The organism is Ferrimicrobium acidiphilum DSM 19497 (assembly GCF_000949255.1).
GTDB lineage: Bacteria > Actinomycetota > Acidimicrobiia > Acidimicrobiales > Acidimicrobiaceae > Ferrimicrobium > Ferrimicrobium acidiphilum.
Genome location: NZ_JXUW01000017.1, coordinates 1 through 57,401 on the forward strand (window position 1 = coordinate 1; position 57,401 = coordinate 57,401).

Here is a 57,401-nt window from a genome sequence, read left to right on the forward strand (position 1 = left end):
CTATAGAGCGGTATTTAAAGAGGCGTTACCCAATGCTGTCCTGGTGGCCGATCCATTCCACCTCATAAAGATCGCCAACACTCGCCTTGATGAGACGAGGAGACGAGTACAACAGAACATCCTTGGTCACAGAGGCAGAGGTGGGGATCCGCTCTATCGCATCCGGCGACTCCTTAATATGGCCAAGGAGAAGCTCACCGAGGGTGCCAACGATAAACTTACTCGCTTCCTTGAGGCTGGAGATCCAGATAACGAGGTAGCTACCAGCTGGCGAGCCAAGGAGTCCTTACGAGAGCTCTATACCTATCGTGACCCAGATCTCGCCAGAGACCACCTCGATGCTCTCATCAGTGACTTCACCGATAACCAACGACCTCCCGAGGTCCAGCTACTTGGGAGAACCTTGAAAAGCTGGCATGATGAGATCCCGGCCCAATAGAGATAACAGCGCACAGGTCCTTTGCGACCAATGGACCGACAGAGTCGATGAACAACCTCATTAAGCGGATCAAGCGCACCGCCTTTGGGATGACGAACTTTGCGAACTTTCGCATTCGAGTACTCCTTAGCGCTGGTAAGCCTGACTGGTCACTGCTAGCTACGGTTACCCCGGTGACAACGCATATCTCTAGCGCACTTGGTTCGTAACCGGAACCAACTAACCCAATAAGTAAGACACCAGGGAGAACCCCTTGTCCCCTCTTGCCCGTTCACGGGTTGTGTAGTTTAGAACTCTCCACATGACGGTCCCAATCTGGCCAATCACCTCAGATGCGCTCAACGACTTATCGATTCCTGGTCGATCTTGGTGCCGGATTACCGCTGATTTCCGAAGATCCGCCAAAGCCATAGTGGGAACGAAAGGCGGTGAAGCGCTCGTTCTCCATACGGTCTCTCCCGATGAGCACCTTGGTAACCGCAGAGGTGAGATTGTCATAGCGGATCTCCTCTGGTATCCCGCCAAAGGCCTCAAATGCCTTCTCGTGGCCGTCAAGGAAGCACTCCTGGGACTCTCCCATGTAGATCTGGTGGAAGGCCTTGGCTGAGGACGAGAGACGCATAGCGAACATCTTGGCTCTGATCTTCTCGCCACTGACTATGACCCAGACGTCACCGAAGTCCACCTCGGCGGTTCTGCCGGGTACGTGTACCTGGGGTATCATCGCGGTGGCTGCTGGCTCGATTATCTCAGCTTCTAAGTTCGCGCACCATCACCCGCACCGCAGACACCGAGACATCGGCACCGCACTCATCGACGAGCCGCTGCCAGATCCTCGTTGCGGTGTGTCGCTGCTTCTTTGGGACCTTTAGGTCCTCTGTTAACCACGCACGTATCGTCGACTCGTAGGGTCCAAGCTTTGGACGCATCTTGATAGTCGTCTTGCGCTCTGGTGGGATAGCGCTGGCAAGTGCCCGGCGCACCTCTCGTCGATGGACTTTGAACTCCTTGGCCGTCGCCCGAATCGACAGACCCTCTTTACTAACGGCATTCTGCGATACTCTGATAGAGCTCCACTCTCAACATCCTTTTCTGACTTCTTGAAACAATTCTCATGCTTCAAGCCTACGAACCGTGGTGTTGAGGGTGGGGCCAGATTAGTCAAGCGTGGTGGGGCCAGATTAGTCAAGCGTTTCCAGCCGGGGCGGTTGAGAGGATAAGCCAGGCCAGGTAGACCCCTCGATCAGCGAACTCGCTGCCTACGTTTCTCAAGTCTAAGGAGTCCAGCCACGATCAGGACTCCTGCCAAACTCGAGACAACGATCCACGCGAACTGGACAATTACATGTACCCACGCGTTGTGGGGTATCGAGACCCCACCAATTATTCCGACTATCACCATATAGACACTGGGCGCATACCAGTTGTGGTAATCAAACACCCTTTTGACGGTGTGACGGATCATTGACTCCTCCACAAATCGGAACTAGCCGTTGGATGAATTCGCGCTAGCGGGTCTAGCCGCTGGAAGCGGCAAGGACTGCAAGAAAGCCTGAAGGCCCGTGACTCCCACGTAGGCACCTGCAGCACCAGCGCACCCCACCGCGAACAGGCGACCGTTGCTAGCCTTGACTTCGCTGAGAGCCCGATTTTGTGCGCTAAAGATTCCACCGCCGATCCCACAAGCTCCCACCGTAGTACCTCCGTAGGTAACTATTGCACTCCAATCAACTTGCCCACCACAGAAAGTAACAGGTCCAAATCTACTAAGCGTGTAGCCACTCTCGAAACATACATGGAGACCGTCCGGGCCTGAGACGGATTCATTCTGGCCAGTGGAATCCAGAAAGGAGTCAACTGAGCCGCATGTTACTCCTGGTTCACAGATGATGTTAGGGTTTGCCACCTCTCCTTGGGCGACCGGGAGAATATCTGCTAAGTTCTCCGAAGTGCCAGTCACTAGTGGCGCTGTCAGTGTAGGGGTGAGGGAATCCTGAGATACCGTCGATACAGGGATTTGCCCTGTGATAGATGCCGGAGTAACTGTGTTGTGGTCAGCCGTCAGCCCCATCCCAGTTCCTACGCTAGCAAGTCCAAGACTCAGAGCTACGACCGCCCCCCTTCGAACCATATTCCTTACCTTCATCATTACCCCTTTATGGTAATTATCACTACCAGAGTTATCGTCTGGTGCACTTGAGAACCTAACACATCGTGGCGACGATTGCACGGCATTTTGGGATATTCCCGAAAGCTTATCATCTAGTAGGGGGTTTGGCAGAGTGGTTATGGGAGTGCTTGTTCAAGACAGGAAGTATTATTCGGGTGAGCAGATGATTGGGTGCGTATTCTCGCTGGATCGCGGTAGGGACCGCTCCTTCGAGCGGCCCCCCGCACAGATCCTAGCGTGCGGCACTACCGCACTGGGCTCCTGCCTTGAGTAGTGGCGCTGAAGCGCACATTTGGGAATGGATGCATCACGCGAACAGGCGGTAACCATCGAGTCGCCAGGCGGTCCATCCTGACCCAGTTGAGACGATGGCGCTGGCTGCGACGCCGTAGCGCCTTAAACCATTGCCTCGTCACCTGGGTGCGAAAGGCCGCCGCTGCATCGGAATTACCCGGCACGGCGTAGTAGGCGAGGTAGCCTCGTACCACACTCGCCAACCACTGTCCCTGTTCCGGTATAGGTAGATGTCGGCGTCGGTGCAGTTGCACGGAGTTGGTCAAAGTCGTAGCACCTTGATGTTCCTCGGACAGTCAGGGCGCAAGTCTTCACAGCGAGGTACTCAGACCGGAAGCTTTTGAGCGCGTAAAGGGTACTGCGACAGCTATCAGGGCGCATTAGAACAAGCCCCGCCCGATTTTGTCGGGCAGCCAGCTGCGGTCGCGGGGCTGGTGCTAGAGTGCGAGGAGCGCGAGTGCCCGTGCTGGGTTGCGAGACCCAGAGCGGAGACCCTTTGCGATATTCGTCACTCCGGCCAGGCGAAGGATGCTAGTTACGAGGTTCCGTAGTGCCGCAAGTGCTCTGGGTGCTGAGCCAGAACGTACTTTAGAACGATCCTCTCCAATCGTCGCATCGCGAACCCAGTGCAGAGCGGTCTCGATCTCCCAGTGTTGACGTATGAAGCCAAGAAGTTTGGCCTTGCTTGCCCGAGTCTCCTCAAGGCTCGTCACGTAGTAGGCGGTCTCGGTAGAAAGCGCATCTTCAGTCTTTAGATCGTCGACCGTTCTTTCGATGCGAATCACTTGGGCGACGTGAGGGAAGGAGAGCAAGCCATCCAATGCACTCGAGACCCGGATCGAACGGGTCTCGTAGCGTCCATGGCCTTTGTTGGTCTCGCTGTAGTGTTGAGCCGACTAGCGAGACGCTGTGCACCATCTCTGCTCTGACCGATGACAACGATCAGTTCGTCGTTGTCGCGACGTAGCTTGACCATCCACGACCGCTCCTCGCTTCGATTTCTTGTACTAGCGGAACCAAAGTGCACCTCTGCTATGACCGGTCCTCTCTTTCGTCGTCGATGTGTGGTTACACGACAGACGGCCGAGCAGTACCGTGCCGGTCTTCCTCTGGGTTGTTGGTCCAGTATCTGAGTGCATCCCTGTCGAGCACAGATCTTTGGTGTCTCAACCGCGGCGAACAACAACTGCTCCAGGGCTTGTACGTCCATTCCCGCTGGAAGTGGCCAGCCAATCTCGTGCTCTGCTGCCTTCTCCAGATACGTAGCCACGCTTGGTCGAGAGACTCCCGTCTCCCGGCTGATTACCCTGACACTCTTGCCCTGCGCACTGAGGCGCAGTACCTCTTCGATCTTTCTCATTGGTATCCTCCTATTGGGCATGTGGCACCTTTGGGTGGTTGGTTTTCAGTCACCACATAAGGATGCCACAGCCTCTTTGCATCCATTGTTCCTGAGTCCTTCTCGCACCCTCTAGGGGGTGGCACATTTCAGCGAGAACGGGTGGCAGATTTCAGCGAGAATGGGTGGCACATTTCAGCGAGAATGGGTGGCACATTTCAGCGAGAATACGCAGCTGGCATGAGAGCAGCGTTGTGCAATAAACCGCAACCTACTAGTATTCTAGTGGACTCACCATGACCAACTATCGTTCATCGAGTACTCATTGGGGCATATCTACTCGTGCCCTAAAGATCCTGGAGTTGGCTGTAGTGTTGTCAGAGGAGCAGGGGTATCCAAAAACTACCTCGCTCCATGTACTGCAAGCGATGTTGCTCATCGCAAGAGCGCCAATCCGTGATTGCCTACACCGCAATGGAGTGACCAGCGAGGCGCTTGATCTCTATCTCGCCCACCATCGAAGCCGCATCGAAGCGATCCTGGCAAACGACCATGACTTGTATCCACAATGGGACTCTCTGGTGACCTACTCTTTTGGGGCCAATGCGTCTGATCGCTATTCGATGGCGACGATCATCGATGATGTCGATCTGCTCTACGGGTTTGCCCTAGTGTCACGGTGGGCGGGACTCTCTGAGTTCATCCGGGAGGCTCACGGACGACCACATAGGTTTACCACTCGAGTGATCCGTGATTGCAAGAGGATCAGTAAGGATGATTGCATCGAGGCTGAGGTAGATCCAAGTTCCAGAATCAACGTCCTCTTGTCGGATTCCCGTGATCGTTCCGCTCTTCTAGCTCTTCGTAACACTCCCAGCCCATATCTGTTCATACCACCGATATGGGCGACATGTCTCGTACTGCTGCACTATCGAAAGCACATGAAATGGTCGTGGGCCACCTTGCTTGGGTTGCTCATTGCAGTAGTCGTTGGAAACTATGGCCCTCCTACTGTCTTCTTAATGCGTATGAAGATTCACAAATCGGACCCAGCTTCACCCCCCAAGTCAAGCTGATGGGATGGTCGTGATCCTGCGGAGGCTGAACAATAGTGCAGTCCAAACAACGACCCCGGTGATTCGTTGGGCCGTCCACATGCAATCGAGGACGCTCGTCCCTACCCTTACAGACGGGGTTTGCGTTCCCGTTTGGTCAACTCAACCGCTAACAGGGGTCGCCACAACTGCGGTTCCGTAGGCACAGATCTCAGTCCAGTCACCGCCCATTTCGGAGGTGTCGAAGCGGAAGGCAATCACCGCATTCGCCCCCAGCTCCTCAGCCCTCGCTTCCATACGTTCGATGACCTGCTGGCGAGATTCCTCCAGATTTTTGGTCATCCCTTTTAGCTCGCCACCAAACATCGATTTTAAACCCGCCCCAGCCTGAGAAAACGCATTCCTCGACCGGACCGTTAGACCGAAAACTGGCCCTAGGACACTGTCGATGCGATATCCGGCTAGCTCATGCGAGGTTGAGACTATCACGACAACTCCTTATCACGAAGGTATAGCGAACTATAGCACCTGAGAACAGAGCATGTATCCAGAATCTAACAACCTATGCCAGCCTGCTATGCACCTGTCTTCTGGCGAATCGCCTCAATCAACCTGGGAAGCAGCTTCTGGGCATCTGCAACGACACCTAGATCAGCTATCTGCAAAATAGGCGCGTCCTTATCCTTGTTAATTGCGATAATGTTTTTTGCACCCTTCATGCCAACCATATGCTGGGTAGCCCCGGAGATACCAACGGCCAGATAGAGATTGGGCTTGACCGTCTTTCCAGTCTGCCCGACCTGATATGCATAGGGCACCCAGCCAGCATCGACAATCGCTCGCGAGGCACCTGTCGCGCCGTGCAACAGGTTCGCGAGCTCCTCAATGTAGTGGTAGTTATCAGCATTGCCCAGCCCTCGACCACCGGAGACCACGACCTCGGCCTCGTCAAGCTTTGGACCCTGACGCTCTTCGACATGACTAGACACGATAACTGCACGATTTGCCTGAGCGTCCGCGCTTATATTCTGCTCCGTCACCGAAGGTTGGGTCGCCGAAGCGGCCGCCTCGGCAGCAACACTCTTGGGACGGATAGCAATTAGCTGAATAGGTGCCGAAATCTTTGACGACACGACCTTCTCGCCACCAAATACCAGATTCTCGACGACTAGACCGCCATCATCCTCACGTACGTTTACCGCATTCGTTAGCACAGGTGCATCAAGCAGCACCGAGAGTCGTGCAAGCACATCGCGCCCGGTGTAAGACTGAGCGACAAAGACGGCGTTGGCGCCTACACTATCCACGACCTCGCGCATCGCATCGGCGACAGGAACGCCGGGGAGATGAGATGAGGTGGCACCGAGCGATACTACCGAGGTCACCCCATAGACAGCGAGTGCCTCAGCAGCCGCCTGTGCGTCGACATCGAACACCACAGCAGTAACCTGTTCAGAGACGCCACGAGCCAAGGTTGCGAGTTCAAAGGCAACGGGTGCTATGCCTGACCCTTGTGGCTCAGCTAAAATTACGCAGTTGGTTATCATTTGACCTCTCCTTAGAGCACTTTGATCTGGGCAAGATAGTTAATAATCTCGGCTTCGGCCGACCCGTCGTCTTCAATGATTTGGCCAGCAGTACGAGCCTCTGCATCGTTGACAGCCAGCACCTTCTCATCAATAGCCACCGACAGTCCTAGGTCACCTAGCGAGAGTTGTTCTACCGGCTTTGACTTCGCGCTCATAATCCCCTTGAACGACGGATATCGTGGCTCTACCACCCCAGCAGTAACGCTAACTACGCCAGGAAGATCGGCCTCAACGACATCGTAGCCATCCTCAGTCTGTCGTTGGATCGAGAGCGTCGAGCCACGCAGCTCGATCTGCTTGGCGAAGGTAAGCGCCGGCCAACCAAGGAGCGCTGCTACCTGCGCTGGCACGGTTCCGGTATAACCATCGGTCGATTCGGTTGCAGCGATGACCAGATCAGCACCGATCCGTTTCACAACTGAAGCGAGTACCTTAGCGGTAGTCAAGGCGTCAGCTCCCGCCAACTGTGGGTCACTCACCACGACGGCGCTCGTCGCCCCCATCGCGAGCCCAGTTCGAACCCCTTGGACCTCCTGATTTGGAGCCATAGAGATCAGCACGACCTCGGCTCCTCCCGCCACCTCAGCCAGTCGTAGAGCAATCTCGACACCATAGGCATCGGAATCGTCCAGAATCGCCTTCGCACCGCGCTTCAGACACATCGACGTCGGGTCGATCGCCTGCGCCTCCGATGGATCTGAAATTTGCTTGACGCACACCGCAACTTTCATGCGTGTACCTACCCTTCTTGACTACATCTACCCAATAGCCTATCGCTCGTTTGGCGATTGGTGGAATCAGGAGCGAGAGTTTGCTAGAACGGGTATGCGCAGTCGAACAAGCGCACCGCCGCGTCGTGAACGACCGAAGGTGATTGCACCATCGAGTTGGGTCGTTACAAGGTCACGCACGATAGCAAGTCCGAGCGACTTCGCGCTAGCGGCTACTAGATCATCTGGGAAGCCAACACCGTCATCACTGATCTCTACCCATAGGTCGGTCGGTCGTCGCTCCAATACGACGCGAACGTTGAGTGATGTCCGTTCAACCCCGTAACCATGTTCGAGTGCATTCTGCATTAGCTCTGCGAGCACGATAGCAAGCGGCGTGACGCGTTGCGCGTCAACTCGTTCTGCCGAACCCTCCAAGACGACGTCGAGATCTCTTCCCGGCAACTTTGACTCTTTGGCCAGACGTATAAGTGCCGCGATCACCTCGTCAATCTCCACCTCCTCGGAGATGTCCCTTGATAGGAACTCATGAACAACTGCGATCGACCGAATCCGACGCTCTGCCTCCCCGAGAGCGAGTTTGGCCTCGGCGTTGGATAGACGTCGCGCCTGCAGGCTCAACAGGCTAGATATCGTCTGAAGATTGTTCTTCACTCGATGATGGACCTCACGGATAGTCGCATCCTTGGAGGCCAGCAGGCGATCGCGTTGCCGAAGGTCAGTAACATCACGCAACAAAAGCACATAACCGCTGCCAACGTCACCACGATAGAGAGGGAGACAATAGAAGGTCACGGTTACACCTCGCGACTTCTCTACCTCTTCAAAGACTGGTGCTCCGAGTATATCTGCACGCTGGAGGGCCTGTATCCGCAGGCCAAGCTCCTCTAGGTTCATACCCACCCTAACGCTAGGGCAACCCAGGCGATGCAATGCGCTCAACGCGTTAGGTGATAGAAAACGAACACGCTCATGGGCGTCAAGAACGCAAACGCCATCACCCACTCGAGGCGCCTCCTCTACTTCGCTAGGTGGATAAGGAAAACGTCCATTGATAAGCATCCCCATAAATTGATCGAACAGGCTCAGATACGTTGATTCAAGTTCTCCTGGGTTACGATGTCGCTCGCTTAGTTGATCTCTAATCATCACACCGAAGACCTCACCCTCCTGGAGCAGCGGTATGAACCAGGAGTTAATATGGCGACCAGTTCGAGGGTCTGATCGGACCTCATGGACCACTTCCGCTCGGTGAAAGCAGCGATAGATCGGTGAATCCTCTGTGAGGTCAAACTGCATCCCGATCAGATCCCCTGGATGCGCTGTCTGTGACGTAGCAGGACGCACCTGCGAGACGATGGTGTAGCGAGCGCGGCGACCCTCCTGGTTCTCGATCGGAAGGGCGATACTCAGATCACTGAAACCAAGATCGGCTAGGAATCCCCAAAACCTCAGGAGCTCACCCAAGTAAGTGCGTCGTGAATCAACGAGCGAGGTCGCATCCCGTTCCAACATGGTTACAACGCCACCTGCGATCCAACTCGTCGCTCAAACCGACGCAGTGTTGTTACTCCTTCGGAGGCTAAGAGACTCCTGATCGCAGGGGCCCGATCCGCAACATCACCGAGGCCATGCGCATCCGAGGCTGTCGTCAGCGCTACACCACGATCAAGGAAGCGCTTCAAAAGCTCCGGAGCGGGATAGAACTCTTCAACCGGCTTGCGCATTCCAGCGGAGGAGACTTCAGCGGCAATCCCGGCAGCGGCGGCTGCTTCAGCCATCCGATCATAGTACTCCGTGGGTACCGACGGCCGATGGCCGGCTACCTTGACGAGGTCTGGATGAGCAAGCACGTCGACCGCATGAGTGGCGGCCAACTCCTCTAGAGCACGCGTGTAGGCCGACCACGCCGGCTCCACGCCAATCCGTTCCCACTCCGCCATCACCACCGGGTCATCAACGTGGTCGAACGGCCATGCATCGATCCAGTGCACCGACCCCAACAGCACATCGAAGGGATACCCTTGCAACAGCGACTGCACCCGATCCATAGCCTCGGGGTAGTAATCAACCTCCAGACCCATCACGATTGGAAGACCTGCTGCCTTCGCCTCCTGAACCACCGCGACATACTGATCAAGATCCGCCGTAGCATTGCTCTCCCAGTAGTCTTCCATCAGATCTCGCATAGCGCTCTCTGGGTATCTCCGAAAGTATCCAGAGAGAATAGATCGCGCCTGCGAAAAGCGGTAAAAGTGTTCGGTTACCGCAATCTCAGACACTCCCTGAGTTGCTGCATGTTCACAATAGGCAGCTAGCTCTTCGAGCAATACTGGGTGGTCTTTTGCGCCATGCGACCAGAGATGGAGATGGTAGTCGATCATAACCACCAGCCTAGTTCCTGCTCGGCAGCGGCAGAGAAGTAGAGCCAGCACCAATACACCTAGCTACAGAGGGAATTGCAAGATCAAACCCGGTCTAGCCAACCCGAGATGCCACCATCGTAGTCGAGGCGACAAGTGCCGACAGTGCAGTAGGCGAGTCAAGCTCGAACTCGGCGATTGGGACCTCAAAGAGATCGATGCCCACATCGCGCAGTGCATCTAGCAGCTCCCGGGCATGGGCATTCACAAATTGCAGATAGGTAAAGGCCAGCTCCGAGGTTGCCCGATGAATTGCAGCTGCCATCTTTGGATCATGAGCGAGACGAGCATCCAAGACAGCGGGAGCCTCCTCTTCGAGCCAAACCCTAGCCTTAGTCGCCTCGGGAGTGAATAACCATCCAGGAAGCGCTCGATTGATGATGAAGGCTAATGCGTTAAGATTACGCGTCTTTAGCGCCTCGAGCAGATGATGCGCCTCATCAACAGATGGCCCATAAGGTGCAGCAATAGCGATGAATCCAGTTGCAGATGCCGTGAGCAGCTCCGAAAAAGATCTGCTCTGCTCGACTAGTCCAGGCGCTAGCTTGGCGAAGTCTGCGAAAAAATCGGTCACATCAGTCAAAAAGGCGGATCCAAGCACCATATCGGCTACGAGATAGAATGGGCGAGTAGCAGCCGAGAATAGTCGAGTCCGTCGTGGCAGCGTGAGAAGTGCCAGAAGCGGGGAGGAGAAAAACTCTCTAAGCCGAGCTGGAGCATCCAGGAAGTCGAGTGCGTTACGCGATGGCGGCGTATCTACGATCACGAGATCGTAGCGTTCGTCTGCGGTAAGGGCCGCCAGCACCTGGACCGCAGCGTAATCGTATGAACCGATAAACTTCGCCGAGAGATTGTGGTAGATCGGACTCGCCAGGATCCTCTCAGAGGTGGCCAAATCAGGGGAGAACTGCTGGACAAGATCATCCCAGGCGCTCTTCATGTCAACCGAGGCTGCCCAGAGTTCCCCTTTAGGATTAAGCTCAGGAAGCTCGACACGTCGAGGAGAATTTGCAAGTGCATCCACACCGAGCGTTCCGGCTAGTCGCTTCGCCGGATCAACGGTGACAACAAGGACATTGATGGGCCTCTCGACAGCCGCTGCGACCGCCAGGGCAGCGGAGAGCGTAGTTTTGCCGACACCACCGCTGCCAACGACAAAAATCCTCTCCTTGCTCAGTAGGGTGTCGAGCAGGTTGGTCACCATAGCTCGACCTCGAGGACTTCAGCGACCTCGTCAACTAGCTTTGGGGTCTCGAGGGCACCAAAGTACTCCCCGACTGTAGCGACCTTGAAGGAAGACCCCAACTGATCGACGAAGAAGGCGAGATTGCGATCATGTCTATCGCAGATCCGTGCATACAAATCTGAGGCAGCCAACACCTCGGCCAGGCCGGAGACTGAGCCAGCTAAGTTGCGAATCTCGTCGACTACGTCTGTCTCCGCACCAGTCATCGGGCCAACAAAGCGACGGTTAACAACCGCACCTTCAAGATGGACTGGGGTCTCGGTTCGTATACGACCCGCGAGATCCAGTGCCTCCTCGATTGGGGTCTCCTCGGGGGTGGCGACCAACAGCGCCACCGATCGCTCTGGATCGGCAAGGATCTCAAGCATCCATTCAGTCTGGTTCTTAACCAGTCCTAGCTGAATCAACTCACCGACATCCCCTGCGACTCCAAGCTGAGAGATCACATGCCCACTCGCAGGTGGATCCACTACGATCAGGTCATAGGTGTTCTGGCGCACCTCGTAGCAGAGCTTGCCTACCACCAGAATTTCGCGCACGCCTGGGGCCGCCGTTGATACGAAGTCAAAGATCTTGCCCAATCCCGGAAACTTCGAGATAAACGGTACCTTAACATAGATACGCAGATACTCAGCCAAGGCGGCCTCGGTGTCCATCTCCATCACCCACAAGTTCTCGGCCACAAGCTGTGGTGCAAACGAGGGCTTGGCAACGCCGAGCATCGACCCAACGTCGCCCTTGCCATCCACCTCGACGATGAGTACCCTCAACCCCCGTCGTGCACCTAGAGTTCCAAGCGCGGCCGAGATCGTGCTTTTGCCTACACCACCCTTGCCGGTGACAAAGATTAATCTCCTAGCAAGCAACTCCTCAATCATGCGCTAGGCGCTAAAGCCAACCTTGCGTTGTTCCTTATTTGGACCAACCTCGATGAAGAGGATCTTGTCGACAGGGACACCCACTTTTTTACCCTTCCGATCGGTCAACCACCACAACGACTCCTTGGCTGCCTGGGCCTTGCTGAACTCATCGATCACCTTCGCCTGATCGGTCCCCTCATCCATCTCCACTTCAATCTCGCGCATGGCATCACCGAGCCCGATACGAATCTCCACATCTACCTCCTACCTCGATTGGACCTTGAGATCACCTCGATATCGTCTCACTGGACCTAGACTCTCCAGCTTATCAACGAGTGCACGCAAACTCTCGCTTGCCAGGTCGGAAGGCGAGTGGACCACCACTGGCGTACCGTGATCACCGCCCTCGCGTAAGGCCATCGTAAGCGGCAACTCCGCGAGGAGTTCGACTCCCAGTTCAGTGGCTAGCTGCGCTCCTCCTCCGGAACCAAAGATCGGATAGCGTTCACCCCCGGGGGTTACGAAAGCCGACATGTTCTCGACGACGCCTCGGACCGGCAGCTTGAGTTTCTTCGCTGCCAAGGCGGAGCGCTGTGCAACACGAACAGCCGCTGACTGTGGCGTGGTGACCACAAAGATCTCCGAACGCGGAAGAAATTGCTGCAGGCTCAGGGCGACGTCACCGGTGCCGGGAGGCATATCCACTAGCAGATAATCGAGTTCACCCCAGAGCACATCGACAAGGAACTGTTCTATCGTCTTGTGGAGCATGGGACCACGCCAAATTACCGGCGTGTCTTCATCAACAAAGAAACCAAGCGACATCACCTTTACCCCAAACGCCTTTGGTGGCAGGATTAGATCATCAATGACCCGGGGCATGCTGGCAAGACCGAGAAGCTTGGGAATCGAAAAACCATAGACGTCTGCATCCAGGATGCCTACTCGCCTCCCACGCCGCGCAAGCTCGACTGCAACGTTCGCCGTGACCGAGGATTTACCGACGCCGCCCTTACCTGAGGACACTCCTATAACTCTCGTCGTCGCGCCAGGTAACGAAAATACCGGGGTCCGAGAGCTTCGTGCCTCAAGCATCGCCGGCGTCATAAGCCGCTCGCGCAACTCAGCCTGTCCAGCAGGGTCCAACGGCACCAGCTCCACCGAGACCGATCCAAGGTCGCCAACGGCGGCCTCAGCCTGTGCCTGGAGCCTTTGCGCAACCTCAGGTGCCCCACCAACGTAGTGCAGCTGTGCATTCACCCGTCGAAGTCGTGAGCTTACCGTTCCAACGAGCCCAAGCTGTTGAAAACTCTCTCCTATCTCGTCATCGACCAACGCGCCCAAGCGCTCGGCTACCTGCTCCTCGATATTCCTTGCCATGATAATCTCCTACCTTGTGCCCCATCACTATGCGCTAAACCTTTCTTGACTAAACTAGTGGAACAATACCGCTACCGTCTTGGTGGAGGGAAAGGCGCCCATGGAAAAGACAGCTGAGTCAATGAATCTCCCATCACGATCGTCTGCTTCGACAGTAGTCACTGCCAACGAACTCGCGCCACGAGAGCTCGCATCCTCTCGTAATCGTCGATCCGGTTACGATGACCCCAAGTCGATGACCTCAGCAGGTTCGTTTACAGGTGCAGTTCAGGCACTTTCTAAAGCCCTTGGCGACCCTACTCGCCGCGAAATCTACCTCTACGTGCGAGAACACGGCTCAGTAACGGCTCAGGAGATCGGTCGACAGTTCCAGCTTCACCCTAATGTCGCCAGGCACCACCTTGACAGGCTCGCTGCCAGCGGCTATGTCGAGGCGAGTCTCGATCGCAGCAATCCCTCGCAGGTTGGTCGGCCATCGAAACACTACCGAAGCAGTGGAGTCCCACTACTAGTTGACGGTATTGGAGAACAGGCCACATTGCTTGGGAGGCTTTTGGCGCGAGCGCTCGAGATGCTAGATCATGAAACCGCGGCTCAACTTGCCTATGAGGTAGGACTGGACTACGGCCATGAGATCGGTCGACAGATGAACGGTCAGGAGGCGACCAAGAGTATTGCAGCTAGTCTGAAGCTAGTCGCCGATGCGCTCACACGCAGCGGCTTCTCCTCAAGCGAGGACTCTCGCAACAAGGCACTCAGCCTCAAGAACATGAGCTGCCCCTTTGGCGCACTCGTCGCCGACCATCCTGTTCTTTGCGTTACCGAAAGTGGCATAATCGAGGGGCTGCTTGAGAGCCTTGCGGTGAACGGTGACCTAGCCCGCGCAGAGCCGGTTCGCGGTGGAATAAAAGGTTGCGAGGTACGCATTCACTCAGCCACCGAGACCGTCGTCAAGCTAAGACCGCGGTCACCTCTACCCCTCGAGTAGGCTTAGCTCCCCCAATATCGCTGCTCCTGCCAAGGATCGCCGTAGTTGTGGTAGCCATTACGCTCCCAAAATCCGGGAGCATCCGAATCTCGGAACTCAAGCCCACGGAGCCACTTCGCCGACTTCCAAAAATAGAGATGCGGAAGCAGAAATCGCACAGGATAGCCATGTTCGGGATCGAGCGGTTCACCGTCGAACTCAACCGCCAGCATACAGATAGGATCGTCGAGCGCATCCTGATAGGGGATATTCGTAGTGAAACCATGCTCTGCGTGTGCAATGATGTGGGTAACCGACGACTGAGGTCGCGCTAGCTCAATGATCTTGCCAATCGGGATCCCCCTCCACACTGTATCGAACTTGGACCACTTGGTCACGCAGTGGATGTCAGTGGTACGCTCTTCAAGCCCAAGTTCGATCAACTCATCGTAGCTAAGTTCGGTTGGCCGATCCACTAGACCATCTATGCGCAATGACCATGCACTCAAGTCTGGGTAGATCGGAACCTCGCCTGCATGCAACACGGGGAAACGGTCGGTCATGTACTGCCCAGGCGGCAGTCGATCAGGTGAGATACCTCTGCGTTCCAACTCCTTGCGGTTACGATCGAAAAAACTCACAGCATCACTCCTCATAAGGATCTAGAGAATTCAACCTAGAAGGTGTTCGGAATCTTCCGGTGCGCTGCGAGATAAGCAGGTTTGGCCAACCTATACGCCTGCTGAACCAGTGATTTGCTCGGATGAGTCGCCAGAAACCGGTTGAGGTGGGTAACCGCAGCTACTGGCTTATCCTCGCCATAAAAAAGCACAAGACCATAGTAGAGCTGAGCACTAGCGTCATAGGCGCCAAGTTGCGCGGCATGAGCAAGCATGCTGATCGAATCAGCCTTGGCACTCTTGGTTTTGGCCAGGTTGAAGTCTATCCAACCCAGATAGGCGAGCGCGGTAGGGTCAGATGGATAGGTGGCCAGGACACGGTCAAATTCGGCACGGGCCTGTGTCACAGCCCCCAACCCTGCGAGTGCCTCGCCAGACGCGAGCTCTTTGGTAAGGCTCGGCGACGAGGAGGAGCTAGGCCGAGTCAGTAGTAACGCACCCAAAGCGCCAACTCCCACCAAGATCAGCGCAGCTCCAATTTGAGCAAACCGACGAGAGAAGAGTGGTTTGCGGATTGGCTTGCCACTCGAGCTGGCCGACACGGTGCCCTCACCGTTCTCCCTCGCCGAGGCATCTACCGCGCGCCTAGCATCACCACCGTCGCTGGAATCGAGTTTCATCTCAGCTAGCTCGCTGGCGGCGAACGGCGAACGGCGAACGTCCTCGACCGAGAGCGAAACCATGGGAGCAGGCGAGGCGCCAATCAGCGCTCTTGTCTGACTACTGGGCTTTGGCGATCGTGAGGAGAGACTCTTGTAGACCTCATAAGCAAGGACCAACCCCACGACGATCGGCAGGAGCCAAAGGAACAGGCCCACGCCGTTTGCAGGGGGAGCCATCAAGATGGTGTCACCGTAGCTCGCCACCAGTGAGTCGATGATCTCCTGGTTGGATGCGCCTGCGTGGACCTCATGATCGATGTAGGATGCGATTGAGTACGACGAAGCGCTTTTGGAGTTGTAGACCGCAAGATTACCGCAGGAAGGGCAACGAACCTCCTTCTCGAGAGCGACGATGCGGGCGGATGCACTAGCAGAAGGCGTACGGACTACCGCATAACCAACTGAAGCCAGTGCAATCGCAAACAGGATGATCCATGCAAGAAGGGCGCGACTTGGGCGCTTGGTCGGTGTTGTCATCAGTACCCCTTCTCCTGCGCGAGCGTCACCAATGCGTCGATGATTCGAACCGTCGTCGGACCCACGACCTTAGCCAGGACTATCCCATTCGGCGCAACTAAATAGCTCTCAGGGGGGGCTGATACTCCCCAGCGAAGCGAGTTTGTCCCCGATGGATCTTGTATAACTGGGAACCGGGCATGATAGAGAGACAAGAAATGTCTGGCCGGTCCCGGGCTATCGTCATAGTCCACCCCGAGCACTGACACGGTAGTACCCCGCGCAAGCTTCGCAATCTGCGCCTCTTCGGTAGCACAACTCGAACACCAACTAGCGAAGTAGTTGACGAGGACAAAATGGCCACGGAACTGGCGCAATGACAACGTCTTAGCTGAGTAAAGCGACTGTCCACTCAATGCAGGAGCCTGTCTATAAAGCAGCGGCGAGGGAGAGACCTGATCGACTGCAGGTCGTGTTTGAGCTGCTATGACGGCAAAATAAACACTGGCAGCTAGGATCAGGGCACCAACCGTGGTCAACACCGGACGGCGGCGAACAGCTAGCAAAATAGCACTCACACCTTAACCTCGACGGCCAAATCTGGGGAGGATGTCCGCTCTCTTCGTCTTCTATTTTGTTCACGGATGCCAAAGACACTCAACAGGCCGCCGAGCACCATAACGCCTGCACCAGCCCACAACCAGAAGATCAGCGGTTGCACGACAATCCCCAACGTGATCGTACCCTTGACGGTTGTAGGGGCAGAATCGATCGTCAAATAGACGTCGCGAGTCAGCCCCACATTCACCGCTGGAGTACCGACTGCAGCGGCATAGGTCCCGAACTGGGTGATCGCTGGATGGTAAGTCTTGCCTCCATTGACGACCACGTTCGCCTCGAAGGAGGTCTTTGCAGGGGTGACCACGGTCTCCACCCCTTTATAGGTTAAGGTCTGACCATAGACATGGACGGTCTGACCGGGGACCATCTTGACTGAACCTTGGTGTCCAAAAGTCGTCGCTGAGGCCATTCCAACGGCTATGATCGCCAGCCCAATGTGAGTTAGCATGCCCGCCGAGGAGCGAGATACGATCGCGGATATGCGACGCCCCGAGGCGCGCGAGAGGTTCCCATAGATGATGATCACCGATGATACAATCACAAAGGTTGCTAACGCGTACGCACCCAACGTAGCCATCGCCGTCACTCCGGCAAAGGCTGAGATCGCTAGAACAGCCACCGCCGCAGCGCCAGGCAACAGTAGTCGTTGCCCGAGTAGCTCGGCACTAGTTTTACGCCAGTTCAACCAAGGACCAATGGCCATCACTGCCAGGAGAACGAGGCAAAGCGGTATCACAAAAGAATTGAAGAATGGAGCGCCGACATCAACGGTCTGGTGCTCGAAGTAATGCGCAAACAGCGGGTATACCGTTCCCGCGAGTACGATCAGCGTGAGTAGTCCAAAGATTGCGTTGTTGATCAGCAACGACCCAGGTCTGGACAACAACGCGAATCGGGGCTGCCCCATCAATCGATCTGCAGCAAAGATCGAAAGCCCAATCTCAAAGACCACAATCGCAACGAAGAATAGAATGAGCACCGTGCCAAGGCTCGAGTCCGAGAATGCATGGACCGACTGAAGTACACCCGACCTAGTGAAATAGGTGCCGAGAATAGTCAGGGCAAAGGCGGCAGCTACTAAAGAGTAGCTGGCAACTCCCATCCGTTTACGACGGCGGTCTATGAGCACAGAATGAATGAAGGCGATACCACACAGCCAAGGGAGCAGCGCTGAGTTCTCCACCGGGTCCCAAGCCCAATACCCTCCCCAGCCAAGCACCTGATACGACCACCATGCCCCCAGGACTATGCCTATGGTCAAGAATACCCAGGTGATAAGGGACCAGTTGCGCACTCTCAGTATCCAGTCACCATTGAGACGTCCAGTGATCAACGCTGCCGACATCAGTGCAAATGGAACACTCATACCGACAAAACCCATGTACAAGATCGGAGGATGAACGGCAACCAATGGGTAGTCCTGCAGCAACGGATTAGGACCCCTCCCGTCCGCCGGAATCACTCCAACCGTCGTGATGAATGGACTGGCGGCGAAGAGTAAGACGCCCGAGAAGTAGCTGAAAACAACTCCAAGAATCCCAAGTGCCACCGACCCGGTTCGTCGATCAGCCTCGTGTCGCATCGCGAAGATGAGCAACGCTATGTAGAGCCCCTGGACGATTGCCCATAAGAGCAACGATCCTTGAAGCGCCGACCACATTCCAGTAATCGAGAATAGAAGCGGAGTTTCTTTGGAGTTGTTGGCGACAACGTAGGCTAGCGAGAAGTCATGAGTGACCAACGCCTGTTCCATCGCAATCGTAGCAACTATCGTTCCACAAAAACCAACCAGCAACAGTGTTCGCGAACCTGACATCAGGCGATCACTGTGCCGAGCAGCACCGTAAAAGGAGGTAAAGGTTCCTGCGAGACCGAAAACAAAGGCGAGGACAAGCCCTGCCGACCCAAGTGCCGCGTCGAACATCAGCCTTGGGTTCCTCCTGGTTTGGCGATTCGCGTAGGATGCTCGGCCACATAGTTGGAACTGTGTTTGACCTCGATCAGACTTGAGACGAAAACATTGCCCTGGAAGTGTCCCTGAATCACTACCGGGATACTGGGTTGGAATAGCTGCGGCGGATTCCCAATCTCAGTAACACGATCCTCAGAGTGGTTGAAGCGGATAGTGAAGTCCACCCCAGCAGGGGTAGGATCCACCGAACCGGGGACCACGACACCCTCCATACGAAAGCTTTGAGTGCCGAGCTTTGCACGTGCGGCGTTGGCCTGCTGTACGGTCAGAAAATACTCCAGCGAGTTGGTGGCTCCCTTGAATAGCACGAACCCTAGAGCCACAAATATAACAGCCAAGACCACGAGCGATCTGATTAACTTGGCTCGTGACCGTCCTGGACCCTCGACCGTCTTCCACTCTGAAAACTCCTCGTCGGCTAACGTCATCTAGGCGTCCTCTGTCAGTCCATCGTGGGACATCTCGTTGGCTAGCATCTGCGCGAGTCGAAGCTTAACCTGACGCGAGCGCACCCCAAGAAAAATGGCATAGCCGCCCAAGGAACAGGTAACCGCCGTATAGCCAGCCTCTACATAGGGATTCATATCCTCACCTCTTCAGCTGCCAATCGCTCGTGAATAGCTCTTTCAACCTCAAGGTCGACGAGTTGGGCCTGTCGCTTCGAGGTCTCGAACCGGGTCCAGACCATCCATACATAAGCAAGAGTAAATGCAACAAAACCAAGCAAAAGTGTCCACGCCATCGAGCCATGCACCTCTACGTTCATGCTTGGGTTTAATACCGATGGCGTCTGATGCAACGTCTTCCACCAATAGACCGACTCATGCACGATCGGCACATCGATGAAGGCGACGACGGCAGCGATCGCCGAACGTACGCCACGTTTGGTCTCCGACATCGGTACCTGCCGGAGTGCTAGGTAGCCAAGATAGAGCAAAAACAGTACCGCGGTCGCCGTCAAGAGCGCATCCCAAGTCCACCAGACACCCCACGCCGGACGACCCCAGATCGACCCAGTAAGGATCGTCAACCCGGTGAAGAAAACACCTGCCTCTGCGGATGCTGCTGCAAGCAGATCCCACTCTCGTCGCCGCGTCCGCTTCCACAAGTAGAGCAGGCTCGCAGCCGTCGTGATCCCGTAGGCCAGGTAAGCAATCCACGCCATAGGCGGGTGGATGTAGAGCATCCTGACTAAATTACCCATAACCTCAGCCGGAGGGGTCACGACCAGCCCCAACCAGAATGTCAGTGCGATCGTTACCAGCGCCGCAATACCCACACCACGCTTTAACTTTGCATTTGTACTCATCAACCCTCCAAGACGACACCATATACCAGAATGCCAACAACTAGATAGATAAGTGAAAACCCGATTAACAGCTCACTCCAAGGAATGGCCTTGACGGCCGTCTGGTCTAACCCATATTGCCACACCTTGGTGGCACAGAGCAACACTGGCGAGACCACTGGGAACAGCAGCAGTGGGAGAAGACTTCCGCCTAGCCCTTCAGTCACCCCGGCAAGCACTATTCCCACCGTCGCCACACCAACATCTGCGAGCAGGGCGCTCCCTGCCAACAGCGCCACGTCATGCAACGGGGAGTTAAATAGCACTGCTATTCCTGCACTCAGCACCACCTCAAGTACCAAGATCTCAAGAACGATAGCCACTACCTTGCCTAGAAAGATTCCACGAGGGTTAACGCCCATCATGACAAGCCCAACTTGAGCTTGATTCTCCCCCTCGATCGCCATGGCGCGTGTTATCGCCAACTCGAGTCCAAAGAAGGTGGTGACCCAGAATAGCCCCGGAGTCACCTGGGTAAGAATCTCGACCTTTGCATCAAATCCGAAGGCGAACAGAACGATAACCACAAAGACGAACGGGAGCACTTGGTTCAGCAAGACCCGCGCTCTCCACTCGAGACGGAGATCCTTCTTCGCCATGACTACTGCGGTCCGCAACATCACGTACCCCCGACGAGGGTGGCAGAACCGTTCGACATCCGATACCTACGAGTTGCAAGCGCAGAGATACGATCGAGTTCATGTGAGGCTACGATGACCGTCTTGCCCGCCTGCGCGGCCTCAGTAAACCCCCGATCCAATGTAGCCTTACTTACCTGGTCAAGCAGGGCATGTGGTTCGTCAATAAGCAGAAGCTCAGTGCGTCTGGAGAGTGCAATCGCGGCAGAGATCTTCTTTCGCTGGCCGGCAGAGAGTACGCGGAAACGTGCGTGAAGATCCCTGGTCGCTAGACCCAACCGCCGTGACCACTCGATTGCATCATCAAGATCGCATCCAGCAGCCACCGCAAAGAACTCGAGATTCTCTCGACCCGAGAGATCTTCGTACATCTGATAGGAATGAGCCAGGTAGCTCACCTCGCGTCGAATCGCTCTCGCTTCGGCTTTGGGATCACGACCAAAAACCAAGACGGACCCACTCATCGCCTCGACGAGTCCACCGAGGAGACGCAGGAGGGTGGTTTTGCCCGACCCATTGGGACCTTGAACGAAGACTACCTCTGACTCGTAGGCATCGAAATCGCAACGGGCCAGCGCTGGGAAACGGTCCAACATGACCGTGGCGCCGCGAAGACGCACGACAAGTCGACCATTCGGTGACTCCGTCACACCATCACCTCAAAGGTGCGTTGAGCAAGGCCAAATCAGCTTTAACCATCGTCTCAATAAGGTCCTCGAAACTTACCATCGGCGCCCAGCCGAGTAAATTGCGCGCCTTGCTGGCATCTCCGATGAGAAGATCAACCTCGGCAGGGCGCATGAAGCGGTGATCGATCTCAACGTATCGCTCCCAATCAAGGTCTACCGACGCAAACGCTCGCTCACAGAGCTCGCGAACCGAGTGCGTCTCGCCGGTCGCAATCACATAATCAGACGGCTCATCCTGTTGTAGCATGAGCCACATTGCTCGCACATAATCACCCGCGAAACCCCAGTCACGCTGTGCATCTAGGTTGCCGAGAGTTACCTTCTTCGCTAAGCCCAACGCGATTTGCGCCACAGCATGGGTTACTTTCCGAGTGACAAACTCCAACCCACGACGCGGTGACTCGTGATTAAAGAGGATTCCAGAAGACGCGTGCATTCCATAACTCTCTCGGTAGTTGATAGTGATCCAGTGTCCATACACCTTTGCCACACCGTAGGGCGAACGCGGATGAAATGGCGTCAGCTCCGACTGCGGTACCTCCTGTGCCTTGCCAAACATCTCCGATGTGGATGCCTGATAAAAGCGAATCTGAGGGTCAACCATCCGAATAGCATCGAGCAGCCGGGTTACCCCAAGAGCAGTCGTCTCCCCAGTGAGCACCGGCTGACCGAAGGATGTCTGCACAAATGACTGTGCGGCAAGATTGTAGACCTCGGTGGGTCGATAGCTGCGGAGTACACGCATCATGGAAACCTCGTCAAGGAGATCACCGGGCTCAAGAATCAACCGATCTTGGATATGGTGGATGCGCTCGAAGTTGAGGGTGCTCGATCGCCTGTGCATGCCGATAACCGTATAGCCCTTGTCGAGCAGCAACTCTGCCAGGTACGAACCGTCCTGGCCAGTGATACCAGTGATAAGCGCGACGGGTTGACTCATGAGATGGCAGCCTAGTGGCCCAAAAACCGAGGTTGCCTGTGCTCACGGCGCGCCGCCAATCCCTCCTTGGCATCATGAAACTGATTCACCAGCGTAAGTAACGATGCCAAGTAGTCAAAGTGTTCACGATCCATAGAACCAGAGACCTGGTAGAAGGATCGCTTCCCAAAGCCTGTGGCCGCACTCGAAAGGTTCGCCAAGTTAGTTGCGAACTCTTCCACCACCTCATCTAGGTCGTCATCGGCAACCACTCGGTTGATGAGTCCCCTGTCCAACGCCTCTGTTGCACGTATTCGTCGTCCAGTCAGCATCATCTCCAGCGCGAAACGGGGTGGTGCGAAACGGAGAAGTGGAACCGTAATCTGGAATGGCCATAGACCAACCTCGGACTCTGGCGTCCCAAAGGTAGCCGACTCCGACGCAATTACAACGTCAGCAGCCATCGCCAACCCAAATCCTCCTGCTAGCGCGAAGCCACGCACTTTGGCCACAATTGGCTGGGGAGTAGCCCACATCGCCTGAATCAGGGCTGCCACCTCTGCGCGGGACTCATGAAGCATGCGCTGCTGATCTCCCTCTCCCATCTCAGCCAGATCAACACCACTAGAGAACGCCTTATCTCCCTGCCCCGCAAGAAGGATGACCTTAACTGTTGGGTCGGCGGCCATCTCGGTTAAACGAGTATGGAGCAATGTGAGCGTCGGCCAATCAAGTGCATTACGGCGATCTGGTCGGTTGATGACCAACTCGACTATAGATTCGCGTCGATTTACGATGACTGTCTCTAAATCCATATATCGTAGATGCTAGCCCCCAACCTGCCACGGAGATCTATCTATCATGCCACCGTCACCAGCTCGGACGTCCCGACTCTCGGCCGCCGACCGTCGAGAGATTATTATCACCGCTGCCATCGAGCAGTTTGCCCTCCATGGATTTGATGCAGCCTCGATGGATGAAATCGCTGCCGGAGCTTCCGTAACCAAGCCGATTATCTATCGCCACTTTCATTCAAAACGGAACCTCTATCTCGAGCTCCTCCAAGAGGTTGGAGAGCGACTCACGTCTTCGATTGAAGTAGCGACGGCCACCGTCGAACCACCTCATGATCGGCTGAGAGCAGGCGTTGTAGCTTTTTTCGACTTCGTTCAACATCATCGCTCGGCCTATCTCCTCCTCTTTGGCGGACGCGGTCAACGCGACGATGAGTTCCAGCATGTCGTAGACGATATCCAGCTCAGAATCGCCCAATTGGTCGCGAGTCGGGTAAGCGGCGTCGAGGATGAGACTTATCGTGTCTTTGTCTCCTTCGCCTTGATTGGGTTGACCCACGGCGCGGCACGTTCCTATCTTCTCGATATCGAACGACACCATAGCGATCGTTTTCGCGCACGTCTCGCCGCAAAACGGGCAGCGCAGACCGCCGAACTACTGTGGTCAGGAATGCGCAATCTGTCGACGTAGACGTCCTTCAATGGTAGCTTCACTGTTCACGCCGAGAGCCTCATACTCAGCCTCATGGCCGATGACGACAACTTCCGGAAGGAGACCAACAAGCTCGATCGACCGAATCATCTCAATAGCCAACACGCGCTGGACCACCATAAGCGGAGTAACCTTAAGTGGGTCGATCAGATTCATCGAGACTTGCACCCGATCACCCGCAACAAAAGCGAGTGTACGCACATGCGCAGAACGAAGGGCTCTGGCGACAACCTGAGCACGCTCCAACGAGCAATCGAGGTTAAAGTTCAGAGCGACCAAGAGGCCGCGCGCTCCGACACAGACGGCCCCAAAAATGGGGTTCGGTTGTGGATTACCGTAGGTCGGCGATACCGAGACAAACGCGCCCTTGCGAAGCTGCGGAAGCGTTGTCTCCCCTCCGTAGACGAAAACTGGAAGATCGAACGCAACCGCTAACCAGCTGCCAAGCCTATCTCGCATGCTCACAGCCGCCTCTAGAGGCGTCGCACCAAGAGGCACGAACGGGACGACGTCCAGGGCACCGAGCGCCGGGTGGACTCCTCCGTAGCTCCGAAAGTCAACCAGCTCGAACACCCGCCGAGCGAGTAGCTGCACGTCGTCGTAGACTCTTGGCCCAGCAAGCGTGAATACCGACCGGTCGTAGTCGAAGTCGGTGTGCACGTCAAGCAGCGATCGGCCACAACACTCAATCAGGGAATCAATCGTCGCCCTGTCACGACCCTGCGACACATTAACGACACATTCAAGCACTCAAAGGATCCTAACTGAATGTGATCGCACACTTCCCGAAATGAGGGCCAAAGCCATCATCGAACCCTGCACCAGCAGCAAGTGGTCGGTCGTTGCGCTAGATCACTCCGATTGTGTTCACCGGTGCTATTGCTGCTCAGGCGACACGCAGACCTACCAGCACTCCATCGATCGGCGAAGCAGTCGAGCTCGCTGCAGGCGTTTGCGTTCGCGTTCCGACGAACCCCCCCAAACGCCATGCTCAATCCGATTCTTCAAGGCATAATCAAGGCACTCGTCGATCACATCGCAGTTACAACAGATCTTTCTTGCACCTATGACACCTGCACCATCGGAAGGAAAAAATATTGCCGGATCCAACCCCCTGCATGCCCCAACCGCCATCCATGGCTCGCTTACCCAAACGATCTCTTCGACATCGTCAGTTGCCAAGGTTCCCTCCCCCTTTGAGTAATCCATTGACCCCTAGAATATTACCGTAGAGTAACATTTTCAAAGCAGCATGGCGTTAGGTCATCCTTTTGGATGACATCACACCATAGACATCGAAGACAGACCGGACGAAAGAACCAGGGTAGGATGCTAGGGATGAATGAGACGGAGCAACCAGTTGAGATCCGCGCAAGGATCAGGATCGCCTATCTTGGGCCCGTTGCCCCGCATTGGGAGGTTCGTTGGCTCTCCGGCGATCGTACTGTCGTAGACGAGTTCACGCAACGAGTCAACGCTCGCCTCATGATGCTCCCGCCACACGATCCACAGTTTCGTCGCAACCGAGAACGCGTTATGCGTGACGCAGAGCGCGAGGGGATTTACGCAACTTGGGACATCGACGACGAAGAGTAGTCTCGACCACGAACGGACAACCGACTAACTAACGGCTGGTTGCTCTAGCTATTTCTTCTTTTTCTTGAAGAGCTTCCGCTTGACGATCAGGTCATCATCGGTCCGGTTCCAACCGAGTTTGTCCGCGGCACGGTCCAGGTCGGTATCGATCTCACCCGTATGCTCGAATGCTCGGTTTTTGCGTGCCAAGGAGTTCATGAACTCTTCAGTGCCCGGTATCACTGTTGTGTGAGCACCAAACTCATACATCGGACCTGCTCCACCAGATGACAATTCGGGCTCAACATCTAAAACGCCCTCGCTCGGTCCCGTCGTCGATTGAGCATCGTCAGCCAAGGGTGCGGCTGGAACCGCCTCGAACAACAGTCCAGCAGTTGGCTGTACTGTCATGCCTTCGGCCCCGCCAGGAGATTGGTCTCGTGCTACATCTTGGATGTCGCCGTGAGATCCGTCTCGTGCTACACCTGATTGCGAGCTATCTATTTCCCCGTCGTCATCGCCGTCTCTGGCGGCAACCATCTCCTGCTGGGCGCCTCGCTCATCCTGTCCCGGGGAGGATCCCAACTCAGCCTCATCGCTACCCTCCACGTCACCAAGCAATTCGCGGATATGAGCGAACACCTCTCGTGGACGTTGCGAATCACTCTCAACATGGCGAGTATCGCCAGGACCCACCGCTGATACATCACCAACAAGCTCTACCAATTCCGGAGGCTGCACCCGATCCTCTGGCTCAGCAAGTGCAGCCGTTCGTTCAAGAACTGCCCAAAATGGGGCTCGGTTTACCATACTGTCACTCTGTTCCTGTTTCGGATACATAACTGTTGTATCGTCACCTCCCGCAGAAACATAACCCCGCCTTGTCAACTTTACTACTTTCATCGAAATCCGGTAGCATGATCGGCAGATCCATGGTGATGGGAGACCTCAGATGCATCAAAACGACACATCCGAAAGGGACGCCTTCCTTAAAGAAATCGAAGACGGAATCCGCTCCATGATCCGGTGGAGTCGACGCCACTCATCGCTACTCGCCCACGACCTCTATCAAGGACTCGACCTTACGGCATTGACAATTCTGTCCGCGCTCGCGGACCATCCAGGATCTCGGCTCACCAACATTGCCGAATGGCTCAAACTTGATCTCTCGAATGCGAGTCGACAAACATCCTTACTCGAATCAGCTCAACTAATCGAAAGAACCACGGACCCGAACGATCGTCGTTCCACTCTCCTTTCGCTCAGCCCTGAGGGGCGAAAGGTCCTTGACAAGGCACGGAGTGACTCGACCAATTTCATGCACCGTATCTACCAAGATTGGGAGACCGTTGAACTCGCTCAATTTGCCTCGATGATTACGCGAACGATCGACGCGATCGACGAGATCAGCAGTCCACTCGAGCATGATCACACCTAGCAGAACCGTGACACCCTGACCGCCCTGACGAAGGAGACGGACTTCCTATGTTGGGTGGCTAGCCGCCGTTCACTGGGCCTACGTGTTTGGCTTGTTTGAGTTGCCCTATAATTTCCCCCGGTCCACTTCGATCGCAAGTGTCAAGGAAACCTACGGCATGGGGAGAGCACTGGCCCTCTCTGGCTGCTTGCTTGTAGGACTGGTAGAGGGCGTGGGCCTCGAGTATGTTCATGGCTTGGGTGCTATCCTTCACTACTAGCGGCTTCTTATGGAATTGGCGTTGAAAACAATCGACCTATTTGGCCCCATAGGATGCCTTTTTTCTTGTTGTGGATGCCCACCTCCCTGAGTGCCTAGGTCTCTAGGTTCCCACTAGTACCATGCAGCTTGGGTGTCTGAAACTACTCACGATACGGGACACGGTTCTCCCTTAAAGCAAGGAGCATATAGGTATGGGAGAAGCGGAAGAACAGAAAACTAGGAAAGAGAAGACTCGTCGACAATTTGACGACGAATTCAAAACGACGCGGTCAGACTTTTCGAGAGTGGGAACCCGTCACTAAGGCAGGTAGCCGAACTCGATGGCGGAATCATTGTGGGCATCATTAAAGAAGGAGCTCATCTACCGAACCGGCTTTAACACACGAGAGAGCCCAAGTTCCGCAATCGTTAATAGGATCTGAGTGGTACAACCGAAAGCGTAGACATTCGAGTATCGACTATGTATCGCCGACTTGCGTTCGAACAAACCGCTACGCTACACGCTGCATGGGTAAGCGGGGTTCAGTGTCCTATTTTGGTGAGCAATTCCAGTCAACAGCACCATGTACCTTGAAAAGAGCTGACCTCTGAATCCATAAATACGGAGCTGCAATTTATGCACACTTATACAAATTCTGCGTATATCCCGAGCACAACCGTCTATCAACAACGATTGTCTAAAAGATTTTGGCCACCTTCATCACCGTTTGAAACAATGCCTACGTGCACAGACCAACAAAGGTGATGAGTGCTATCATGCACCCATCACCTTTGTGATTATCTAACAGGACAAACTGTTCAGCGTTTACTCCGGTTGTTTTGCCAGACGGTCCTCTGCGGCACGCACAATCTGCTCAGCGTGGGCCGCGATATCGTCTTCACCGGAGACATCCTCCATCGATCGATTCGCTGGTTCAGGTAGAACGAGTGTAACCAAGAATCCAAGAACAGCCATGCCGAACGAGAAGTCAAGGGCACCAGCAACCCCAAGATGACTCTTGATGATTGGGAAGAGGTAGACCCCGAGGAAGGCGCCAAACTTTGCTATGCCTGCTGACAGACCATGGCCAGTCGAACGCACACTCGTAGGATACATCTCGGCGCTCAGGACAAAGGTGGTCTCATTAGGACCGAACTCAGCGAAGAAGTAACTCACACCAAACAGAAGCAGGAAGGGCAACACGAAAGTGGTGACGTTTGGAATCACTCCAATGGCGAGAAAGGCCAGCCCCATAAACAGGAAGCCGATGAGCTGGAGTCGCTTATGCCCTATTCTGTCCATAAACATGGCCGCCAAGTAATAGCCGGGTACAGCCGCAACAGTAAAGACGATCAGCTGGAGGGCGATCGCCTCCGTAAGTACATGAGCTCCGGTACCACCCAGCACGCTCTTGACGATCAGTGGAGCAGAGACGGAGTTGCCGTAGTAGGCATAGTCGAATACAAACCACGAGCCAGCGGTTCCAAGGAGGTAGAGCAGGTATCGGCGATTCGAAAGAAATGCGCGGAGGCTCATGCGAGCTGGCTTATCATCCGCACGAGCAACGACGAGTTCGCCGCCAGAAAAGGCTGCCAAGTCTCGGGCTGCTCCCACGTTATCACCCCTGACTCTAGAGCTGTACCTCGGTGATTCTGGCATCTTCCGGCGCAGGTAGACCACAGCAAGGGCTGGAACCGCACCTAATCCGAGCATCAATCTCCATGCTATATTCGGGTTTACGTCTGCCGACAGCAAGGCGAGTGCAACGACATATCCAGCGACCGTTCCGAGCGCCTGCATGGCAAATACGAGGCCAACGAGTTTGCCTCGCGACTTGGTGTTAGAGTACTCGCTCATCAGCACCGCCGACATCGGGTAGTCGCCGCCGACGCCGATTCCCAGGATGAAACGGAAGACAAGCAGCCAGATAAAGCTCGGAGAAAAGGCCGAGAGAACCGCTCCCAGCACCATAAGAGCTGCCTCCATCCCGTAGACCTTCTTGCGTCCGAGCTTGTCTGAGATTCGCCCAAAGATTATCGCACCGAAGAAGGCTGAAAGCAAGGTAATCGAGTTAATGAGACCGGTCTCTGAAGCACTGAGACCCCACTGCTTAGCAATCAGGGTGGTAGCGGTGCCAATAATGAAGAGGTCATAGGCATCGGTAAAGAAGCCCATTCCCGCTACGAAGATTGATCGTGTGTGAAACCGGGATAGAGGAGCATTGTTCAATGCGTCCGATATGGATTGATCGCTCATCGCATACCTTTCTGTCAGTAGCCGACCACCGTGTTGGTGACAGTACCAGTGTGCCAGGCGGCTATTGACAGAGGCTAACTATTGAGCGACAGGAGAGCAAACATCGGGTAAACAGTTGGCAAACAATCCTATGTGTGGTACACACCTTCAAGCAGAAGCTGTTACCTGGAGGCGCGCAAAGAACTCGGTGGTAACTCGCGCATTGTTCATAGAGAATAGGTGGATGCCTCGAACACCATCGGCGATTGCCCTCTTCGCAAGCGCTACCGCAGCGTCTAGAGCAAGCGACTGGAATGCCGAAGTATCGCCATCTCCAGATAAAGCCACCCCATCAAAGCTTGTAGGAGGATCAAGACCAGCGATCTGACTCATCTTCATGAGTTGCTTGTGCGTCGCTGGCACCATCAGTCCTGGCACTATCGGGACCTTCACCCCCTGGCCAAGCATCGCTTCACGCAGTCCAGCAAAGGAGGCATACTCGAAGAAGAACTGGGTGAGTCCAAGGTCTGCATGCTCCAACTTCTGTGCCGCATACTGTATATCACTTGCAGTATCTGTTGAGTCAGGGTGGCCATCAGGATGAAGAGCTACCGCTACCGGTAGGTCACTCTCTTGGCGCACGAGCTCGACTAGTTCATTTGCGTAGTGGAGTTCACTAGCTGCAAACTCCACTACGCCGTCGAGCGGTGGGTCACCACGCAGCGCCAGTATGCCACGAACCCCAAGGGTTTGATAGCGATGGATGAGATCGACAAGTTCGCTGCGACTGTGTCCCAAGCACGCAAGGTGGGCAACTACGGCAAAACCCTCTTCGATGAGATCTTCGATGAGCGTCAGTGTCCGCTCACGCGAGGAGCCCATTGCACCATAGGTCACAGTAATAAAGTCAGGTTGAACCGTCTTCATAGCCGTCAGCAGGGCGCTCAGTCGATCAGACTGAGCCTCGTTGCGCGCTGGCCATACCTCTACCGAGCGCACGAGACCCTGGTGAGCCGGGAGAAGTTCAACCTTGCGCAAGTGAAGCCTCAGCCGCGCTCACCGCATTCGATAGCAGCATTGCTCGCGTCATTGGCCCCACCCCACCGAGACGAGGTGTAACCCAACTTGCTACCTCTGCCACCGAATCATCAACGTCAGAGAGTAGGGTTCGCCCTGCGAAAGTGGTACCAGCGCCAACAACCACTGCGTCCTTTCGTACCATGTCAGCGGTGATGATTCCTGGCGATCCCGCAGCAGCGATGATAACATCTGCCTCACGGGTATGGTCCACCAACGAGGGCACACGCGAATGGACGACCGTCACCGCGGCGTTCAGCCCAGGCCGGTTCAGCGCCAGCAAAAGGGCGAGTGGACGTCCAATTGTCACCCCTCTACCCACGATCACCACGTGCTTACCAGGTAGATCAACCCCATGAAGATTGAGGAGTTCTACTATCCCCGCAGGGGTACAGGCAACCACCTTCGGTTCGCCAAGCGTCAACAGGCCAAGGTTATATGGATGAAGACCATCAACGTCTTTTGCAGGAGTAACCGCAGATAGTACCATCTCCTGATCTATATGCGCGGGGAGAGGAAGCTGGACTAGGTACGAATGGACACGATCATCGTCATTGAGCTCGCTGATCGTAGCCAACAGCTCGGCCATAGTCACATCGGCACCGAGACGATAATCGAACGAATCTATCCCAAGCTCTGCGCAGTCAGCGTGCTTCATCGCCACGTAGCGGGCACTAGGAGGATCATCGCCTACTAGCACGGTGGCAAGCCCTACGGTCACGCCACGAGTCTTTAGAGCCTGAATCCGCTCACGCAGACCCATCTTGACCTGTGAAGACGCCCAATTCCCATCCAAAACTCTTGCAGACATCCCAGCTCCTTTGCTCAAGAGTGACCCTTCATCACCAACAGCGCAACACTACGAGCTCAGTGCCTAAAGTGGCGACGAGGTGCGAAGAGCAAGCTGACACCCGCATCTTCGGCTACCTTAGCAATCTCATCGTCCTTGACCGAGCCCGATGGTGCTACGATCGTCGTCACCCCGGCTGCAATCAAAGCCTCGAGCCCATCAGGAAAGGGGAAGAAGGCGTCGGATGCACCCGCCCCGCCTCGAGCCTTGTCGCCAGCCTTCGTCACTGCGATACGGCTAGCATCGACCCTCGATGGTTGACCCTGTCCAACCCCAACCGCAGCTTGATTCTTGACGATAGTCACAGCATTGGATGCTGCAGCCTGTCCGACTGCAACCGCCATCCACGCATCTGTCATCTCCGCCTGCGACGGTACTCTGGAGGTCACGAGACGGAACTCCTCCACAGTCTCCAACTCGTCCGGTGGCTGCAGTAAGTATCCGCCTGCCACCGAACGAATCCCCACAGTCAAAGCTGCACCCGGGAAAACAGCAATCCGGCTACGACGCCGCTTCCCGAGAATGATCTGTTCTGCCTCTGCGACGACGGAAGGAACGACTAGAACATCAAACTTTGGCCGCTCCAGCATGGCTTGCGCCAGCTCAGGAGTGAGTGGACGATTGATGGCTACTACGCCACCAAAGGCGGAGAGAGGATCACCTTCAAACGCCTCTACATAGGCATCAAGGATCTCGTCTCGACGAGCTACTCCACACGGACCACCATGTTTTACAATTACACAGGCGGGCCGGTCGCCAAGCCGTTCGAGCAGCCGTTGCGCGCCATCAGCATCAAAAAAATTGAGATACGAGGGTTCTTCGGTACCTAACCACTGCGCCTGCGCCCATCCAGTTTCGGCGCCCTCCGCTATATAGAACGCACCGGGCTGGTGAGGATTCTCGCCGTATCGCAGCTCTCGAGTCCGACGGAGATTGAGCAGTTGATGAGTGGGGAGGGGTGAGTCATCACCCTCCAACCAATTTGCGACTCGGGCATCATAGGCTGATACGTAGCCAAAAGCCTTAGCCGCTAGCCTTCGACGATCCTCGATCGTAATCCCAGTCGCCAGACTTTCACGAATCCAGCCATAGTCACTGGGGTCGACAACTACCGCCACGGAAGCAAAGTTCTTTGCCGCTGCACGCACTAGAGCTGGGCCTCCAATATCTATAAGTTCAACGCTTGGATCAGTATCGAACGGATACAGATTGACGATCACGATGTCGATTGGCGACCATCCCTGATCCTCGAGCTCGCGCACATGCTCCGGTAATGAGCGATCGGCCAGGATTGGTCCGTGTATCGCTGGGTGTAACGTCTTGACCCGCCCGCCAAACAGCGAAGGGAAGCCCGTCAAGTCTTCGACCTTGGTGTGTGCAATACCTAGGCCACGCAGCGCTTTAGCCGTACCTCCACTGGCGATTAGCGAGTATCCGGCCTCGATGAGCGCCGGCGCAAGAGAGTCGAGTCCTGTCTTGTCATAAAGTGAAATTAGGGCCTGCATTGCTGCACCTCCTGTTCAAGTTCATTGCGAAAATTTATCTGTGACCACCAGGGGGTTCCAGGAAGCGCACAACGCTGCGAAGCTACGATCACCGAGGGATAGAGCCAGCGCTCTACCGCCTTGATTCGATCGTGAAGCGATACGAGATCGTCACCAGGCAACACTCGGACCGGCTCCTGGGCAACTATCGGACCCGCATCAACCTCAGGGACGACCAGGTGGACCGTTGTACCAGTCACCTTCACTCCGCTAGAGAGCGCCTGTTCAACGGCGTGCCAGCCCGGAAAACTCGGCAACAAAGACGGGTGGGTGTTCAACATCGCACCCTCAAACGCCTCAAGCACCGATCCGCTGAGAATGGTACCGAACCCTGCCAACGCTACAAGCTCCACCTTGGCGTCTTGAAGAGTCGCCAATACGGCATCGCTATAGCGTTCTCGATACAAGGTCCGATTAGCATCCATGAAACCCTCTCTGTCGACCAGAGCGGTGGCTATGCCGAGAGACTCAGCCACCGCTAGCCCACGACATGGACGATCGGCCAAAACGAGCTCCGGCGTCACTCCTCGATCGCGGATAGCCTCCATGATCGAACCCACACCAGAGACAAGAACCGCTACACGCACGCCGATAGGTTACCAGATGTGAAGCTCAGAGTCTTTCGACTATCTCGACCATTCGGTCTCCAGCCTCAGTTGGATTGACTGCAACCACGACTCCGGCGTCCCTCAGTACATCCATCTTTCCTTGGGCAGTACCGTGACCGCCTGAGACAATAGCCCCAGCATGTCCCATTTTGCGACCAGGAGGTGCTGTTACGCCAGCCACGTAGGCGACCACTGGCTTGCTGACGTGTTCCTTGATGAACAGGGCAGCCTTTTCCTCCTCCTCACCACCTATTTCACCGATCATCAGCACAGCCTTAGTCTCGGGATCAGCCTCGAAGGCCGCAAGACAATCGATAAAATTCGTGCCTGGAACAGGATCTCCCCCTATGCCGACACAGGTCGTCTGGCCAACACCCTTTTGGCTGAGTTCGTAGAGCGCCTGATAGGTCAAAGTACCGGAGCGCGAGACGATGCCGACGGGTCCGCCGGCTAGGGCGATGTCTCCAGAGGTGATCCCAATGTTGCAGCGCCCAGGCGAGATGATGCCGGGGCAGTTCGGCCCTAGCAGTCGAGTTCCCGGGTAGTTGCGCCGGAGCACGCTCGCTACCATCGCCTCGTCTTTAGCGGGAATGAACTCGGTTATGCAGACGACAAAGGCGATACCAGCGGCGGCTGCCTCGATGATCGCATCAGCTGCAAAGCGTGGCGGAACGACAATGAAGCTAGCGGTTGCGCCTGTAACGGCGGCCGCCTCTTTGACGGAGTCAAAAATAGGTATACCCTCGACATCGGTGCCAGCCTTGCCCGGAGTCACTCCAGCGACCACCTTGGTGCCATAATCGCGGTTTCTCAGCCCATGGAAACGACCCTGGTTTCCGGTTAACCCTTGGACGATTACCTTCGTGTTCTCATCGACAAAAATGCTCATCGTTCACCCTTCTTTGCAAGCTCAACTGCGGTCTTGGCCGCGCCAACCATCGTCTCTTCCACGCGAATCTTGTCCGACAACAGCCCTCGCAAGATATCGTGGCCCTCACGAGCGTTGGTACCATCGAGCCTGATTACCATTGGGAAGGAGAGTTCGACGCGCTCTAGTGCCTCTTGAATTCCTTTGGCCACCTCATCACAACGTGTAATACCACCGAAAATGTTGACGAAAACCGCCTGGACCTTCTCATCGGTATTTATAACCTCAAGCGCATTGGCCATAGCGTCAGCACCAGCACCACCACCAAGATCCAGGAAGTTCGCGGCGCGACCACCCGCTTGGCTGACCACATCCAACGTAGCCATGGCAAGGCCAGCTCCGTTTGCAATAATACCTACAGTTCCATCAAGGCCAATGTAGTTGAGACCCTTCGATCTCGCCAGAGCCTCTCGTCCATCGAGCTCCATGTCAGCACGGTAGGCCTCCCACTCCGGATGACGATAGCCCGCACTGTCATCAAGGGTAACCTTCGCATCAAGTGCGTGAACATTACCATCTGTCTTGACGATTAACGGATTCACCTCAACGAGATCTGCATCCCCTTCAACAAAAGCCTGATAGAGCTGCAACAACACTTTAGCGACACCTACACGTGATACCTCTTCTATGCCAGCCGATGCTACCAATTGAGCTGCCTCTGTCTCCGTGAATCCCTCAAGCGGATCGATGTGGACGCGCGCGATCGCATCGGGGTTGGTCTTTGCCACCTCCTCGATCTCCACACCACCTTCAGAGGAGAGCAGACACAAATACTGCTTCACTCCCCGGTCGAGGGTGAAACTGACGTAGTACTCCCTTGCGATATCAGACGCATGTTCTACCCACACCTTATGCACGGTGTGACCTTTGATATCCATGCCCAAGATTGCAGTAGCAACCTCTAAAGCTTCGGCTTCGTCACGAACCAGCTTGACGCCACCGGCTTTGCCTCGCCCACCAACCTGAACCTGCGCTTTGACGACGGCCGGAAAGCCAACCTCGCGTGCCGCCTCTACCGCCGCCTCGGGGTCGCGGACCAACACGCCTGTCGAAGTCGGCACTCCATAGCGTGCAAAAAAATCCTTACCTTGATACTCGAATAGATCCACTAGACCTCGCTTTTCTCACTCATCTCAACCCAACCTTCATCCACTGCTCGACTGCATGTGCCTTCGCCATCTCACAGCCGCGCAGGCACCATCTCACGACCATGTCTCCATCCTTGGTTCGGAACAGGCCCTCAGCCTGACACCTCCCTGGCATCGAGCGTCGTCGCGAGCCACTCACAGATAGCCGTCAGAGACGAGCCGGGGGTAAACACCTGTGCCACACCCATCTCCTGCAAGAGTGGGATGTCACCATCTGGGATAATTCCTCCAACGACAAGCAACACATTTCCCCGTTGGCGCTCCTCAAGACCCGCAATCAACTTAGGAACCAGCGTCAGATGGGCGCCCGAGAGCAACGACACGCCGACGGCATCGGCATCCTCTTGAACGACTGTCTCAACGATCTGCTCAACCGTCTGATGCAGTCCGGTATAGATCACTTCGAAACCAGCGTCGCGCAATGCACGTGCCACCACCTTCGCACCGCGATCATGGCCGTCCAAACCTGGCTTAGCAACAACTACTCGATAGGGTCTCTCCACTAGGCGAATCTTACCGTAGTTCAGCGCGGAGCGCTAACCAGGCAGCTCAACGACACTGCGCCACAGACGCACGGGCTAGCAATGCAGCCACAGGTATCATGCACGCCAAGGTCAGACCTTCGTTCGCTGCCTGTCCGATTAAGTCCAACACGGCCTAGGCCAAAAGGCGAGAATCTCCTTCACGTACAAAACCACATCGGTCCAAATACCCAAGTCGCTCCTCAAGAGCCTGCAGCCAAGCGGATTTGTCACGTTCGAACTTAGTCCGATCGCCCTCCTCAAAATCGTGCTCCATCTCGCTGAAGGCCAGGTCCTCAGCGTCCAAAAGACGACGATAGTGAACTAGTAGGTTATCATCGATGCAGTGCTCGATCACGACTCCCCCTTTAGAGATTCGGATGAACCTACGATAGCACAGCTCGCTGAGCTGCCGAGGTGAAAACGGCACAATCCTTGATGCCTACTCCAGTGACCGAACTCTGAACTGCACGCATCGCTGTCACCACCGACTCGACATGGGTTTTGTGATCACGCAGGTACCTAGCCCATGCAATCGCGAGATCAGACCAGTTAGCAGCTAGCGCGTTGGCTTCAGGGACCGACTTTGTCTCAGAGGCGAGCACGCTAAAGGCGGAGGCGCTCTGGCTGAGCTTGGTGTTCAACAGCCCTCCCGTATTCCTCTCGAGTTCAGAGACGCTAACCCCAGCAAAGACACTCGCGCAGACACCGCCAGCCGCGCGACGATAGCCCGCAAGGCTCTGTATTTTCGGACTCGAAGAGCCAAGTACTCCAAAGATCACGAGCTGGGCAATGATGCCACCCACTAGCAGAGCGACGACCAAGAGGCTAACTAGCCTGACGAAACGTCGTCTACGATTCACTGGCTGACGAAACGACGTCTCCGAGGCTGGGACCTCTGACACGAAGTTTGCAAAACTGGGACGTTGGCGCAACGAATCTGTCCAGATATGGCCGTCAAAGTATCGAAGCCGTCCCTCGCCATCCGGATACCAGCCTGGTCTCATCGGCGGACGAGTGTCCCTTCGGCTCCCCAACGCCATAGTTGCCCCCGTTAGACTCCCGAATTCATAGCAGCCTGTCTTAGCGTTCTCGCATTCTCTCGCAAGAGCGATGCCCCCTTGAGGATACGAATATCGCCACGACGCAACAACTCTCCGACAGAGAGCGAACTTCCCGTTGGTGCGGCGATCTCAACCACTCTTGCCGGATCAAATGATGTAGCACCGTCCGTGGATAACTCGACAACTCTGCCATCTGCGCAAAGTTTCAGCCTCCTCACAACGCCACCTTCGGGAGAGCGGAGTACGAGCAGGAGCGAGTCATCACGAGAATCGTCGTCCGAATCCGAAGCCACCATCGAAAAGTTAGGACCGATCATAGAGAATCGCCCTCTTGACCTCTTCGATAGCTTCAGTCACCTTGATTCCACGAGGACAGGCTTCAGTGCAGTTGAAGGAGGTTCTGCACCGCCAAACGCCGCTCTTCTGATTCAAGATATCAAGCCGCTCATTCGCAGCCTGATCTCGGGAGTCAAAGATGAACCGATGCGCATTCACGATGGCTGCCGGTCCTATGTAACTTCCATTAGCCCAATAGACCGGGCACGACGTGGAACAGGCGCCGCAGAGGATGCACTTCGTTGTGTCGTCGAAGCGAGCACGGTCTTCAGGCGACTGATAACGCTCCTTGTATCCTGGGTCATCATCAGCGATCAGATACGGAAGCACACTACGATATTGAGCGAAAAATGGCTCCATATCGACTACAAGATCCTTGATCACCGGGAGACCGCGCACCGGCTCTATCACAAGATCGGTGCCCACCGACGAGATCAGGTTCACACACCCCAAGCGATTCTCGCCATTGATCATCATCGCATCCGAGCCGCAAACGCCATGCGCACAGCTGCGCCGAAAGCTCAACGTCCCATCGATCGTTCCCTTCACTGCGATGAGTGCGTTGAGCACGGTATCGGAGGACTTAAGTTTCAGATCGTACTCGCGCCAGTGAGGACGAACGTCAACCTCAGGATTGAAGCGCTTGATAGTGAGATGAACGTCGACCTCCTTGATAAGCGAGGTCTCGTCGGCTGGTTGTACGGTAGTAGTCATTTAGTACTTTCTCTCCATCGGCTCATAGCGACCCTGCACCACTGGCTTGTAGTCAAGCGCGATCGCACCCGACTCATCCCGGTAGGCGAGGGTGTGCTTCATCCAGTTGGCGTCGTCTCTTGTGGGATAATCGTCGCGCCAGTGTGCTCCACGACTCTCCTTGCGAGCATCCGCACCTAGAACCAGCACCTCTGCGATATCGAGAAGACTCCCCAGCTCAAGCGCCTCGGTCAAATCATAATTAAATATCGAACCCTTATCGTCAATTGTGACCTTCTCGTAGCGGTCTCTCAGCTCGTGAATGACACGAAGTGCCTCTTGAAGCGACTCGCCCGTTCGGACGACCGATGCGTCGCGCATCATTGCCACTTGGAGTTCGCTTCGAATTGTGCCAACCTTCTCAGTGCCAGAGGAGTGCATCATTGCGTCGATACGTTCGCGGGTGGGATCAACCACTGAGCGAGGAAGGTCTGGATGGTCAACCTGTTGAACGTACTCGACCATCGCTCGCCCCCCGCGGCGGCCGAACACATTGATATCGAGCAGAGAATTGGTTCCTAGTCGATTAGCTCCGTGAACAGATACACAGGCGCACTCCCCGGCCGCATAGAGCCCAGGCAACACGGTGTTGTTTGCATCGATCACAACCTCTCCGTGAACATTAGTCGGGATACCACCCATGGCGTAATGTGCAGTCGGTTGGATTGGGATCGGATCAGTCTTCGGCTCCAGGCCGAGGTATGTCCTCACAAACCCACTGATATCAGGCAATTTGGCATCGATCTGCTCGGGTGGAAGGTGAGTGAGATCGAGGTAAACGTAGTCTTTGTCTGGGCCCGCGCCACGCCCCTCCTTGATCTCCGCATGAATCGCTCTGGCCACCATGTCACGAGGAGCCAAGTCCTTAACTGTCGGTGCAACACGCTCCATGAAGCGTTCACCCAACCCGTTGCGCAGAATACCACCCTCACCTCTGGCTCCCTCTGTCAAAAGAATGCCTATGCCGTAGATGCCGGTCGGGTGGAACTGGTAGAACTCCATGTCTTCTAGCGGAATGCCGCGGTGAAAGAGGACGCCAGGCCCATCGCCAGTGAGGGTGTGAGCGTTGGAGGTGATTTGGAATATGCGACCATAACCACCAGTCGCGAACAACACGCCTTTGGATGTGAAGACGTGCAGATCGCCAGTCGCAAGTTCATAGGCGACTACGCCAGCCGCTCTCCGTGATGCGCCCTCACCGTCAAAGAGGACATCAAACACCTGGAACTCATTAAAGAAGTTAACATCAGCGGCAACACACTGCTGGTAAAGCGTCTGAAGAATCATGTGCCCGGTACGGTCCGCCGCGTAACAAGCCCTACGAACCGGCGCCTCGCCATGGTTGCGAGTGTGACCACCAAAGCGACGCTGGTCAATCTTGCCCTCTGGAGTGCGCGAGAAAGGAAGTCCAAAATGCTCTAGGTCTATGACCGCATCGATCGCCTCCCGACACATGATATCGATGGCGTCCTGGTCACCCAGGTAATCAGAGCCCTTGACGGTGTCGAAGGCATGCCACTCCCAGTAATCCTCCTCGACATTCGAGAGCGCGGCACACATCCCGCCCTGAGCCGCCCCCGTGTGGGAGCGCGTCGGGTAGAGCTTGGTAATCACCGCGGTACGTACGTTTCCTGCCGTCTCGAGCGCGGCCCGCAGGCCAGCGCCACCGGCGCCTACAATGACTGCGTCATAACTGTGGTAGTGAATGTTCACACCCAACAGTTTTGCATGAAATTTGCTAGTTCATGAAATTTCAGCCGATTTCCCTCTAGCATTTTCTTTATGGACTTCCCAACGAACCTCGGCGCCCTGGTCGATGCTGGCTATAAGCCGCGAACCATACGAGAGGAGATCCGAGCCAACGTATTCGCCAGACTGCGGGCACATCAGCCTGTAATCGATGGCCTGGTTGGCTACGAAGATTCGGTTCTGCCCGAACTTGAGCGTGCGCTCGTCATCGGGCACGACGTCATCTTTCTCGGTGAACGTGGCCAGGGAAAGACCCGAATGATCAGGGCTCTAAATGGACTGCTCGACGAATGGGTCCCAATCGTCGAGGGGTCTCCGCTCAACGAGGATCCACTGAACCCAATTCTAGCGAGCACCATAGATCGCCTCAATTCAGAGGGACCTAAGACTCCGATAACCTGGATTAACCGAGCAGCCCGTTTCAGTGAGAAGCTTGCGACACCAGATACCACCATTGCCGATCTCATCGGCGAAGTCGACCCGATCAAAGTTGCCGAGGGACGCTACCTCGGCGACGCCGACACCATCCACTATGGGCTGGTACCTCGCACAAACAGAGGCATCTTTGCGATCAATGAACTCCCGGATCTACCTGAACGCATCCAGGTCGGCTTGTTGAACGCCCTCGAGGAGCGCGACATACAGATTCGCGGCTACAAGATTGCACTTCCCCTAGACATCCTCTTCGTCGCCTCGGCAAACCCGGAGGACTACACCAGTCGTGGACGGTTGATCACACCGCTCAAGGATCGCTTTGGAACCCAAATTACCACTCATTATCCAACGACCGTCGAGGATGAGATCGAAATCATGACCGGTGAAGGTAAATTGCCTCTCGACGTGGCAGTTGTATCGCCAGAACCAATATCGCTGATTATCGCGACCATGGCACAACTGGCCAGACACCACTCCAGCATCTCTCAACACTCAGGCGTCTCAGTCCGTGCATCGATCGCCGCCTACGAATCGGTTGCTGCGGCAGCGATCGTTAGATCGGTTCGCAACGACGAAGTGCCAGCGGTGGTTCGCGTCACCGACCTTGAGGCTGCACTCCCGGCGTTCGTTGGCAAAATTGAAGTTGAGTCGCTCGATCCTCGTGAAGGTTTCAAGGTTGGCTCCGCTCTCTTGAGGCAAGCTATAAGTGCCGTGTTCAGCCAATTCTACGGTAATCAGGATGCGACGGCCCTCGTCGACGAGGTAAGTCAGACACCTCTTGAGCTCAGCGCAGATCAGCCAAATACTGATTATCAAGCGCTTCTCGCTAGCTACCCTGAGCTTCTCGCCTTTGTGGGGACCAGACATGCTGAGGAGGAGACCCCCTGTTTCGTCGATCTTGCCTTGGAAGGGCTCGTCGCAACCCGGAGACTATCGCGCCGTACCTTCGCAGATCGTGTCACCTTCGGACCGGGCCGTGACTAGGCGATTCCGCTACCACGATTACGACTCCTCGCTTGAAGAGGCCGACGAGTCAGAGTCGATTCTCGACGCTCTCGTCGACTCGCTCTCATACCACGGCAACGTCTCGGAGGCACTAAGAGAGCTCCTGTCTCGCGGCCTAGGGGACACTCCTGGGCTAGCAGAGCTGCTTGAGCGGTTGCGGCAGCGTCGTGATGAACTGCTTGCACGCTACGACCCCAACGGGCTCGTCACTCAACTCAACCAAGAGCTCGATGCAGTGATCAACCAGGAACGCGAGACTCGCTCGCGTGCGTTACAGGCGACTGGCGAAGAGGAGCATCTCCTCGCCGACCTTGAGCTTGACGCGTTGCCAGCGGGGCTTGGCGAACGGATTCGCGAACTGAGTCAATACCAGTTCCTGGACCAAACGGCGAAGGAGCGCTTCGATGATCTAGTGGAGTCACTTAGGTCATCCATGCTCCGAGACCAGGTGAATAGACTCCGATCCTCACTCGCCTCAGCCGATCCTGAGACAACGGCTCAAATGATGAATGAACTCTCGGAGCTCATCGAACGCTTTAACTCAGGCGAAGACGTCGAAGCTGACTTTAATCAGTTCAAACAGCGTTACCCCGGGATCGCTGGCGAGGACGAGAATTTTGAGGACTTCATGGCTCGAATTGTGGAGTCAGCAAGGTTGACCCAATCGTTACTTAACTCGATGGATGAGGCGACCCGTGCTGAACTGATGGACCTCATGTCTTCGATAGCCGAATCTCCCGAGCTTTCCCAGGCTATGTCTCGACTCGGGAGCGCCCTTGCATCGTCGGCCTCATTCGACCCCACAGGTTTCGGCTTCCACGGAGACACCCCTCTGGGTCTCGGGGAGCTTGAGGGGGTGATGCAGACGCTTGGGCAGCTTGACGAGCTTGAGGCTGCACTCAAGCAATCTTCAAGCCCGGAGCGACTCTCTGAGCTCGATAATGCACAGCTTAAAGAGCTCCTGGGGCAGGATGCATCCGCAGCGATTAACCGTCTCAAGCAACTAACCGACAAGCTCAGCGAGGCTGGTCTGATCAACCGCGATGGTGGCAAACTTGAACTCACTGGAGACGCCATCAACAAGCTTGGAGACATAGTTTTACACCGTCTCTTCCCTGCTGGACAGGCCCGTCTCCTTGGCAATCACGAATCACGTAATCTAGGCAACTTGGGAACCGACCTAAGTGGAGAGACAAAGGCATACGAATTTGGTGACCCATTCAGACTTGCCTTACGCGAGACACTGCACAACGCTCTCGCCAGACAAGGGGGTGGAACCCCACTACACCTTGTGCCCGACGATTTTGTCGTCGAACTCACCGAGGATCGCACGCGAGCGGCAACTATGCTCGCTCTCGATCTCTCGCTGTCGATGCCACTCAACGACACCTTCCTCCCCGCCAAGCAGGTAGCACTCGCGCTCTCTAGCCTCATTCATTCCCGCTATCCGCGTGACTATCTTGGCTACGTCGTCTTCTCGGAGGTGGCTCGCGAGGTCGATCTTGCAACGCTGCCGAGCGCTCAGTGGGACTACGTGTATGGGACCAATATCGAACACGCGTTGCTCCTCTGTCGAACCAGGTTGCGACATCAACCTGGCTATCGCCAGATCCTGCTCGTCACCGATGGTGAACCCACCGCCCATATCGATCCTGAGTCACATGAAGTCTTCTTCTCGTACCCACCCTCACAAGAGACGATCCGCAGAACGCTCGCCGAGGTCATGCGCTGCACACAGGAGAAGATCACCATCAATTTATTCGTTCTAAACCCTGATTCTGGTCTTAGAGGCTTTGTTAACGAGGTGCTAGCGATAAACCATGGGGAGGCTTTTTACTCATCAGGAAGTGCCCTTGGCTCCACATTGGTTCAAGAGTACGTCCACGATCGGATCAATCGAACCCGTCGATGAGGCTCGCAAAAGCATGCAACACTGCGACCCGCTGGTTTTAAATCCCCCACCACTTGTCTTTCCTGAACAGCATGAATAGCTATACGTCTGCCGACGTGATAGCCTCGGGGGCAAATGCACACACCCCTGACAGTGCCTCCGTCGGGCAAGCAGTACCACATCAGCTTCGCGGACTACCGTGCGGTGGTCGTCGAGATAGGGGCAGGCATACGTGCACTTGAGCGCAACGAGAGATCCGTCTTAGAGTCGTATGACGAGGCTGCAATCTGTGATGGCGCTCACGGAGCCAACCTTGTGCCATGGCCAAACCGCGTTTTCGGAGGAGGCTATCGATTTATGGGTCAAGACTATCGCCTCCCACTTACCGAGCCCGAGGCTGGGAATGCGATTCATGGGCTCATACGCTGGCTACCCTTTTGGGCTACGCATCTCACCCAAACCTCTGTGGCCCTTGAATCGGTGCTTCACCCTACCCCATGGTATCCATTTCTCCTCAGAGTACGCTTTGGCTATGAGCTCTCTAGCAACGGACTTGTCGTCACGACCGAGGTGTTAAATCAGGGTACCCAAGCCTGTCCAGTGGCCATTGGGCATCACCCCTACCTCTCTCCTGGTAACGATCAAACCATTGATAGCGCGCTGTTTTCGACCTCCGCTAACCAGGTACGTCCGAGACCGGAGAGGTCCGAGGCAGCAGACACCCATCTTGAGCAGCCAGAGGTAGTTGGAGACCGGGTGCTCGATACCACCTTCGCCTTTCCTGCAGCGGCCCGCAATAGACGAGGATGGGCACGACTCACAGGCACAGACCACCACACGGTCGAACTCTGGACGGACCAAAACTATCGCTACCTTCAAATCTTTAGCGGTGATACCCTGCCCGATCGGCGCCGCCGCAAAGCTATGGCGGTCGAGCCGATGACGGCGCCACCCAACGCTCTACAGAGCGGTCAAGATCTATTAGTACTGCAACCACAAGAGACACTCGAGACACAATGGGGAGTCGGATTACTATGACAACTAGACAAGCGAGATCAAAGCGACCAGACGCCGGCCAGGTGGACATCTTTGTGATCTTTGGTATCAGTGGCGATCTAGCGAAGAAGATGACCTTTCCCTCGCTCTACAGGCTCGAGGAAAATCATAAGCTTAACTGCCCGATCGTTGGCGTAGCCATGGATGACTGGACTACCGAAAGCTTGATCGAGCACATGAAGCTCTCGCTATCCAACACCATTGGCCAACCGGACACGAAGGTCGTTGACCGTCTAGCGCGAAGGATGCACTACGTTCGTGGCGACTTTACCGCCGACAGCACCTACCACGATCTCGCCAAGGTGATGGGGACGGCAAAGCGCAAGCTCTACTACCTTGAGATCCCACCAGTACTCTTCGCACCTGTAGTCGAAGCGGTGGCCAAGAACGGACTCGCCGATGAGTCATTTTTCCTGATCGAGAAGCCGTTTGGCCACGATCTTGCATCGGCCAAGGAACTCAATGACCGGCTCCATGCGGTGGTTGACGAGCAACAGATCTTGCGCATTGACCACTTTCTCGGCAAACAACCAGTGCTCGATCTTTTCTACCTTCGGTTCGCCAACTCTCTCCTTGAGCCTCTCTGGAATCGTGACCACGTCGCAGCTATACAGGTCAACATGACCGAAGATTTTGGAGTCGAGGATCGCGGATCGTTCTACGATCCGGTGGGCGCGTTGCGCGATGTGGTGCAAAATCACCTGCTACAGGTGCTTGCATTGGTGCTGATGGAGGCACCGAGTCAGGCAGGAGACAACGCTCTCTGGGACAAGAAAGCCGACGTCTTCCGCGCCATGGCGACGGTCGACCCATCACAAGTCATCCGTGGTCAGTACGAAGGATACCAAGGCGTACCTGGGGTGAAGCCAGGATCGATGACCGAGACTTATATAGCCCTTCGTCTCGCCGTCGACAATTGGCGGTGGGAGGGGGTTCCAATCTTTCTGCGTGCCGGCAAGGCGTTAGCAACCACGGCCACCGAGGTAAGGCTCATTTTTCGCCATCCTCCCAAGCTCAGCTCACTCGAGCTACCGCGTCACCTATCACCAAACCAGATAATCCTGCGAATCGATCCTGAACCAGGCTTGCGAATGACCTTGTTCTCCAAAGGCGCTGACAGCTCGGGGTCTGATGAGGTTCATCTTGACCTCCCGTTTGCGCAGGAGTTGGGGCGTCTGCCCGAACCCTATCAGCTTCTGATCAGCCATGCGCTTGACGGCAACCATTCACTCTTTACTCGCGAAGATGTCGTCGAGGAGACCTGGCGAATTCTGGATCCATTGGTGCACAACGTCACTCGACCACTTGGGTACAAGCGCGGAGGTTGGGGGCCAGAAGCCGCCAATACCCTCGTTCGTGGTCACCTCGGTTGGCAGGCCCCCTGGACCGATTGAGAATGAGATCATAGGTCGACCAGGACCAGGGGGTGTAGCCGCGGTTGTTGAGTGCCGATGATGCGAAACTCTCGTGAGTGGACTAACCACTAGCCGTGGTGGCTAGAACTCCCAAATAGCTCACGCTAGCTAGACAACAAGTCGCTCGATCTAGCCGTAATCTCCATGCTAGATTTCAACGATCTTGGTGTGGCTGTGGTTGCGAACGTGACCATCATCGCTCATGGAGGAGTTCGCAACCTCTTCCACAACCCGTCAATCGCGAATGTGCAATGCTACCCCTGTCCGATCTCAACCCCTATGGTCGTTGCGTCGTCAACCTCACTCAGCTCGACCTCCCGAATCACCCCCGCGGCCGAGAGATCTGACAGCGCATCTCCTATCGCCTTAAGCCGATCCACAGGTGCACTTACCACAAGCTTGTCTACCGGAGCCTTCGGTGATACCTTGTGTTCACTCTTGACCTTACGAACCTCGGCCAGAACCGACTGGGCGGCACGAAATACCTCAATCGAGGCGTAGTTGGGCTCCTCGGGTTCGTCGGCAGACACCGATAGTCCAAGCGCTCTTGGACCCTCACCAGGCTGGGGCCAGGCGTTTCGGTGGATTGAATCCTGATGGAACCAGGACCAAGCCTCCTCGGTAACAAATGGCTGATAGGGAGCCAAGGCTCGTAGCAACAGTTCACTCGCACTGCGGAGCGTCGCCAAAGCCGACGCCCTTCCGTCCTCAGAGAATGATACGAGCGGCAGGTCCGTCCCGACAGGATCGCCATAGGCACGAACCTTGACTAGCTCTAGATAATCGTCACAAAACTCCCAAAAACACTGCTCGATCGTCTCAAGCGCCCCGGTGTAATCATTGCGTTCAAGTTTCACAGTGGCATCACGGAGTGCCTCGTCGAGCACCATGAGAAAGCCAGCATCCACGGGGTGCACAACGGCTGGAGTCCCCGTAGATCCAGTACGATCTAGGGTCCCTAGCACGAACTTGGTTGCATTGGCGATCTTGATCGCTAATCGCCGCCCAATTTTCATCTGCCCCTCGTCGGCTGCAGTATCCACCCCAGGTCTACCTCCCGCAGCCCAATAACGTAAAGCATCGGCCCCGAAACGCTCTACAAGCGGCATAGGAGTGACCACGTTCCCCTTTGACTTAGACATCTTCTTGCGGTCAGGATCGAGCACAAACCCCGATATCAGAGCGCGCTTGAACGGGAGGTCGTTGAACCCAAGTTCGCTTCGGACCATCGTGTAGAACAGCCAAGTTCGAATAATCTCCTGTCCTTGGGGGCGTAGATCCATCGGGAACACCTTGGCATACCGGCTCGGATTGTCGAGCCAACCGCCGGCTAGTTGTGGGCTAAGGCTTGAGGTCGCCCAGGTGTCCATCACGTCAGGATCGGCCACAAATCCACCAGGCACACCCCTCTGACCTTCGTCAAAACCACCTGGGGCCTGGCTGAGTGGATCAACTGGAAGATCTTCCCGCCTTGGGACGATCGGTCGCTCGTAGTCAATATCACCCCCCTGGTCGACCGGGTACCATAGTGGAATCGGTATGCCAAAGAATCGCTGCCGTGAGAGGTTCCAGTCGGCGTTTAACCCACTCACCCAGTTCTCATACCTCACCTGCATGTGAGACGGAAGCCATTCAAGTTCTTTCCCTCGTGCAAGGAAGGCGTCACGATGCGGGAGAAGACGTAGGAACCACTGACGTGAGGCCACAACTTCGAGCGGTCGATCGCCCTTCTCATAGAACTTGACTGCGTGTTGCACGGCGGTGGGTGTGCCTAAAAGATCGCCTGATTCGGTTAGCAGCTCTGCAATTCGCTCCCGGGCAGCGACACTACGCCGTCGCGCTATTTCTGCATAGAACCCGTTGGCACGCTCAGGATTTACGGAGGGGAACTCCTCGGAACCAAAGACGATGTTCTCCAGGAGTCGACCGTCCCGGCCCATGATGACGCGTAGCGGTAGTTGCCCCTCTCTCCACCAAGTAACGTCGGTAAGATCGCCAAAGGTACACACCATGGCTGCACCAGTGCCTTTTTCAGGATCGGCCAACGGGTGTGCGATCACCTTCACTGGAGCTCCAAATAGCGGCGTCAGCGCCTCTTTCCCGATCAGCGATTGATAACGACGGTCGTCCGGGTGCACGACGAGACCAACGCATGCGGGAAGGAGCTCCGGTCTTGAGGTTTCAATCTCTAGCTCTCCACCATCGGGTAGCCCAAACCGTATTCGGTGATACTTCCCAGCGACCGGACGATCCTCGAGTTCAGCTTGAGCAACTGCCGTCTGGAAATCGACGTCCCAAAGAGTCGGCGATGAGCTCTGATAGATCTCACCTTTTTCGAGCAGGTCTAGAAACGCTGCCTGAGAGACCTGTCGCGAACGCGTACCCACGGTTGTATAGGTAAGGGACCAATCGACCGATAGGCCAATACGTCGCCACAGCAACTCATAAACCTGCTCATCGAGCTGTGTGAGCTGCTCGCACAGCTCGATGAAGTTGGCTCGCGAGACAGGGCGAAGCTCCTTGGATTCGGTGTCAGGAATCAGGTTTGGCTCATAGTTGAGAGAAGGATCGCAACGGACAGAGAAGTAATTCTGCACCCGTCGCTCCGTTGGAACTCCGTTATCATCCCAGCCGACAGGATAAAAGACCTCGCGACCCTGCATTCGCTGGTAGCGAGCGATGATATCAGCATGGGCGTAGGAGAATACATGTCCAATGTGGAGCGAACCGCTCACCGTTGGAGGAGGAGTATCGATAGAGTAGATGGCCTCCGCAGGGACGCTGTCGTCAAAACGATAGACGCCACGCTCCTCCCATGCCGCAGACCATTTTTCTTCAAGTCCATCAAGGCTGACCTTGTCAGGAACGTTGATCACAGCAACCATCTCCTCTCACGGCTCCGCGCCGTGACTTCACTCCCACCGCCAACAGCGGCTCGTATACTGAAAGAGCGATGACCACACTCTTTGACACCATGACCGGATCAGTCACCCAGCTTATCAACCCGGGTCAGGAGGCCTTCTCCCTCTATGTCTGTGGGCCCACCGTCCAAGATAGACCTCATCTTGGTCACGGTCGGGTCATGGCGACCTACGATCTGCTTCGTCGTCACTTACGCAATAAAGGTCTTGCCGTAACTCTTGTCATGAACGTGACGGACATCGATGATAAAATTCTTACTAAGGCTAGCCAAGAATCTACAAGCTATCAGGCGGTAGCCCAACGTTACGAGGCCATCTGGTGGGAGACCATGGATCTGCTGGGGATTGAGCGCCCTGACGCCACCCCCCATGCCACCGAATGGGTTCCCAACATGATCGCAAAAATTCAAGCAATGCTCGACTCCGATGCCGCCTACGTGATCGACGATGGTGTCTATCTCCGGGTCTCACGTGTGCCTCATTACGGGCTGCTGACCAAGCAGGACTTCGACCAACTACAGCCTGGTAATCGTGTCGAGGTGAATCCTTTGAAGGAGTCGCCGTTCGACTTTGTCCTCTGGAAGAGAGCGGAGTCTACCGAACCCGGCTTTGATGCCCCTTGGGGTTATGGACGGCCAGGGTGGCATACCGAATGTGTGACCATGTCTACTGAGATCCTCGGATCGAGCTTCGATCTCCACGGAGGAGGAATGGACCTCATCTTCCCTCATCATGAGAACGAGTTGGCCCAAGCTCAGGTTCTTGGAGTACCTTTTGCTCGACACTGGGCCCACGTGGGTTTTGTCGAGATGGGTGGGGAGAAGATGTCGAAGTCACTGGGCAATACGCTCGATCTCACCGATGCCGTCACTCGATTCGGCGGACGGGCGATCCGGCTCGCGTATTTGCGGGCCTACTACCGATCGCCGTTGGAGATGTCCGACGCCACGCTCAACGATGCCCGATCCTCACTCAACAGAATCGACAACTTTCTCGATCGCGGTGACGCGGGCGACCTTGACGATGAAGCAATCTCCGCCTTTATCAGCGCACTTGATAACGACCTTGACACCCCCACGGCCTTCTCACTCCTCTTTGATCAAGTCCGAGCAGGCAATACACTTTTCGATCGACAGCAAGTTGGGGCGGCCACGGCGAAGATAGCTACCGTTCGTGCCATGCTCGAATGGATCGGCCTTGCCCCTTCACAAGAGGCACTCATGGTACCTGCAGAGATCAGTCAAGCCGTCGAAGAGAGGGATCGGGCGAAACGAGACCGAGACTACGCCACTGCTGACGCACTAAGAGCGGTTATTGAGGCAGCTGGCTTTGTCATACTCGACACCAAGGATGGCACCCAACTCCGCAAAAGTCGGGCCTAGTCCCATCTGCGACGGTTGAAGGCGATCAAGGCGGACGCATGGATGTTACTCCTCAGTAATATAATGGAGATTGTTAGGAGGAACAATGGATCCATTTTCGCTTTCACTGACTGAAGACCAGATCGAGTTACAGCAGTGGGCACACGATTTTGCAGACAAGACCATCCGACCGGCGGCACACGAGTGGGATGAGCGCGAAGAGACGCCATGGCCAATTATCCAGGAGGCAGCAAAGATTGGCCTGTACTCATACGACTTCCTCGTCAACGCATACGCTGATAAGACCGGGCTGACGATGCCGCTAGTCATGGAGGAGCTTGCCTGGGGTGACGCAGGGATCACGCTAGCTATTTTTGGCTCGACCCTAGCTGTGGCCGGCATCCTCGCCAACGGCACGGCGGAACAGGCAAATGAGTGGATTCCCCAATGCTTTGGCAGCGCCGACGACCCCAAACTCGCCGCCTTTGGTGTCACCGAACCGGATGCGGGAAGTGATGTCTCTTCGCTCAGGACCCGTGCGGTCTACAACGAGGCGACTGACACCTGGACACTCAACGGCACGAAGACCTGGATTACCAACGGCGGGATCGCCGACATCCATGTCATCGTTGCCAGCGTCGATCCAGAACTTGGCTCGCGTGGCCAGGCGAGTTTCCTGATTCCTCCTGGAACCGCAGGGCTTAGCATGGGGCAAAAGTTTAAGAAGATGGGAATTAGGGCATCGCACACCGCAGAGGTAGTTCTTGAGAACGTCAACGTCCCAGGGACACTCCTCCTTGGAGGCAAGGATCGACTCGACGAACGGCTAGCCCGTGCGAGGGAAGGGAAACGCTCCTCGTCGCAGGCAGCGATGGCGACCTTCGAAGCCTCCCGCCCACTGGTTGGAGCACAGGCGCTCGGCATCGCCAGAGCTGCCTACGAATATGCCCTTGACTACGCCCGCGAGCGACGCCAATTCGGGCGTGCAATCATCGAGAACCAAGCAATCGCGTTCAAGCTTGCAGATATGGCTACCCAAATCGATGCCGCTCGCTTGCTCGTCCATCGTGCAGCTTGGATGGCTGCCCAGGGACACTCGTTTTCGCATGGTGAAGGTTCGATGTCGAAGCTCTATGCAGGCGAGGTAGCTGTCAAGGCAACCGAAGAGGCTATCCAAATTCTTGGCGGCTACGGATATGTCCGAGAGTACCCCGTAGAACGATGGCATCGCGACTCCAAGATCTACACCATCTTTGAGGGTACCTCGGAGATCCAGCGCTTGATAGTAGCGCGTGCGATCTCAGGGGTAAAGTTACGTTAGCGACTCATCCGAGAAAGTGTCTATGCCGGGCTACCCATCGGTAGCATCGGCTCGCAACTGCCTTGATCGGGCGACTGGCAAGAAGGCTACTTGCTCGCTTGCCGATACCACCCGCTAGGCGGAGCCACGCTATCACCGCGTCGATGCCGACGAACTCGCTACCCTCGAAGTTCAGCACGACCCCTGGGGCCTGGGTTGTCGATCCACGACCATCTAGAACGCTGATGTGCGGCGCTAGACGACAGGCGATGGCCCCGCTAGCTCTACACAGACGACAGGTGCCATCAATGGAGAGTGTAGGTCCAGTTAGAGACGTGCGCACCTGTATCCCGTTTGTTGGCTGTGATCGATCGTCACTAACAGGACTGGCGTCAGGCGGACTCTCTTCGCCATCTATATTTTGCCCAGGTATTGACGTGCGCACACATTCAGGCTACACGTCTATTAATCAACCATTCGCCGAACCGCGTCGATGAACCCACCGTTTAGGAAGAGCTCGCGATCGTGGCTGCGCCGTACCCTGCAAGACGATCACCCTACACTCGAGAAGGTGAGTCATAGACAACGGAATTCGCTTGGCAACACCGCCATCCTCTGGGGGACCTTACTCGTCGTTGGTGGACTCGTCTGGCTCGGTTTTGGATCAGTAGCTGAAGTTTCAGTCGGTCCAGGCGGCATAGTTAACCTTGCAAGAGTGGTCCAGGTCGGCAAGCAACATCCGCGAAAACTCAAGCTCTTCGACGCACAGTTGTCGGTCTCCTCACTCACCCCACTGCAGTTTCTCATTGGCCATCTGAACCCAAACCTCACGTTCGTCAGTCCGATACATAACCAAAGCAAGGGAGCAAGCAATACTGGATCGACCAACCTCCAAGCAGCACTCTCTGCCGCCGTAGCTGCCTATCGCTATCTAGGCATGCCGATCAAGCCAACTCGGGGGCTCCTTGTCCGCGATGTCCTTCCGCAATCCCCTGCAAAAGACGTAATTCATCCCGGAGACCTCATAACTGCAGTCAACGGACTACCGGTCTCAAATCTTCTTAACTTCGAGACTGCCCTTACCTCACGACCTCGCAACTCAACAGTGACCCTGACTCTCGATCGTCAAAACCCTGGACTCTCCCAAATCACACGTCGGCAGGTTCAGGTGCCCTTCAACGAGGGAAAGCTGGGTGTAATCATAACTACCGCTAGCTTGTACGAGCTGCCAACCGCTCTACATATAAGTATCCCCAAAGCGCTTGATGGCACAGAGGGCCTCGCCGAGGCTCTTGCGATCATCGATAGCACTCGTCATCTTCACCTTAAGCATTCGTTGTCTATCGGCATGATCGGACTCGTCAGTCCCGATGGCAAACTTAAGCCAGTATTTGGAATCGAACAAAGGGTCGCTGCGATGCGGGCTGGGCATCTACGCTATGTACTTGTGCCATTAGTACAGCGACAGAGCGCCGAGCAGGCTTCACACGGCACCATCGCCGTAATTGGGGTAACCTATCTCTCTCAGGCAGTGCAGGAAGTTGAGCGGCTCGCAAGGGCAGAGACTCCAAAGGAAGTAGTCCGATAGGAGGCAATCGTGTGGCGATCAGAGACTAACGGAGCACATGAGAGCTTCAGCGTCGTCAGAAAAGGTTATGACCGCGAGGCGGTCGACCGCCTCGTCGCTGACCTTAGAGCAGAACTTTTGCAATCCTCAGAACGAATCGCCAAATTAGAGGTTGAACTAGCTCAAGCTCGCCAAGCTTATGAAGCATTGCGCGAGGATACTCGGCTCGCTCTGTCCGATCCTGACAGGGCTAGCAAACTACTTGGGCAAGAGGCCTCCGAAGTCCTCAAAAGCGCTAACGATGCCGCTCTCGGGCTTCGGCGTAAAGCAGAATCAACTGCCAAGGATCTCGTCGAGCGTGCTCGTCGTGAAGCTGAAGAGATCACAAGGCAAGCAAAGTTGGCAGCAGAAAGCGAGCTGGAAGAGGGGCGACAAGTCGCGCGCGCGCATCTCGAAGAGGTTCGACAGCAGGGGCGCGAGATTCTAGCTATGGCCGACTCTACAGCCTCGAATACCGTTGAAGCCGCCAAGCGCGAGGGTCGTTCGCTCGTCTTCCGAGCTCGAGAGCATGCGGCAAACCTGACCCAACAGGCGGAGAACAGGGCGGCCCAGGTGCGTGAGGAGATCTCAGGGCTCGACCTTGAACGTCAACACCTGATAGGGATCCTTCGAAGCGCGCAGGATCTGGTTCGAACATCGCTAACATCGCTAGATACACGACCACTAATGCCTGCAGTGGCTGGTAGCTCTAACCATGACGCCAACCCAGCTGACGAAACGGGTACAACCGGCGAAACAGGTACAGCCAACGAAACAGGTAAGGAGCGTGCAACCCAAACTCACGAGACGACGCTGCAAGATCCGGTAGACACATCCGCTGACGAGATTGCATCTCCTCCCACCGCGGCTATTAGAAGCGACGAACAACCAGACAACCCTGGATCGATGCAACCCGAGATGACCTTTGCAGACGTAGCACGCCTAATCGAGCTCGCCGCCGAACAGACCGCTGCGCTAGAACTCGACGACCTTGACCAGGAATTCATGGAAGACGACACGACCGATTCGGTGGACGGAAATGCAGTTGAGCTGGATTACCAAGAAGGAAACACGCCCCAAGCACAGTCGATCACGGAGCCTGTCGATGGCAATTCTGTCGATGGCAATTCTGTCGATGGTGATGCATCGTCACCTGAGGCTACCACCAACACTCCATCCAGCGAATTAGAGGGCCCAACACTGCCGTCCGAGAATCTGCACTCTAGAGACCATGATCCAGACACTACTGAGTTTGACGACGAGATCGTGGTCGTCGAGCGCTACCGACAGTCAAGCACCGAACAAACACAAGCTGAGGACCCGAAGTCTCGCTTGCAACGCCTGGAGGCACTTTTTAGCGAGCTCCGCGATGAAAGCCCCCAACAACCTCTGACGTCCCAGACCAATACGGAGAAAGACGTCTCACAGGCACCCATATCCTCCAATACAGTTCACACCGAGATTCCGACAGTCGAGATGCCTGAGCCAAGCATGGAGACACTACAGAACCAAGAGACCGACCAGCTTGCTCAGAAAATTCGTTCCGCTCTTCGAGATCTTTTCGATCCCCGCAGCATCGATCTCTCCAGGAGAGTAAAGCGTATTACCCAAGATGATCTAAACCAGATTCTAGCAACGATACGATCCAGTGGGCGTGAGGGTGCCATCACGCTGATCGAGCAGATGGTCAACGATAGCCAGTCGCGCTCCGGTGATGTACGGTTACTCATTGCTCGTGTTGTCCACGCAGGCTCTGATTTCGCAGCCCTCCTCGGAGACCGAAGTCACGATCCAACGGGCGAACACTTCGACAAGATCGTGGAGGAGATCGCAATCGACCTCACCGATACCCTCGGCCAGGCAACCTTGGTAAGAGCACTTGACACGATCACGCAGGAGTCCGAACTCGGAGAGACGGAGCTCGTAGCTCGTACAAACGGGGTCTACCGCGAGGCTAGGCGCAAACTTGACGAGCTCATCAATGACAGCGCCTACCGTGCGTTCTGTCGAGGTTCTCGTCTCGTTCCCGGCGCAACCGGTTATCTTTGGGTCACCTCCTCATCCTCACAGCCATGTGCAGATTGTGAAGACAACTTGCTCGCAGGAATCAATCCCTTAACTGAGACGTTCCCTACAGGACATGAGAATCCGCCAGCACACCCAGGGTGCACATGCGTCATTGTTCCTGTCTTCGCCTAAGGTGTTGTAAATGCGCGTTCCACAAGATCTGACCCGCAACAGGCGCGGACCTTCTAAGGCACAGCTAATTCTCATCGGAGTCGTTGTTCTCCTCATCATACTCCTATTCTCACTCAAAGGTGTGGCGGTTTTCTATACCGACTTCTTGTGGTTCTCGAACTATCATCTCGACGCAATATGGAAGGGAGTTCTCCTAGCGAAGGTTGAACTATGGGTCGTATTTGCGGTTATCTTCGCGATTGCGTGCTATGTCTCGCTCACGATCGTCAATCACCAGCTACCTGCCATCACTCAACAGGATGATGACCTAATACAGCGCTACCGCGCCACCAACGAACGACATCCCAGGATTTCCAAGATTGCAATTACCGTCGTAGCTACTCTCGTTGTCGCCTCCCAGGCTCCGAGTGAATGGAAGAACTGGCTGCTCTTTAAGAACTATGTCGCCTTTCCATCCAAGGACCCACAGTTTCACATGAATGCCGGCTTCTTTGTGTTCCGGCTACCTTTCATACAGTTTTTAATCTCATGGAGTTTCCTTGCCGTTGCAGTCGTCTTCATTCTGACCATCGCAGTCGCCTATGTCAATGGATCCCTTCGTCTGCAAGGGCGTGGCACTCGGGCAACTTCCCATCTCAAGGCGCACATGTCCGTTCTTTTGGCAGTGATGGCTCTTATAAAGGCGGTTGGCTACTACTTCCAACGCTACCAGCTCGACATGTCGACGAGGGGGTACGTCGAAGGTGCGAGTTACACCGATGTACACGCTCAGCTCCCGGCGATCAACCTGCTTATCTTCATCTCGATCGTCGCTTGTGGGCTTTTCGTGTTCAACATCTACCGTCAAGGTTGGGTGCTCCCGGTTTTAGCACTCGGTCTATGGGCCTTCATCTCGATTGTGTTAGGTGCTATATATCCAGCCCTCATCGAGAAGTTCGTCGTAGCGCCGGCTCAGGAACAGAAAGAGGCCCCTTATATCGCTCGCAACATCACCGCTACTCGATATGCGATGGGGCTTAACTCGGTGGCGGCAGAGCCTTATAATGCCGGAGCGAACACCTCATCTTCGGTCGCTCTCACAAACACAAACGCACTGCAGTCGATTGCGCTTTGGGGTTCCACACAACCTCTACAGACGTTCGATAAGCTCCAAGATATTCGGTCGTACTACCAATTCAACTCGCTCTCTATAGAGACCTACAAGGTGCACGGAGTCACCACTCCGGTGATTGTTGGCGTGCGCCAGATAAACTCAAGCAACCTACCAGCTCAGTCTTGGGTTAATGAGCATCTCCAATTCACACACGGCTACGGGGCTGCTTTGGCAGAAGCTAACACCGTTTCCAACAGTGGAAACCCGGTGTTTGACATTGGCAACCTGCCTCCCGTCTCCAAGGGTGGGGTGCCCACCCTCAAGCAGCCGCAGGTGTACTACGGCGAAGATATGAGTGGCTACGTAATCGCGAACACCAAGCAGCCAGAGATCGACTATCAACTACGCTCGGGCGCCTCGGTCGAGACCCATTACCATTCGACCGGTGGGGTGCAGCTATCATCGATCATTAAGCGAGCCGCGTTCGCATTGCGCTTTGGCGACATCAATATCTTGGACTCATCGCTTCTAACCTCCAAATCGAGGATTATGTTCGAGCGAGGCATCGTCCAGCGCGCCCAGATGGCGATGCCATTCCTGAAATATGGATCCCACCCATACCCCGTCATAGCTAACGGGCGAGTCTACTGGGTGCTCAATGGCTACACCACAAGTGCAAACTACCCTTACGCACAATCCGCAAATACAAGCGCGGTTCCATCTGGGAGCCAATTAGCGAATGCAAACTACAACTACATCCGCAACTCCGTGAAGGTAGTAGTCGACGCCTATACCGGAGCTATGCACTTCTACGTGTCGGATCCATCGGATCCGATGATCCAGTCGTATGAAAAGGCATTCCCTCACATCTTCCAGCCGCTCTCTGCGATGAACTCACAGATCAAAGCACACCTTCGATATCCAAGTGACCTGCTGTCGGTACAAGCCCAGATGTACGGGCTCTATCACGTTACAAGCCCGTCGAACTTCTACTCGGCAGGCAACGCTTGGGAGGTATCAGCCAGCCCGGCTATCGGCCAGATCCCCTCGGGAACTAGCGGAGGTTTC

The 57,401-nt window shown here is 55.5% G+C and carries 59 protein-coding genes and 1 pseudogene (1 of these 60 running past the window's edge); 16 read left to right on the forward strand and 44 right to left on the reverse strand.

The window, feature by feature from the left end:
• On the forward strand, nucleotides 1-439 hold a 439-nt coding region (locus FEAC_RS16090; RefSeq protein WP_160290370.1), incomplete at its 5' end, for a transposase.
• A 26-nt stretch (nucleotides 440-465) separates the two neighbouring features.
• A pseudogene (locus FEAC_RS16590) lies at nucleotides 466-570 on the forward strand (transposase); the annotation flags it as partial.
• A gap of 215 nt (nucleotides 571-785) precedes the next feature.
• Here FEAC_RS16590 and FEAC_RS08705 read toward each other — a convergent pair.
• The 6 genes from FEAC_RS08705 to FEAC_RS08730 all read right to left on the reverse strand — a co-directional run bounded on the left by FEAC_RS08705 (nucleotide 786) and on the right by FEAC_RS08730 (nucleotide 4,263).
• The gene (locus tag FEAC_RS08705) at nucleotides 786-1,163 is read right to left on the reverse strand and encodes an IS21 family transposase (RefSeq protein ID WP_052566104.1); all 378 of its coding nucleotides are present in this window, start codon (nucleotides 1,161-1,163) and stop codon (nucleotides 786-788) included.
• Nucleotides 1,164-1,188: 25 nt separating this feature from the next.
• Nucleotides 1,189-1,422 (reverse strand): hypothetical protein, encoded by a 234-nt coding sequence (locus FEAC_RS08710; RefSeq protein WP_052566105.1) that lies wholly within the window; start codon nucleotides 1,420-1,422, stop codon nucleotides 1,189-1,191.
• Between the two features lie 260 nt (nucleotides 1,423-1,682).
• Entirely contained in the window at nucleotides 1,683-1,904 is a 222-nt protein-coding gene (locus FEAC_RS08715) for a hypothetical protein (protein ID WP_035389850.1), read from the reverse strand.
• A gap of 21 nt (nucleotides 1,905-1,925) precedes the next feature.
• The gene (locus tag FEAC_RS08720) at nucleotides 1,926-2,585 is read right to left on the reverse strand and encodes a hypothetical protein (RefSeq protein ID WP_052566106.1); all 660 of its coding nucleotides are present in this window, start codon (nucleotides 2,583-2,585) and stop codon (nucleotides 1,926-1,928) included.
• 755 nt (nucleotides 2,586-3,340) lie between these two features.
• A complete protein-coding gene (locus FEAC_RS08725; RefSeq protein ID WP_081901117.1) occupies nucleotides 3,341-3,742 on the reverse strand; it encodes an ISAs1 family transposase in 402 nt (133 codons plus the stop codon).
• Nucleotides 3,685-4,263, reverse strand: coding sequence for a hypothetical protein (locus tag FEAC_RS08730; RefSeq protein WP_052566107.1), 579 nt, complete (start codon nucleotides 4,261-4,263; stop codon nucleotides 3,685-3,687). The genes FEAC_RS08725 and FEAC_RS08730 overlap by 58 nt, the downstream gene beginning before the upstream one ends.
• A gap of 275 nt (nucleotides 4,264-4,538) precedes the next feature.
• On the opposite strand from FEAC_RS08730, the gene FEAC_RS08735 reads away from it, so the two are divergent.
• On the forward strand, nucleotides 4,539-5,318 hold the full coding sequence (locus tag FEAC_RS08735) for a hypothetical protein (RefSeq protein ID WP_035389844.1): 780 nt from the start codon (nucleotides 4,539-4,541) through the stop codon (nucleotides 5,316-5,318).
• Between the two features lie 141 nt (nucleotides 5,319-5,459).
• Here the strand turns inward: FEAC_RS08735 and FEAC_RS08740 are convergent, their stop codons facing one another.
• The 9 genes from FEAC_RS08740 to FEAC_RS08780 all read right to left on the reverse strand — a co-directional run bounded on the left by FEAC_RS08740 (nucleotide 5,460) and on the right by FEAC_RS08780 (nucleotide 13,526).
• The gene (locus FEAC_RS08740; protein ID WP_035389843.1) at nucleotides 5,460-5,786 is read right to left on the reverse strand and encodes a YbjQ family protein; all 327 of its coding nucleotides are present in this window, start codon (nucleotides 5,784-5,786) and stop codon (nucleotides 5,460-5,462) included.
• A gap of 86 nt (nucleotides 5,787-5,872) precedes the next feature.
• Nucleotides 5,873-6,844 carry an electron transfer flavoprotein subunit alpha/FixB family protein gene (locus FEAC_RS08745; protein WP_035389841.1) on the reverse strand — a complete coding sequence of 324 codons (972 nt, stop codon included), beginning with the start codon at nucleotides 6,842-6,844 and terminating at the stop codon, nucleotides 5,873-5,875.
• Between the two features lie 11 nt (nucleotides 6,845-6,855).
• A complete protein-coding gene (locus FEAC_RS08750; protein WP_035389839.1) occupies nucleotides 6,856-7,617 on the reverse strand; it encodes an electron transfer flavoprotein subunit beta/FixA family protein in 762 nt (253 codons plus the stop codon).
• A 66-nt stretch (nucleotides 7,618-7,683) separates the two neighbouring features.
• Complete coding sequence (locus tag FEAC_RS08755) at nucleotides 7,684-9,132, reverse strand: sensor histidine kinase (RefSeq protein WP_035389838.1); 1,449 nt, start codon at nucleotides 9,130-9,132, stop codon at nucleotides 7,684-7,686.
• Nucleotides 9,133-9,134: 2 nt separating this feature from the next.
• On the reverse strand, nucleotides 9,135-10,001 hold the full coding sequence (locus FEAC_RS08760; RefSeq protein ID WP_152623153.1) for a PHP domain-containing protein: 867 nt from the start codon (nucleotides 9,999-10,001) through the stop codon (nucleotides 9,135-9,137).
• 94 nt (nucleotides 10,002-10,095) lie between these two features.
• Nucleotides 10,096-11,244 carry an ArsA family ATPase gene (locus FEAC_RS08765; protein WP_052566108.1) on the reverse strand — a complete coding sequence of 383 codons (1,149 nt, stop codon included), beginning with the start codon at nucleotides 11,242-11,244 and terminating at the stop codon, nucleotides 10,096-10,098.
• Nucleotides 11,238-12,164: an ArsA family ATPase gene (locus FEAC_RS08770; RefSeq protein ID WP_052566109.1), complete on the reverse strand. Its 927-nt coding sequence runs from the start codon at nucleotides 12,162-12,164 to the stop codon at nucleotides 11,238-11,240. Before FEAC_RS08770 ends, FEAC_RS08765 begins: the two co-directional genes overlap by 7 nt.
• A gap of 3 nt (nucleotides 12,165-12,167) precedes the next feature.
• The gene (locus FEAC_RS08775) at nucleotides 12,168-12,401 is read right to left on the reverse strand and encodes a DUF3107 domain-containing protein (RefSeq protein WP_035389835.1); all 234 of its coding nucleotides are present in this window, start codon (nucleotides 12,399-12,401) and stop codon (nucleotides 12,168-12,170) included.
• A 9-nt stretch (nucleotides 12,402-12,410) separates the two neighbouring features.
• Nucleotides 12,411-13,526 (reverse strand): Mrp/NBP35 family ATP-binding protein, encoded by a 1,116-nt coding sequence (locus tag FEAC_RS08780; protein WP_052566110.1) that lies wholly within the window; start codon nucleotides 13,524-13,526, stop codon nucleotides 12,411-12,413.
• Nucleotides 13,527-13,626: 100 nt separating this feature from the next.
• Here FEAC_RS08780 and FEAC_RS08785 point away from each other — a divergent pair, with 100 nt between their 5' ends.
• Nucleotides 13,627-14,514, forward strand: a complete 888-nt coding sequence (locus FEAC_RS08785; RefSeq protein ID WP_035389834.1) for a helix-turn-helix transcriptional regulator — start codon at nucleotides 13,627-13,629, stop codon at nucleotides 14,512-14,514.
• Between the two features lie 2 nt (nucleotides 14,515-14,516).
• Here the strand turns inward: FEAC_RS08785 and FEAC_RS08790 are convergent, their stop codons facing one another.
• From FEAC_RS08790 to FEAC_RS08835, 11 genes are read right to left on the reverse strand one after another with little or no spacing between them, the layout of a single operon-like run.
• Complete coding sequence (locus tag FEAC_RS08790) at nucleotides 14,517-15,134, reverse strand: sulfite oxidase-like oxidoreductase (protein WP_201773883.1); 618 nt, start codon at nucleotides 15,132-15,134, stop codon at nucleotides 14,517-14,519.
• A gap of 35 nt (nucleotides 15,135-15,169) precedes the next feature.
• Nucleotides 15,170-16,312 (reverse strand): cytochrome c-type biogenesis protein CcmH, encoded by a 1,143-nt coding sequence (locus FEAC_RS08795; RefSeq protein ID WP_035389832.1) that lies wholly within the window; start codon nucleotides 16,310-16,312, stop codon nucleotides 15,170-15,172.
• Nucleotides 16,312-16,869, reverse strand: a complete 558-nt coding sequence (locus tag FEAC_RS08800) for a redoxin domain-containing protein (RefSeq protein WP_035389830.1) — start codon at nucleotides 16,867-16,869, stop codon at nucleotides 16,312-16,314. The genes FEAC_RS08795 and FEAC_RS08800 overlap by 1 nt, the downstream gene beginning before the upstream one ends.
• Nucleotides 16,866-18,836: a heme lyase CcmF/NrfE family subunit gene (locus tag FEAC_RS08805; RefSeq protein ID WP_052566112.1), complete on the reverse strand. Its 1,971-nt coding sequence runs from the start codon at nucleotides 18,834-18,836 to the stop codon at nucleotides 16,866-16,868. The genes FEAC_RS08800 and FEAC_RS08805 overlap by 4 nt, the downstream gene beginning before the upstream one ends.
• A complete protein-coding gene (locus FEAC_RS08810) occupies nucleotides 18,836-19,312 on the reverse strand; it encodes a cytochrome c maturation protein CcmE (RefSeq protein WP_035389828.1) in 477 nt (158 codons plus the stop codon). Before FEAC_RS08810 ends, FEAC_RS08805 begins: the two co-directional genes overlap by 1 nt.
• Nucleotides 19,313-19,468 (reverse strand): CcmD family protein, encoded by a 156-nt coding sequence (locus tag FEAC_RS15205; protein WP_152623154.1) that lies wholly within the window; start codon nucleotides 19,466-19,468, stop codon nucleotides 19,313-19,315.
• The gene (gene ccsA / locus FEAC_RS08815; RefSeq protein WP_052566113.1) at nucleotides 19,465-20,193 is read right to left on the reverse strand and encodes a cytochrome c biogenesis protein CcsA; all 729 of its coding nucleotides are present in this window, start codon (nucleotides 20,191-20,193) and stop codon (nucleotides 19,465-19,467) included. The genes FEAC_RS15205 and ccsA overlap by 4 nt, the downstream gene beginning before the upstream one ends.
• Nucleotides 20,193-20,852, reverse strand: a complete 660-nt coding sequence (locus FEAC_RS08820) for a heme exporter protein CcmB (RefSeq protein ID WP_035389826.1) — start codon at nucleotides 20,850-20,852, stop codon at nucleotides 20,193-20,195. The genes ccsA and FEAC_RS08820 overlap by 1 nt, the downstream gene beginning before the upstream one ends.
• The gene (locus tag FEAC_RS08825) at nucleotides 20,852-21,520 is read right to left on the reverse strand and encodes an ATP-binding cassette domain-containing protein (RefSeq protein WP_052566114.1); all 669 of its coding nucleotides are present in this window, start codon (nucleotides 21,518-21,520) and stop codon (nucleotides 20,852-20,854) included. The genes FEAC_RS08820 and FEAC_RS08825 overlap by 1 nt, the downstream gene beginning before the upstream one ends.
• 4 nt (nucleotides 21,521-21,524) lie before the next feature.
• Complete coding sequence (gene gmd / locus FEAC_RS08830) at nucleotides 21,525-22,499, reverse strand: GDP-mannose 4,6-dehydratase (protein ID WP_035389824.1); 975 nt, start codon at nucleotides 22,497-22,499, stop codon at nucleotides 21,525-21,527.
• Nucleotides 22,500-22,510: 11 nt separating this feature from the next.
• Nucleotides 22,511-23,293 (reverse strand): enoyl-CoA hydratase/isomerase family protein, encoded by a 783-nt coding sequence (locus FEAC_RS08835; RefSeq protein ID WP_052566115.1) that lies wholly within the window; start codon nucleotides 23,291-23,293, stop codon nucleotides 22,511-22,513.
• Between the two features lie 46 nt (nucleotides 23,294-23,339).
• Here FEAC_RS08835 and FEAC_RS08840 point away from each other — a divergent pair, with 46 nt between their 5' ends.
• Complete coding sequence (locus tag FEAC_RS08840; protein WP_052566116.1) at nucleotides 23,340-23,963, forward strand: TetR/AcrR family transcriptional regulator; 624 nt, start codon at nucleotides 23,340-23,342, stop codon at nucleotides 23,961-23,963.
• On the opposite strand, the gene FEAC_RS08845 is transcribed toward FEAC_RS08840, so the two are convergent.
• Nucleotides 23,937-24,734, reverse strand: a complete 798-nt coding sequence (locus FEAC_RS08845; RefSeq protein ID WP_052566117.1) for a hypothetical protein — start codon at nucleotides 24,732-24,734, stop codon at nucleotides 23,937-23,939. The genes FEAC_RS08840 and FEAC_RS08845 overlap by 27 nt on opposite strands.
• 153 nt (nucleotides 24,735-24,887) lie before the next feature.
• Nucleotides 24,888-25,193, reverse strand: a complete 306-nt coding sequence (locus FEAC_RS08850; protein WP_201773884.1) for a WhiB family transcriptional regulator — start codon at nucleotides 25,191-25,193, stop codon at nucleotides 24,888-24,890.
• A 129-nt stretch (nucleotides 25,194-25,322) separates the two neighbouring features.
• On the opposite strand from FEAC_RS08850, the gene FEAC_RS08855 reads away from it, so the two are divergent.
• Nucleotides 25,323-25,580, forward strand: coding sequence for a hypothetical protein (locus FEAC_RS08855; RefSeq protein ID WP_035389820.1), 258 nt, complete (start codon nucleotides 25,323-25,325; stop codon nucleotides 25,578-25,580).
• 48 nt (nucleotides 25,581-25,628) lie between these two features.
• Here the strand turns inward: FEAC_RS08855 and FEAC_RS08860 are convergent, their stop codons facing one another.
• Nucleotides 25,629-26,399: a hypothetical protein gene (locus tag FEAC_RS08860; protein WP_035389818.1), complete on the reverse strand. Its 771-nt coding sequence runs from the start codon at nucleotides 26,397-26,399 to the stop codon at nucleotides 25,629-25,631.
• Between the two features lie 112 nt (nucleotides 26,400-26,511).
• Here FEAC_RS08860 and FEAC_RS08865 point away from each other — a divergent pair, with 112 nt between their 5' ends.
• Nucleotides 26,512-26,997, forward strand: coding sequence for a MarR family winged helix-turn-helix transcriptional regulator (locus FEAC_RS08865; RefSeq protein ID WP_052566118.1), 486 nt, complete (start codon nucleotides 26,512-26,514; stop codon nucleotides 26,995-26,997).
• A gap of 1,066 nt (nucleotides 26,998-28,063) precedes the next feature.
• Here FEAC_RS08865 and FEAC_RS08870 read toward each other — a convergent pair.
• The 13 genes from FEAC_RS08870 to sdhA form a co-directional block, all read right to left on the reverse strand.
• Complete coding sequence (locus FEAC_RS08870; protein ID WP_035389817.1) at nucleotides 28,064-29,494, reverse strand: MFS transporter; 1,431 nt, start codon at nucleotides 29,492-29,494, stop codon at nucleotides 28,064-28,066.
• Nucleotides 29,495-29,641: 147 nt separating this feature from the next.
• Entirely contained in the window at nucleotides 29,642-30,511 is an 870-nt protein-coding gene (locus tag FEAC_RS08875; RefSeq protein ID WP_035389814.1) for a methylenetetrahydrofolate reductase, read from the reverse strand.
• A complete protein-coding gene (locus FEAC_RS08880; protein ID WP_035389812.1) occupies nucleotides 30,498-31,361 on the reverse strand; it encodes a bifunctional 5,10-methylenetetrahydrofolate dehydrogenase/5,10-methenyltetrahydrofolate cyclohydrolase in 864 nt (287 codons plus the stop codon). The genes FEAC_RS08875 and FEAC_RS08880 overlap by 14 nt, the downstream gene beginning before the upstream one ends.
• Nucleotides 31,362-31,417: 56 nt before the next feature.
• Entirely contained in the window at nucleotides 31,418-32,905 is a 1,488-nt protein-coding gene (gene purH, locus FEAC_RS08885; protein WP_035389811.1) for a bifunctional phosphoribosylaminoimidazolecarboxamide formyltransferase/IMP cyclohydrolase, read from the reverse strand.
• Entirely contained in the window at nucleotides 32,893-33,531 is a 639-nt protein-coding gene (gene purN, locus FEAC_RS08890; RefSeq protein WP_052566119.1) for a phosphoribosylglycinamide formyltransferase, read from the reverse strand. Before purN ends, purH begins: the two co-directional genes overlap by 13 nt.
• A 25-nt stretch (nucleotides 33,532-33,556) precedes the next feature.
• Nucleotides 33,557-34,441, reverse strand: a complete 885-nt coding sequence (gene sucD / locus FEAC_RS08895) for a succinate--CoA ligase subunit alpha (protein WP_035389809.1) — start codon at nucleotides 34,439-34,441, stop codon at nucleotides 33,557-33,559.
• Nucleotides 34,438-35,589 (reverse strand): ADP-forming succinate--CoA ligase subunit beta, encoded by a 1,152-nt coding sequence (sucC, locus tag FEAC_RS08900; protein ID WP_035389807.1) that lies wholly within the window; start codon nucleotides 35,587-35,589, stop codon nucleotides 34,438-34,440. Before sucC ends, sucD begins: the two co-directional genes overlap by 4 nt.
• A 131-nt stretch (nucleotides 35,590-35,720) precedes the next feature.
• Nucleotides 35,721-36,131, reverse strand: a complete 411-nt coding sequence (locus FEAC_RS08905; protein ID WP_035389806.1) for a cobalamin B12-binding domain-containing protein — start codon at nucleotides 36,129-36,131, stop codon at nucleotides 35,721-35,723.
• Between the two features lie 154 nt (nucleotides 36,132-36,285).
• Entirely contained in the window at nucleotides 36,286-36,507 is a 222-nt protein-coding gene (locus tag FEAC_RS08910; protein ID WP_035389798.1) for a hypothetical protein, read from the reverse strand.
• Nucleotides 36,508-36,535: 28 nt separating this feature from the next.
• Nucleotides 36,536-37,156 carry a DUF2510 domain-containing protein gene (locus FEAC_RS08915; protein ID WP_052566120.1) on the reverse strand — a complete coding sequence of 207 codons (621 nt, stop codon included), beginning with the start codon at nucleotides 37,154-37,156 and terminating at the stop codon, nucleotides 36,536-36,538.
• 47 nt (nucleotides 37,157-37,203) lie between these two features.
• Entirely contained in the window at nucleotides 37,204-37,530 is a 327-nt protein-coding gene (locus FEAC_RS08920; protein WP_035389794.1) for a hypothetical protein, read from the reverse strand.
• Nucleotides 37,517-38,263: a succinate dehydrogenase iron-sulfur subunit gene (locus FEAC_RS08925; protein ID WP_035389792.1), complete on the reverse strand. Its 747-nt coding sequence runs from the start codon at nucleotides 38,261-38,263 to the stop codon at nucleotides 37,517-37,519. The genes FEAC_RS08920 and FEAC_RS08925 overlap by 14 nt, the downstream gene beginning before the upstream one ends.
• On the reverse strand, nucleotides 38,264-40,009 hold the full coding sequence (sdhA, locus tag FEAC_RS08930) for a succinate dehydrogenase flavoprotein subunit (RefSeq protein WP_035389853.1): 1,746 nt from the start codon (nucleotides 40,007-40,009) through the stop codon (nucleotides 38,264-38,266). It lies immediately after the preceding gene.
• A 75-nt stretch (nucleotides 40,010-40,084) separates the two neighbouring features.
• On the opposite strand from sdhA, the gene FEAC_RS08935 reads away from it, so the two are divergent.
• The 4 genes from FEAC_RS08935 (at nucleotide 40,085) to FEAC_RS08950 (ending at nucleotide 45,832) form a co-directional block, all read left to right on the forward strand.
• Nucleotides 40,085-41,470, forward strand: coding sequence for a sigma 54-interacting transcriptional regulator (locus FEAC_RS08935; protein WP_035389790.1), 1,386 nt, complete (start codon nucleotides 40,085-40,087; stop codon nucleotides 41,468-41,470).
• Entirely contained in the window at nucleotides 41,463-43,403 is a 1,941-nt protein-coding gene (locus tag FEAC_RS08940) for a vWA domain-containing protein (RefSeq protein WP_035389788.1), read from the forward strand. Before FEAC_RS08935 ends, FEAC_RS08940 begins: the two co-directional genes overlap by 8 nt.
• 114 nt (nucleotides 43,404-43,517) lie before the next feature.
• Entirely contained in the window at nucleotides 43,518-44,420 is a 903-nt protein-coding gene (locus FEAC_RS08945) for an aldose epimerase family protein (RefSeq protein WP_081901115.1), read from the forward strand.
• A complete protein-coding gene (locus FEAC_RS08950) occupies nucleotides 44,417-45,832 on the forward strand; it encodes a glucose-6-phosphate dehydrogenase (protein WP_035389786.1) in 1,416 nt (471 codons plus the stop codon). The genes FEAC_RS08945 and FEAC_RS08950 overlap by 4 nt, the downstream gene beginning before the upstream one ends.
• Before the next feature lie 275 nt (nucleotides 45,833-46,107).
• Here FEAC_RS08950 and valS read toward each other — a convergent pair whose 3' ends face one another.
• Nucleotides 46,108-48,738, reverse strand: coding sequence for a valine--tRNA ligase (gene valS / locus FEAC_RS08955; protein ID WP_035389784.1), 2,631 nt, complete (start codon nucleotides 48,736-48,738; stop codon nucleotides 46,108-46,110).
• Nucleotides 48,739-48,806: 68 nt separating this feature from the next.
• Between valS and cysS the strand changes: the two genes are divergently transcribed.
• On the forward strand, nucleotides 48,807-50,156 hold the full coding sequence (gene cysS / locus FEAC_RS08960) for a cysteine--tRNA ligase (RefSeq protein ID WP_035389783.1): 1,350 nt from the start codon (nucleotides 48,807-48,809) through the stop codon (nucleotides 50,154-50,156).
• A gap of 85 nt (nucleotides 50,157-50,241) precedes the next feature.
• Nucleotides 50,242-51,456 (forward strand): acyl-CoA dehydrogenase family protein, encoded by a 1,215-nt coding sequence (locus FEAC_RS08965; protein WP_035389782.1) that lies wholly within the window; start codon nucleotides 50,242-50,244, stop codon nucleotides 51,454-51,456.
• Between the two features lie 4 nt (nucleotides 51,457-51,460).
• On the opposite strand, the gene FEAC_RS08970 is transcribed toward FEAC_RS08965, so the two are convergent.
• Entirely contained in the window at nucleotides 51,461-51,880 is a 420-nt protein-coding gene (locus FEAC_RS08970; protein ID WP_152623156.1) for a thiol-disulfide oxidoreductase DCC family protein, read from the reverse strand.
• Nucleotides 51,881-52,006: 126 nt separating this feature from the next.
• On the opposite strand from FEAC_RS08970, the gene FEAC_RS08975 reads away from it, so the two are divergent.
• The 3 genes in view from FEAC_RS08975 to FEAC_RS08985 are tightly spaced (at most 10 nt apart) and all read left to right on the forward strand, a layout consistent with a single transcriptional unit that may run on beyond the window.
• A complete protein-coding gene (locus FEAC_RS08975) occupies nucleotides 52,007-53,023 on the forward strand; it encodes a PDZ domain-containing protein (RefSeq protein WP_052566122.1) in 1,017 nt (338 codons plus the stop codon).
• A gap of 9 nt (nucleotides 53,024-53,032) precedes the next feature.
• On the forward strand, nucleotides 53,033-55,240 hold the full coding sequence (locus FEAC_RS08980; RefSeq protein ID WP_035389776.1) for a coiled-coil domain-containing protein: 2,208 nt from the start codon (nucleotides 53,033-53,035) through the stop codon (nucleotides 55,238-55,240).
• Between the two features lie 10 nt (nucleotides 55,241-55,250).
• Nucleotides 55,251-57,401, forward strand: partial view of a UPF0182 family membrane protein gene (locus FEAC_RS08985; RefSeq protein WP_035389774.1) — the 5' portion only. Its footprint extends 714 nt past the window's final position; 2,151 of the gene's 2,865 nt are visible here — the first part of the coding sequence; its start codon is at nucleotides 55,251-55,253; the stop codon falls past the right edge of the window.

What these genes read in the sequence shown, in the direction of transcription:
- FEAC_RS08880 (WP_035389812.1), bottom strand. Translation starts at nt 31,361, where the DNA reads ATGTCTGCAAGAGTTTTGGATGGGAATTGGGCGTCTTCACAGGTCAAG.
- FEAC_RS08805 (WP_052566112.1), bottom strand. Translation starts at nt 18,836, where the DNA reads ATGTTCGACGCGGCACTTGGGTCGGCAGGGCTTGTCCTCGCCTTTGTT.
- sucD (WP_035389809.1), bottom strand. Translation starts at nt 34,441, where the DNA reads ATGAGCATTTTTGTCGATGAGAACACGAAGGTAATCGTCCAAGGGTTA.
- FEAC_RS08745 (WP_035389841.1), bottom strand. Translation starts at nt 6,844, where the DNA reads ATGATAACCAACTGCGTAATTTTAGCTGAGCCACAAGGGTCAGGCATA.
- FEAC_RS08850 (WP_201773884.1), bottom strand. Translation starts at nt 25,193, where the DNA reads ATGGATTACTCAAAGGGGGAGGGAACCTTGGCAACTGACGATGTCGAA.
- FEAC_RS08770 (WP_052566109.1), bottom strand. Translation starts at nt 12,164, where the DNA reads ATGATTGAGGAGTTGCTTGCTAGGAGATTAATCTTTGTCACCGGCAAG.
- FEAC_RS08925 (WP_035389792.1), bottom strand. Translation starts at nt 38,263, where the DNA reads ATGACTACTACCGTACAACCAGCCGACGAGACCTCGCTTATCAAGGAG.
- FEAC_RS08705 (WP_052566104.1), bottom strand. Translation starts at nt 1,163, where the DNA reads ATGATACCCCAGGTACACGTACCCGGCAGAACCGCCGAGGTGGACTTC.
- FEAC_RS08780 (WP_052566110.1), bottom strand. Translation starts at nt 13,526, where the DNA reads ATGGCAAGGAATATCGAGGAGCAGGTAGCCGAGCGCTTGGGCGCGTTG.
- FEAC_RS08735 (WP_035389844.1), top strand. Translation starts at nt 4,539, where the DNA reads ATGACCAACTATCGTTCATCGAGTACTCATTGGGGCATATCTACTCGT.
- FEAC_RS08715 (WP_035389850.1), bottom strand. Translation starts at nt 1,904, where the DNA reads ATGATCCGTCACACCGTCAAAAGGGTGTTTGATTACCACAACTGGTAT.
- FEAC_RS08920 (WP_035389794.1), bottom strand. Translation starts at nt 37,530, where the DNA reads ATGATCGGTCCTAACTTTTCGATGGTGGCTTCGGATTCGGACGACGAT.
- FEAC_RS08785 (WP_035389834.1), top strand. Translation starts at nt 13,627, where the DNA reads ATGGAAAAGACAGCTGAGTCAATGAATCTCCCATCACGATCGTCTGCT.
- FEAC_RS08935 (WP_035389790.1), top strand. Translation starts at nt 40,085, where the DNA reads ATGGACTTCCCAACGAACCTCGGCGCCCTGGTCGATGCTGGCTATAAG.
- FEAC_RS08840 (WP_052566116.1), top strand. Translation starts at nt 23,340, where the DNA reads ATGCCACCGTCACCAGCTCGGACGTCCCGACTCTCGGCCGCCGACCGT.
- FEAC_RS08750 (WP_035389839.1), bottom strand. Translation starts at nt 7,617, where the DNA reads ATGAAAGTTGCGGTGTGCGTCAAGCAAATTTCAGATCCATCGGAGGCG.
- FEAC_RS08760 (WP_152623153.1), bottom strand. Translation starts at nt 10,001, where the DNA reads ATGATCGACTACCATCTCCATCTCTGGTCGCATGGCGCAAAAGACCAC.
- purH (WP_035389811.1), bottom strand. Translation starts at nt 32,905, where the DNA reads ATGCAGGCCCTAATTTCACTTTATGACAAGACAGGACTCGACTCTCTT.
- FEAC_RS08730 (WP_052566107.1), bottom strand. Translation starts at nt 4,263, where the DNA reads ATGAGAAAGATCGAAGAGGTACTGCGCCTCAGTGCGCAGGGCAAGAGT.
- FEAC_RS08765 (WP_052566108.1), bottom strand. Translation starts at nt 11,244, where the DNA reads ATGGTGACCAACCTGCTCGACACCCTACTGAGCAAGGAGAGGATTTTT.
- FEAC_RS08810 (WP_035389828.1), bottom strand. Translation starts at nt 19,312, where the DNA reads ATGACGTTAGCCGACGAGGAGTTTTCAGAGTGGAAGACGGTCGAGGGT.
- gmd (WP_035389824.1), bottom strand. Translation starts at nt 22,499, where the DNA reads ATGAGTCAACCCGTCGCGCTTATCACTGGTATCACTGGCCAGGACGGT.
- FEAC_RS15205 (WP_152623154.1), bottom strand. Translation starts at nt 19,468, where the DNA reads ATGAATCCCTATGTAGAGGCTGGCTATACGGCGGTTACCTGTTCCTTG.
- cysS (WP_035389783.1), top strand. Translation starts at nt 48,807, where the DNA reads ATGACCACACTCTTTGACACCATGACCGGATCAGTCACCCAGCTTATC.
- FEAC_RS08795 (WP_035389832.1), bottom strand. Translation starts at nt 16,312, where the DNA reads ATGACAACACCGACCAAGCGCCCAAGTCGCGCCCTTCTTGCATGGATC.
- FEAC_RS08860 (WP_035389818.1), bottom strand. Translation starts at nt 26,399, where the DNA reads ATGTATCCGAAACAGGAACAGAGTGACAGTATGGTAAACCGAGCCCCA.
- FEAC_RS08950 (WP_035389786.1), top strand. Translation starts at nt 44,417, where the DNA reads ATGACAACTAGACAAGCGAGATCAAAGCGACCAGACGCCGGCCAGGTG.
- FEAC_RS08855 (WP_035389820.1), top strand. Translation starts at nt 25,323, where the DNA reads ATGAATGAGACGGAGCAACCAGTTGAGATCCGCGCAAGGATCAGGATC.
- FEAC_RS08945 (WP_081901115.1), top strand. Translation starts at nt 43,518, where the DNA reads ATGCACACACCCCTGACAGTGCCTCCGTCGGGCAAGCAGTACCACATC.
- FEAC_RS08835 (WP_052566115.1), bottom strand. Translation starts at nt 23,293, where the DNA reads ATGGATTTAGAGACAGTCATCGTAAATCGACGCGAATCTATAGTCGAG.
- valS (WP_035389784.1), bottom strand. Translation starts at nt 48,738, where the DNA reads ATGGTTGCTGTGATCAACGTTCCTGACAAGGTCAGCCTTGATGGACTT.
- FEAC_RS08865 (WP_052566118.1), top strand. Translation starts at nt 26,512, where the DNA reads ATGCATCAAAACGACACATCCGAAAGGGACGCCTTCCTTAAAGAAATC.
- FEAC_RS08870 (WP_035389817.1), bottom strand. Translation starts at nt 29,494, where the DNA reads ATGAGCGATCAATCCATATCGGACGCATTGAACAATGCTCCTCTATCC.
- FEAC_RS08755 (WP_035389838.1), bottom strand. Translation starts at nt 9,132, where the DNA reads ATGTTGGAACGGGATGCGACCTCGCTCGTTGATTCACGACGCACTTAC.
- FEAC_RS08915 (WP_052566120.1), bottom strand. Translation starts at nt 37,156, where the DNA reads ATGAGACCAGGCTGGTATCCGGATGGCGAGGGACGGCTTCGATACTTT.
- ccsA (WP_052566113.1), bottom strand. Translation starts at nt 20,193, where the DNA reads ATGAGTACAAATGCAAAGTTAAAGCGTGGTGTGGGTATTGCGGCGCTG.
- FEAC_RS08820 (WP_035389826.1), bottom strand. Translation starts at nt 20,852, where the DNA reads ATGTTGCGGACCGCAGTAGTCATGGCGAAGAAGGATCTCCGTCTCGAG.
- FEAC_RS08720 (WP_052566106.1), bottom strand. Translation starts at nt 2,585, where the DNA reads ATGAAGGTAAGGAATATGGTTCGAAGGGGGGCGGTCGTAGCTCTGAGT.
- FEAC_RS08965 (WP_035389782.1), top strand. Translation starts at nt 50,242, where the DNA reads ATGGATCCATTTTCGCTTTCACTGACTGAAGACCAGATCGAGTTACAG.